The 57,671-nt window shown below is 56.7% G+C and carries 51 protein-coding genes and 1 tRNA gene (2 of these 52 cut by a window edge); 21 read left to right on the top strand and 31 right to left on the bottom strand.

Going from position 1 to position 57,671, the window contains the following annotated elements; all coding sequences use genetic code 11:
• Positions 1 to 418: the 5' portion of an ABC transporter permease gene (locus EDF81_RS17750; protein WP_123349471.1), read on the bottom strand. Its footprint begins 353 nt before the window's first position; 418 of the gene's 771 nt are visible here — the first part of the coding sequence; the start codon lies at positions 416 to 418; the stop codon falls past the left edge of the window.
• The gene (locus EDF81_RS17745) at positions 415 to 1,341 is read right to left on the bottom strand and encodes an ABC transporter ATP-binding protein (protein ID WP_123349470.1); all 927 of its coding nucleotides are present in this window, start codon (positions 1,339 to 1,341) and stop codon (positions 415 to 417) included. Before EDF81_RS17745 ends, EDF81_RS17750 begins: the two co-directional genes overlap by 4 nt.
• A gap of 108 nt (positions 1,342 to 1,449) precedes the next feature.
• Here EDF81_RS17745 and can point away from each other — a divergent pair, with 108 nt between their 5' ends.
• A complete protein-coding gene (gene can / locus EDF81_RS17740) occupies positions 1,450 to 2,112 on the top strand; it encodes a carbonate dehydratase (protein ID WP_123349469.1) in 663 nt (220 codons plus the stop codon).
• Between the two features lie 27 nt (positions 2,113 to 2,139).
• Here can and hpt read toward each other — a convergent pair whose 3' ends face one another.
• The gene (gene hpt, locus EDF81_RS17735; RefSeq protein ID WP_184999537.1) at positions 2,140 to 2,676 is read right to left on the bottom strand and encodes a hypoxanthine phosphoribosyltransferase; all 537 of its coding nucleotides are present in this window, start codon (positions 2,674 to 2,676) and stop codon (positions 2,140 to 2,142) included.
• Between the two features lie 205 nt (positions 2,677 to 2,881).
• Here hpt and EDF81_RS17730 point away from each other — a divergent pair, with 205 nt between their 5' ends.
• The gene (locus EDF81_RS17730; protein ID WP_123349467.1) at positions 2,882 to 5,272 is read left to right on the top strand and encodes a glucose/quinate/shikimate family membrane-bound PQQ-dependent dehydrogenase; all 2,391 of its coding nucleotides are present in this window, start codon (positions 2,882 to 2,884) and stop codon (positions 5,270 to 5,272) included.
• 49 nt (positions 5,273 to 5,321) lie between these two features.
• Here EDF81_RS17730 and cueO read toward each other — a convergent pair whose 3' ends face one another.
• Complete coding sequence (gene cueO, locus EDF81_RS17725) at positions 5,322 to 6,893, bottom strand: multicopper oxidase CueO (protein ID WP_123349466.1); 1,572 nt, start codon at positions 6,891 to 6,893, stop codon at positions 5,322 to 5,324.
• Between the two features lie 151 nt (positions 6,894 to 7,044).
• On the opposite strand from cueO, the gene EDF81_RS17720 reads away from it, so the two are divergent.
• The 3 genes from EDF81_RS17720 (at position 7,045) to speD (ending at position 9,182) form a co-directional block, all read left to right on the top strand.
• A complete protein-coding gene (locus EDF81_RS17720) occupies positions 7,045 to 7,392 on the top strand; it encodes a YacC family pilotin-like protein (RefSeq protein WP_123349465.1) in 348 nt (115 codons plus the stop codon).
• 99 nt (positions 7,393 to 7,491) lie between these two features.
• Complete coding sequence (gene speE, locus EDF81_RS17715; RefSeq protein ID WP_123349464.1) at positions 7,492 to 8,358, top strand: polyamine aminopropyltransferase; 867 nt, start codon at positions 7,492 to 7,494, stop codon at positions 8,356 to 8,358.
• A gap of 14 nt (positions 8,359 to 8,372) precedes the next feature.
• On the top strand, positions 8,373 to 9,182 hold the full coding sequence (speD, locus tag EDF81_RS17710) for an adenosylmethionine decarboxylase (RefSeq protein WP_123349463.1): 810 nt from the start codon (positions 8,373 to 8,375) through the stop codon (positions 9,180 to 9,182).
• 31 nt (positions 9,183 to 9,213) lie between these two features.
• On the opposite strand, the gene EDF81_RS17705 is transcribed toward speD, so the two are convergent.
• The 8 genes from EDF81_RS17705 to trmB all read right to left on the bottom strand — a co-directional run bounded on the left by EDF81_RS17705 (position 9,214) and on the right by trmB (position 15,672).
• Positions 9,214 to 9,975 carry a DeoR/GlpR family DNA-binding transcription regulator gene (locus EDF81_RS17705; protein WP_123349462.1) on the bottom strand — a complete coding sequence of 254 codons (762 nt, stop codon included), beginning with the start codon at positions 9,973 to 9,975 and terminating at the stop codon, positions 9,214 to 9,216.
• An 11-nt stretch (positions 9,976 to 9,986) separates the two neighbouring features.
• Entirely contained in the window at positions 9,987 to 11,000 is a 1,014-nt protein-coding gene (locus EDF81_RS17700) for a D-threonate 4-phosphate dehydrogenase (RefSeq protein ID WP_123349461.1), read from the bottom strand.
• Complete coding sequence (locus EDF81_RS17695) at positions 10,960 to 12,231, bottom strand: D-threonate kinase (RefSeq protein WP_123349460.1); 1,272 nt, start codon at positions 12,229 to 12,231, stop codon at positions 10,960 to 10,962. The genes EDF81_RS17700 and EDF81_RS17695 overlap by 41 nt, the downstream gene beginning before the upstream one ends.
• The gene (locus EDF81_RS17690) at positions 12,228 to 13,190 is read right to left on the bottom strand and encodes a 2-keto-3-deoxygluconate permease (protein WP_123349459.1); all 963 of its coding nucleotides are present in this window, start codon (positions 13,188 to 13,190) and stop codon (positions 12,228 to 12,230) included. The genes EDF81_RS17695 and EDF81_RS17690 overlap by 4 nt, the downstream gene beginning before the upstream one ends.
• A 171-nt stretch (positions 13,191 to 13,361) precedes the next feature.
• The gene (yacL, locus tag EDF81_RS17685; protein ID WP_123349458.1) at positions 13,362 to 13,724 is read right to left on the bottom strand and encodes a protein YacL; all 363 of its coding nucleotides are present in this window, start codon (positions 13,722 to 13,724) and stop codon (positions 13,362 to 13,364) included.
• Positions 13,725 to 13,852: 128 nt separating this feature from the next.
• Positions 13,853 to 14,572, bottom strand: coding sequence for a DUF2884 domain-containing protein (locus EDF81_RS17680; RefSeq protein ID WP_123349457.1), 720 nt, complete (start codon positions 14,570 to 14,572; stop codon positions 13,853 to 13,855).
• A 54-nt stretch (positions 14,573 to 14,626) separates the two neighbouring features.
• The gene (locus EDF81_RS17675; protein WP_123349456.1) at positions 14,627 to 14,953 is read right to left on the bottom strand and encodes a YggL family protein; all 327 of its coding nucleotides are present in this window, start codon (positions 14,951 to 14,953) and stop codon (positions 14,627 to 14,629) included.
• Entirely contained in the window at positions 14,953 to 15,672 is a 720-nt protein-coding gene (gene trmB, locus EDF81_RS17670; RefSeq protein ID WP_123349455.1) for a tRNA (guanosine(46)-N7)-methyltransferase TrmB, read from the bottom strand. The genes EDF81_RS17675 and trmB overlap by 1 nt, the downstream gene beginning before the upstream one ends.
• Positions 15,673 to 15,795: 123 nt before the next feature.
• Between trmB and mutY the strand changes: the two genes are divergently transcribed.
• From mutY to mltC, 3 genes are read left to right on the top strand one after another with little or no spacing between them, the layout of a single operon-like run.
• Positions 15,796 to 16,854, top strand: a complete 1,059-nt coding sequence (mutY, locus tag EDF81_RS17665; RefSeq protein WP_123349556.1) for an A/G-specific adenine glycosylase — start codon at positions 15,796 to 15,798, stop codon at positions 16,852 to 16,854.
• 27 nt (positions 16,855 to 16,881) lie between these two features.
• Positions 16,882 to 17,157 (top strand): oxidative damage protection protein, encoded by a 276-nt coding sequence (locus tag EDF81_RS17660; protein ID WP_123349454.1) that lies wholly within the window; start codon positions 16,882 to 16,884, stop codon positions 17,155 to 17,157.
• A 48-nt stretch (positions 17,158 to 17,205) separates the two neighbouring features.
• Entirely contained in the window at positions 17,206 to 18,288 is a 1,083-nt protein-coding gene (gene mltC, locus EDF81_RS17655; RefSeq protein ID WP_123349555.1) for a membrane-bound lytic murein transglycosylase MltC, read from the top strand.
• Positions 18,289 to 18,317: 29 nt separating this feature from the next.
• On the opposite strand, the gene EDF81_RS17650 is transcribed toward mltC, so the two are convergent.
• A complete protein-coding gene (locus EDF81_RS17650; RefSeq protein ID WP_123349453.1) occupies positions 18,318 to 20,456 on the bottom strand; it encodes an ornithine decarboxylase in 2,139 nt (712 codons plus the stop codon).
• Positions 20,457 to 20,875: 419 nt separating this feature from the next.
• Between EDF81_RS17650 and EDF81_RS17645 the strand changes: the two genes are divergently transcribed.
• On the top strand, positions 20,876 to 21,580 hold the full coding sequence (locus EDF81_RS17645; protein WP_123349452.1) for a DUF554 domain-containing protein: 705 nt from the start codon (positions 20,876 to 20,878) through the stop codon (positions 21,578 to 21,580).
• A gap of 103 nt (positions 21,581 to 21,683) precedes the next feature.
• Positions 21,684 to 21,759, top strand: a tRNA-Phe gene (locus EDF81_RS17640).
• Positions 21,760 to 22,027: 268 nt separating this feature from the next.
• On the opposite strand, the gene EDF81_RS17630 is transcribed toward EDF81_RS17640, so the two are convergent.
• Complete coding sequence (locus EDF81_RS17630) at positions 22,028 to 22,474, bottom strand: hypothetical protein (RefSeq protein ID WP_123349451.1); 447 nt, start codon at positions 22,472 to 22,474, stop codon at positions 22,028 to 22,030.
• A 628-nt stretch (positions 22,475 to 23,102) separates the two neighbouring features.
• Between EDF81_RS17630 and EDF81_RS17625 the strand changes: the two genes are divergently transcribed.
• Positions 23,103 to 23,639, top strand: a complete 537-nt coding sequence (locus EDF81_RS17625; protein ID WP_123349450.1) for a hypothetical protein — start codon at positions 23,103 to 23,105, stop codon at positions 23,637 to 23,639.
• Positions 23,640 to 23,810: 171 nt separating this feature from the next.
• Complete coding sequence (locus tag EDF81_RS17620; RefSeq protein WP_123349449.1) at positions 23,811 to 24,230, top strand: hypothetical protein; 420 nt, start codon at positions 23,811 to 23,813, stop codon at positions 24,228 to 24,230.
• Between the two features lie 154 nt (positions 24,231 to 24,384).
• Here the strand turns inward: EDF81_RS17620 and EDF81_RS17615 are convergent, their stop codons facing one another.
• From EDF81_RS17615 to EDF81_RS17605, 3 genes are all read right to left on the bottom strand, one after another.
• Positions 24,385 to 25,269, bottom strand: coding sequence for an alpha/beta fold hydrolase (locus EDF81_RS17615; RefSeq protein ID WP_123349448.1), 885 nt, complete (start codon positions 25,267 to 25,269; stop codon positions 24,385 to 24,387).
• Positions 25,270 to 25,374: 105 nt separating this feature from the next.
• Positions 25,375 to 25,854, bottom strand: a complete 480-nt coding sequence (locus EDF81_RS17610) for a hypothetical protein (protein ID WP_123349447.1) — start codon at positions 25,852 to 25,854, stop codon at positions 25,375 to 25,377.
• Positions 25,844 to 26,620 carry a winged helix-turn-helix domain-containing protein gene (locus EDF81_RS17605; protein WP_123349446.1) on the bottom strand — a complete coding sequence of 259 codons (777 nt, stop codon included), beginning with the start codon at positions 26,618 to 26,620 and terminating at the stop codon, positions 25,844 to 25,846. Before EDF81_RS17605 ends, EDF81_RS17610 begins: the two co-directional genes overlap by 11 nt.
• 661 nt (positions 26,621 to 27,281) lie before the next feature.
• Here EDF81_RS17605 and EDF81_RS17600 point away from each other — a divergent pair.
• The 5 genes from EDF81_RS17600 to EDF81_RS17580 are packed head-to-tail and all read left to right on the top strand — an operon-like array spanning position 27,282 to position 32,655.
• Positions 27,282 to 27,863: a fimbrial protein gene (locus tag EDF81_RS17600; RefSeq protein ID WP_123349445.1), complete on the top strand. Its 582-nt coding sequence runs from the start codon at positions 27,282 to 27,284 to the stop codon at positions 27,861 to 27,863.
• Positions 27,864 to 27,918: 55 nt separating this feature from the next.
• Positions 27,919 to 28,599 carry a molecular chaperone gene (locus EDF81_RS17595; protein ID WP_123349444.1) on the top strand — a complete coding sequence of 227 codons (681 nt, stop codon included), beginning with the start codon at positions 27,919 to 27,921 and terminating at the stop codon, positions 28,597 to 28,599.
• A gap of 14 nt (positions 28,600 to 28,613) precedes the next feature.
• A complete protein-coding gene (locus EDF81_RS17590; RefSeq protein ID WP_123349443.1) occupies positions 28,614 to 31,142 on the top strand; it encodes a fimbria/pilus outer membrane usher protein in 2,529 nt (842 codons plus the stop codon).
• On the top strand, positions 31,142 to 31,639 hold the full coding sequence (locus EDF81_RS17585; protein ID WP_123349442.1) for a fimbrial protein: 498 nt from the start codon (positions 31,142 to 31,144) through the stop codon (positions 31,637 to 31,639). The genes EDF81_RS17590 and EDF81_RS17585 overlap by 1 nt, the downstream gene beginning before the upstream one ends.
• Positions 31,639 to 32,655, top strand: a complete 1,017-nt coding sequence (locus EDF81_RS17580; protein WP_123349441.1) for a fimbrial protein — start codon at positions 31,639 to 31,641, stop codon at positions 32,653 to 32,655. The genes EDF81_RS17585 and EDF81_RS17580 overlap by 1 nt, the downstream gene beginning before the upstream one ends.
• Positions 32,656 to 32,712: 57 nt before the next feature.
• Here EDF81_RS17580 and EDF81_RS17575 read toward each other — a convergent pair whose 3' ends face one another.
• From EDF81_RS17575 to EDF81_RS17550, 6 genes are all read right to left on the bottom strand, one after another.
• Complete coding sequence (locus EDF81_RS17575) at positions 32,713 to 33,429, bottom strand: phage tail protein (protein WP_221180828.1); 717 nt, start codon at positions 33,427 to 33,429, stop codon at positions 32,713 to 32,715.
• A 326-nt stretch (positions 33,430 to 33,755) separates the two neighbouring features.
• Positions 33,756 to 35,858, bottom strand: a complete 2,103-nt coding sequence (locus tag EDF81_RS17570; RefSeq protein WP_184999538.1) for an HlyD family efflux transporter periplasmic adaptor subunit — start codon at positions 35,856 to 35,858, stop codon at positions 33,756 to 33,758.
• Positions 35,858 to 37,177: an efflux RND transporter periplasmic adaptor subunit gene (locus EDF81_RS17565; RefSeq protein ID WP_123349440.1), complete on the bottom strand. Its 1,320-nt coding sequence runs from the start codon at positions 37,175 to 37,177 to the stop codon at positions 35,858 to 35,860. The genes EDF81_RS17570 and EDF81_RS17565 overlap by 1 nt, the downstream gene beginning before the upstream one ends.
• Positions 37,174 to 37,971 (bottom strand): efflux RND transporter periplasmic adaptor subunit, encoded by a 798-nt coding sequence (locus EDF81_RS17560; RefSeq protein ID WP_123349552.1) that lies wholly within the window; start codon positions 37,969 to 37,971, stop codon positions 37,174 to 37,176. The genes EDF81_RS17565 and EDF81_RS17560 overlap by 4 nt, the downstream gene beginning before the upstream one ends.
• Positions 37,972 to 38,070: 99 nt before the next feature.
• On the bottom strand, positions 38,071 to 39,567 hold the full coding sequence (locus EDF81_RS17555) for a TolC family protein (protein ID WP_123349439.1): 1,497 nt from the start codon (positions 39,565 to 39,567) through the stop codon (positions 38,071 to 38,073).
• 56 nt (positions 39,568 to 39,623) lie between these two features.
• Entirely contained in the window at positions 39,624 to 45,773 is a 6,150-nt protein-coding gene (locus EDF81_RS17550) for an Ig-like domain-containing protein (RefSeq protein ID WP_184999539.1), read from the bottom strand.
• Between the two features lie 322 nt (positions 45,774 to 46,095).
• Between EDF81_RS17550 and EDF81_RS17545 the strand changes: the two genes are divergently transcribed.
• On the top strand, positions 46,096 to 46,629 hold the full coding sequence (locus EDF81_RS17545) for a hypothetical protein (protein WP_123349551.1): 534 nt from the start codon (positions 46,096 to 46,098) through the stop codon (positions 46,627 to 46,629).
• 40 nt (positions 46,630 to 46,669) lie between these two features.
• Here EDF81_RS17545 and EDF81_RS17540 read toward each other — a convergent pair whose 3' ends face one another.
• The 3 genes from EDF81_RS17540 to EDF81_RS17530 form a co-directional block, all read right to left on the bottom strand.
• Positions 46,670 to 48,664 (bottom strand): TonB-dependent receptor domain-containing protein, encoded by a 1,995-nt coding sequence (locus tag EDF81_RS17540; protein ID WP_123349437.1) that lies wholly within the window; start codon positions 48,662 to 48,664, stop codon positions 46,670 to 46,672.
• 10 nt (positions 48,665 to 48,674) lie between these two features.
• Complete coding sequence (locus EDF81_RS17535; protein ID WP_123349436.1) at positions 48,675 to 49,733, bottom strand: YncE family protein; 1,059 nt, start codon at positions 49,731 to 49,733, stop codon at positions 48,675 to 48,677.
• Between the two features lie 252 nt (positions 49,734 to 49,985).
• A complete protein-coding gene (locus tag EDF81_RS17530; RefSeq protein ID WP_123349435.1) occupies positions 49,986 to 51,053 on the bottom strand; it encodes an SDR family oxidoreductase in 1,068 nt (355 codons plus the stop codon).
• 100 nt (positions 51,054 to 51,153) lie between these two features.
• Between EDF81_RS17530 and EDF81_RS17525 the strand changes: the two genes are divergently transcribed.
• The 3 genes from EDF81_RS17525 (at position 51,154) to EDF81_RS17515 (ending at position 54,371) form a co-directional block, all read left to right on the top strand.
• Positions 51,154 to 52,056 (top strand): LysR family transcriptional regulator, encoded by a 903-nt coding sequence (locus EDF81_RS17525; RefSeq protein ID WP_123349434.1) that lies wholly within the window; start codon positions 51,154 to 51,156, stop codon positions 52,054 to 52,056.
• Positions 52,057 to 52,187: 131 nt separating this feature from the next.
• Complete coding sequence (locus tag EDF81_RS17520) at positions 52,188 to 53,330, top strand: ImmA/IrrE family metallo-endopeptidase (RefSeq protein ID WP_123349433.1); 1,143 nt, start codon at positions 52,188 to 52,190, stop codon at positions 53,328 to 53,330.
• Positions 53,331 to 53,507: 177 nt separating this feature from the next.
• Positions 53,508 to 54,371: an aldo/keto reductase family oxidoreductase gene (locus EDF81_RS17515; RefSeq protein ID WP_123349432.1), complete on the top strand. Its 864-nt coding sequence runs from the start codon at positions 53,508 to 53,510 to the stop codon at positions 54,369 to 54,371.
• Between the two features lies 1 nt (position 54,372).
• Here EDF81_RS17515 and EDF81_RS17510 read toward each other — a convergent pair whose 3' ends face one another.
• From EDF81_RS17510 to EDF81_RS17490, 5 genes are all read right to left on the bottom strand, one after another.
• Entirely contained in the window at positions 54,373 to 55,008 is a 636-nt protein-coding gene (locus EDF81_RS17510) for a helix-turn-helix domain-containing protein (RefSeq protein WP_123349431.1), read from the bottom strand.
• Between the two features lie 70 nt (positions 55,009 to 55,078).
• On the bottom strand, positions 55,079 to 56,230 hold the full coding sequence (locus tag EDF81_RS17505; RefSeq protein WP_123349430.1) for a hypothetical protein: 1,152 nt from the start codon (positions 56,228 to 56,230) through the stop codon (positions 55,079 to 55,081).
• Between the two features lie 34 nt (positions 56,231 to 56,264).
• The gene (locus tag EDF81_RS17500) at positions 56,265 to 56,807 is read right to left on the bottom strand and encodes a fimbrial protein (protein WP_123349429.1); all 543 of its coding nucleotides are present in this window, start codon (positions 56,805 to 56,807) and stop codon (positions 56,265 to 56,267) included.
• 21 nt (positions 56,808 to 56,828) lie between these two features.
• A complete protein-coding gene (locus tag EDF81_RS17495; RefSeq protein ID WP_184999540.1) occupies positions 56,829 to 57,353 on the bottom strand; it encodes a fimbrial protein in 525 nt (174 codons plus the stop codon).
• Between the two features lie 25 nt (positions 57,354 to 57,378).
• Positions 57,379 to 57,671: the 3' portion of a fimbrial protein gene (locus tag EDF81_RS17490; RefSeq protein ID WP_123349427.1), read on the bottom strand. It continues 235 nt past the right edge of the window; only the last 293 of its 528 coding nucleotides appear in the window; the start codon falls outside the window, past its right edge — the gene reads right to left on this strand; it ends in the stop codon at positions 57,379 to 57,381.

Raw genomic sequence — 57,671 nt, 5'->3', positions numbered from 1 at the left:
GCCACGAATGCACCTGGAACGGCACGAAGAACAGCGATATCGCCGTCACCAGAATACCGACGCACAGGCCGCGTGCCACGCCGCCACCGACGTAGCCCGCGATAATCACGTGGGTCGGCACCGGGGCCACCAGTAGCTCCTCAATATTGCGCTGGAACTTGGCGCTAAAGAAGGAGGAGGCCACGTTGGCATAGGCGTTGGTGATCACCGCCATCATAATCAGACCCGGCACGATAAACTGCATATAGCTGAAGCCGTGCATCTCACCGATACGCGAGCCGATCAGGTTGCCGAAAATAATAAAGTAGAGGGTCATCGTAATGACGGGCGGCACCAGCGTCTGGATCCAGATACGCATAAACCGGTGAATTTCTTTTGCCCAGATACTCTTCAGGGCAATCCAGTAAAGCTGCGTCATGCGTGGTCTCCTCTTTTATCATGTACCAGCGTGACGAACAGCTCTTCCAGACGGTTGGCCTTGTTACGCATACTTAATACCTGCACGCCCTGGGCGCTAAGCTGGCTGAAGACGCTGTTCACGCCCTGCTCGCGCAGCACTTCCACTTCCAGCGTCGAGGTATCCACCAGACGATACTGATAGCCTTCAAGCTTCGGCAGCGGGCTTTTCGGAGCCAGATCGAGGATAAAGGTTTCCGATTTTAGCTTCGACAGCAGCGCCTTCATGGAGGTATTTTCCACCAGTTCGCCGTGCTGAATAATGCCGATATTACGACACAGCATCTCCGCCTCTTCCAGATAGTGGGTGGTCAGAATGATGGTGGTGCCTTTATCATTCAGATCCTTTAAAAAGCCCCACATAGAGCGGCGCAGCTCGATATCAACGCCTGCGGTCGGCTCATCGAGGATCAGCAGCTTCGGCTCGTGCATCAGCGCACGAGCAATCATCAGACGACGCTTCATCCCGCCCGACAGCATCCGCGCACGTTCGTTGCGTTTCTCCCATAGATCGAGCTGCTTCAGGTATTTTTCGCCGCGAGCTAACGCTTCTTTGCGCTCAACGCCGTAGTAGCCTGCCTGGTTAACAACAATCTGGTGCACCGTCTCAAACGGGTTAAAGTTAAACTCCTGCGGCACCAGCCCCAGCTGGCGTTTGGCGTTAACGACGTCTTTGTCCAGATCGTAGCCAAAAACATTTACCCGCCCGCTGGTTTTATTCACCAGCGAGCTGATAATGCCGATGGTGGTCGACTTGCCCGCGCCGTTAGGCCCCAAAAGCGCATAGAAATCACCGGCTTCGACTTTAAGGTCGATCCCACGCAGCGCCTGCATACCGCCGGGATAGGTTTTTTTAAGCTGCTCAAGCTCCAGTGCAATGGTCATGAATAGTGGCTTACCTTTAATCTGACACTTGATGTGTGGTTTAAAAAAAGATGGAGTTGACCTATATTAGCGCAACGCACTTATCTGGTTCACAGGTTGTTAACCTCCATGAAAGACATAGATACACTCATCAGCAATAATTCACTATGGTCAAAAATGCTGGTAGAAGAAGATCCGGGATTTTTTGAGAAACTCGCGCAGGCTCAGAAGCCGCGTTTTCTCTGGATCGGTTGTTCCGATAGCCGCGTTCCTGCGGAACGCCTGACCGGGCTCGAACCTGGCGAACTCTTCGTTCACCGTAATGTTGCCAACCTGGTGATCCACACCGATCTGAACTGTCTCTCGGTTGTGCAGTACGCGGTCGACGTTCTCGAAGTTGAGCACATAATTATCTGCGGCCACTACGGCTGCGGCGGCGTGCAGGCGGCGGTGGAAAACCCGGAGCTGGGTCTGATCGACAACTGGCTGCTGCATATCCGCGATATCTGGTTCAAGCATAGCTCCCTGCTGGGCGATATGCCGCAGGAACGTCGTCTTGATACCCTGTGCGAGCTGAACGTGATGGAACAGGTCTATAACCTGGGCCACTCCACCATTATGCGTTCAGCGTGGAAACGCGGGCAGAAGGTCACCCTTCACGGCCTGGCCTACGGCATTCACGACGGCCTGCTGCGCAACCTGGACGTCACGGCGACCAACCGTGAAACCCTGGAGCAGCGCTACCGTCAGGGCGTGTCTAACCTGTCCCAGAAGCACGTTAACCACAAGTAAAAACAGGGCCCGTCGGGCCCTGTTCTTTTATTCGTCCTGCATCACCACGTTGCCGACGTAAGGCAGATGGCGATAGCGCTGGGCGTAGTCAATCCCGTAGCCCACCACAAACTTATCCTCAATCGAGAAGCCAACAAACTCCACCGGCACCTCGACTTCACGGCGGGAAGGCTTATCCAGCAGCGTACAGATCGCCAGCGACTTCGGCGCGCGCAGGCTTAAGATCTCACGCACTTTCGACAGCGTATTGCCGGAGTCGATAATATCTTCGACGATCAACACGTCCTTGCCGCGAATATCTTCATCGAGATCCTTGAGGATTTTCACATCGCGGGTGGTCGACATCCCGCTGCCGTAGCTGGAGGCGGTCATAAAATCGACTTCATGCGGAACCTGTACGGCGCGGCACAGATCCGCCATAAACATAAAGGACCCGCGCAGCAGGCCCACCAGCACCATCTCGCTGCCGCTGTCCTGATAACGCTCGGTGATCTCACGACCCAGCTCTGCGACACGTGTGGCTAACTCGGCCTCGGAAATCATCACTTCAACAGTATGTTTCATATTACTAACCATCTGATTTAAAGAATAAATCTTTCAAAACCTGTGGCAACCCTTTGGTATTGCCGCGCAAGGCACGCAGTATACCAGCAAAACGCGGACGGCGAAGCATCGACGACTTAAGCTCTTTTTGTGATAAAGATCACACTTGTTACAACCTATACTTAATTGCTAGCAAAATTTTAACAATTAAAGATGGTGTGTTTTTATGGCGAAAAATCAATCCGGGCCGTCGCGACTCCTCGTGCGGCTCACGACCCTGTTCGCAGCGTTCTGCGGACTCTATCTGCTCGCGGGCGGGATCTGGCTGGTCGCCATCGGCGGCTCCTGGTACTACCCACTTGCCGGGCTGGTGATGCTCGGCGTCACCACCCTGCTGTTTCGCGGACAGCGTGCGGCGCTGTGGCTCTACGCCGCCCTGCTGCTGGTAACCATGCTTTGGGGCGTGTACGAAGTCGGCTTTGACTTCTGGGCCCTGACGCCGCGCAGCGATATCCTGGTGTTCTTTGGCATCTGGCTGATCCTGCCCTTTGTCTGGCGTCGACTGCCGGTGCCATCACGCGGGGCGGTAACCGCCCTGGTGGTATCACTGCTGATTAGCGGCGGCATGTTGACCTGGGCGGGCTTCCACGATCCGCAGGAAATCAACGGCACCCTGAACGTCGACACGACGCCCGCAGAGCCGATTTCCCCGGTGGCTGACGGCGACTGGCCGGCCTATGGCCGCAACCAGGAAGGCCAGCGTTTCTCACCTCTGAAGCAGATTAACGCCGATAACGTCCATCAGCTGGAGCAGGCCTGGGTATTCCGCACCGGCGACCTGAAGCAGCCTAACGACCCGGGCGAGATCACCAATGAAGTGACGCCGATTAAAGTGGGCGACACGCTGTTCCTCTGTAGCGCCCACCAGCGCATTTTTGCCCTCGATGCGGCAACCGGGAAAGAGAAGTGGCATTTCGATCCGCAGCTCAATACCGAACCCTCTTTCCAGCACGTGACCTGCCGCGGCGTCTCCTATCATGAGGCCAAAGCCGACAGCAGCAGGCCGGATACGGTTTCCGACTGTCCTCGTCGTATTTTCCTGCCGGTAAACGATGGCCGCCTGTTCGCGCTGAACGCCGATACCGGCAAGCTGTGCGAATCCTTTGGCAACAAAGGCATTCTGAACCTGCAAACCAATATGCCGGTTACCACGCCGGGCATGTACGAGCCGACGTCACCGCCGATCGTCACCGATACGACGATTGTGATTGCCGGTGCGGTCACCGATAACTTCTCTACCCGTGAGCCTTCCGGGGTCATTCGCGGTTTCGACGTTAACAGCGGCGAGCTGCTGTGGGCCTTCGATCCGGGCGCGAAAGATCCCAACGCTATCCCGACGGACGAGCATCACTTTACCGTCAACTCGCCGAACTCCTGGGCACCGGCGGCCTATGATGCGAAGCTGGATCTGGTTTATCTCCCGATGGGCGTCACCACGCCGGATATCTGGGGCGGCAACCGTACGCCGGAGCAGGAGCGCTACGCCAGCTCGATTGTGGCGCTGAACGCCACCACCGGTAAGCTGGCCTGGAGCTATCAGACCGTTCACCACGATCTGTGGGATATGGATATGCCGTCGCAGCCAACGCTGGCGGATATCACCCTGAACGGCGAGACGATTCCGGTGATTTACGCTCCGGCGAAAACCGGCAATATCTTTGTGCTGGACCGGCGGAACGGCAAGCTGGTCGTTCCGGCCCCGGAAAGACCGGTTCCGCAGGGCGCAGCAACAGGCGACTACGTCAGCAAAACCCAGCCCTTCTCCGACCTCAGTTTCCGCCCGAAGAAAGATCTGAGCGGCGCGGATATGTGGGGCGCGACCATGTTCGATCAGCTGGTCTGTCGGGTGATGTTCCAGCAGCTGCGCTATGAAGGGATCTTCACCCCGCCGTCCGAGCAGGGCACGCTGGTCTTCCCGGGTAACCTGGGGATGTTTGAGTGGGGCGGAATTTCGGTCGATCCGCATCGTCAGGTTGCCATTGCCAACCCGATGGCGCTGCCGTTTGTCTCTAAGCTGATCCCACGCGGTCCCGGTAATCCGATGGAGCCGCCGAAGGATGCCAAAGGCAGCGGGTCGGAATCCGGTATTCAGCCGCAGTACGGCGTGCCTTATGGCGTGACCCTGAATCCGTTCCTGTCGCCGTTTGGCCTGCCGTGTAAACAGCCGGCCTGGGGCTATATCTCTGCCCTGGATCTGAAAACCAATCAGGTCGTCTGGAAAAAACGTATCGGTACGCCGCAGGATAGTCTGCCGTTCCCGATGCCGGTTCCGCTGCCGTTTACCATGGGGATGCCGATGCTTGGCGGCCCGATTTCCACCGCCGGTAACGTGCTGTTTATCGGTGCTACCGCTGATAACTACCTGCGTGCGTACGATATGCGTAACGGGGATAAACTGTGGCAGGCGCGTCTGCCCGCCGGAGGCCAGGCCACGCCGATGACCTATGAGGTTAACGGTAAACAGTATGTGGTGATCTCAGCCGGTGGCCACGGCTCCTTTGGCACCAAAATGGGGGATTATATTGTGGCGTATGCCCTGCCGGATAAAACCGAGTAATGTATTTCTTACCCGAAACCTCTCAGGATGAGAGGTTTCGGGCCTTTCTTCAGACCGTAAAGCCCAGCATCATGCCGGTATCTTCGTGCTCAAGCAGATGGCAGTGCGCCATATAGGCGCTCTCTTCTGGCGCGTCATGATCGAAGCGGACCAGCACCTCACTGACGCCGCCCTCCACTTTTACCGTATCTTTCCAGCCGCTGCGGTGGGCCGCCGGTTTTTTGCCGTTCTCGGACAGAATGCGGAACTGGGTACCGTGAATATGGAACGGGTGCAGCATCATATCGCCCTCGCCGGAGATGACCCAGCGCTCATGCTGACCGCGAGCGGCGGCAAACTGAGGCGTATCCATCGCAAAGGCCTGGCCGTTAATACGGTTCGCATGATGCAGATCCAGGCCATGACCGCTGTGATCCATCGATCCCATCGTTCCGTGATTCATGCCCTGACCATGCCCGCCGTGCTGCATCATCGCACCGTGATCCATCCCGTCCATCGCCTGCGCGCCGTATTTGTCCATCAGCGCCTGCATCCCCATCTGGTCGAGCATCGGATCCATCGTCAGCTTCAGGGTCCGCTGCGTTAATCCTTCCAGCGATGGCAGTGCAGGAACCGGAACCAGTTTATCCGGCAGCATGCCGGATGCGACCACCCGCAGCGGCTGAATACTCATAACCGGGTGCGGCTTATCAAAGGGCGCAATGCTCATACCCATCTGGCTGACCGGCAGCGTTACAATATCAAAGGGTTTACCGTCGCGGGTTTCCACCAGCACTTCGAAGCGCTCGCCCGGCATCATCGGCAACTCTGTCACCGCAACAGGCTCAGCCAGCAGCCCGCCGTCGCTGGCAATCACATATAGCGGGCGCTTATCGCTGGTCGCGAAATTAAGCGAGCGGGCATTGCAGCCGTTCAGCAGGCGTAAACGCAGCCAGCCACGCGGCGCGGCATGACGGGGATAAATCGCCCCGTTGGTCAGCAGCGTATCGCCAAACCAGCCCACCGCGGCGCTCATCATGTCCAGCTGGTAATCAATCTCACCGTCGGCGGTGAATTTTTTGTCCTGCACAATCACCGGTACGTCATCCACACCCCAGCTTTTCGGCAGCAGGAGCTGCTGGCTGTGCGGATCCTCAATCAGCACCAGTCCGGCCAGCCCCATCGCCACCTGATAGCCGGTTTTACCGTGCTGATGCGGATGGAACCAGCAGGTCGCCGCCTGCTGAGTGGGCGTAAAGCTGACGCTGCGGCTTTTGCCCGGCGCAATCACGCCCTGCGGGCCGCCGTCGACGCTGCCCGGCACTTCCAGGCCGTGCCAGTGAACGGTGGTCTCCTCGCTAAGCTGGTTGCGGATCTCCACGTTAACCTGCTTGCCCTGCTGCAGTTTCAGCGCAGGCCCGAGCAGATTGCCGTTATAGCCCCAACTTGTAGCGGTATGTTTTCCAAAAGTGGTTTTTCCAGCCTGCACCGTCAGACGGATGCGGCTCTGCGCATCGGCCTCCAGCAGGTCCGGGATGGGCAGAGCCGGACGTTCAGCGGCGAACGCCGACCGACTCCACAGCGGCAGCGCGCTGAATGCGCCCAGCGCCGCAGAGTATTTTAAAAAGTCACGTCGTTGCATGCTCACATCCTTATTCTCAACTGGCGGAAGCGACAGCCTAAACCCTGCCCTAACGGGAAGGTCAAGGTGTACCGCCATACGTTAAATAATAATCGTCGAGGTGCTTCTGATTATGCTAACGTTAAAGTTCCGTGATGCTGTGGTAGAAACAATGAAGACGCTTTTCAGAACAATCCTGTTAGGTAGCCTGCTGGCCGTGTCCGCAAACAGCTACGCGCTTAGCGAGAACGAGGCCGAAGATATGGCCGATTTAACCGCCGTATTTGTATTTCTGAAAAACGACTGTGGTTACCAGAACCTTCCCAATGGTCAGATCCGTCGCGCGCTGGTGTTCTTTGCCCAGCAGAATCAGTGGGATCTCAGCAACTATGACTCCTGGGATATGAAAACCCTGGGCGAAGAGAGCTACCGCGACCTAAGCGGCATCGCCATTCCCGTCGACAAAAAGTGCAAATCGCTGGCCCGTGACTCCCTGAGCCTGCTGGCCTACGTCAAATAATTCCCTGCTTTTATTGATGATTTCCTGACCGTGCAAGCACGGTCATAGTTAGCTATGATGTTACGCCCACTTTTCATGGGTGTTAACGAAGGAGCAACTATGACCGGGAACACGCTGTGGCATGAAACACTGCACGATAAGTTTGGTCAGTACTTTGCCGTTGATAAGGTGCTGTACCACGAGAAAACCGATCATCAGGATTTGATCATTTTCGAAAACGCCGCCTTTGGTCGCGTGATGGCGCTGGACGGCGTGGTGCAGACCACCGAACGTGACGAATTTATTTATCACGAAATGATGACTCACGTTCCGCTGCTGGCCCACGGTCACGCAAAACACGTGCTGATTATCGGCGGCGGCGACGGAGCAATGCTGCGTGAAGTCACCCGCCATAAAAACGTTGAGTCCATTACGATGGTGGAGATCGACGCTGGAGTGGTGTCATTCTGCCGCCAGTATCTGCCTCACCACAACGCAGGCAGCTACGACGATCCGCGCTTTACGCTGGTGATTGACGACGGCGTCAATTTCGTTAACCAGACCGCGCAAACCTTCGACGTGATTATCTCCGACTGTACCGATCCGATTGGACCGGGCGAAAGCCTCTTTACCTCGGCATTCTATGAAGGCTGCAAACGCTGCCTGAATCCGGGCGGGATTTTCGTGGCGCAGAACGGCGTCTGCTTCCTGCAGCAGGAGGAAGCCATCGATAGCCACCGTAAGCTCAGCCACTACTTTGCCGACGTCAGCTTCTATCAGGCGGCGATCCCGACCTACTACGGCGGCATTATGACCTTCGCCTGGGCGACGGATAACGAAGCCCTGCGCCGACTGTCGACGGAGATTATTCAGGCCCGATTCCATACCAGCACGCTGCGCTGCCGCTACTACAATCCTGCCGTTCATACGGCCGCCTTTGCCTTACCGCAATATGTGCAGGATGCCCTGTCCACACCGCAATCCTGAGGAGGTGAGAAAAATTGAAGAAACTTAAACTGCATGGCTTTAACAACCTGACCAAAAGCCTGAGTTTTTGTATTTACGATATCTGCTACGTCAAAACGGCGGAAGAGCGCGATGGTTATATCGCCTATATCGATGAACTCTACAACGCCAACCGACTGACCGAGATCCTGTCAGAAACCTGCTCGATTATCGGGGCCAATATTCTGAATATCGCCCGCCAGGACTACGAGCCGCAGGGCGCCAGCGTGACCATTCTGGTCAGCGAAGAGCCGGTCGACCCGCAGCTTATCGACACCACAGAACATCCTGGCCCGCTGCCGGAAGCCGTGGTTGCCCATCTCGATAAGAGCCATATCTGCGTGCATACCTATCCGGAAAGCCATCCTGAAGGCGGCCTGTGCACCTTCCGCGCCGATATTGAAGTCTCAACCTGCGGGGTGATTTCGCCGCTTAACGCGCTGAACTATCTGATCCACCAGCTGGAATCCGATATTGTGACCATCGACTATCGCGTGCGCGGCTTTACCCGCGACGTGAACGGAATGAAGCACTTTATCGACCACGAGATTAACTCCATCCAGAACTTTATGTCCGAGGATATGAAGTCGCTGTACGATATGATGGATGTGAACGTTTATCAGGAAAACATCTTCCATACCAAGATGTTACTCAAAGAGTTCGATCTGAAGCACTATATGTTCCACACCCGGCCGGAAGACCTTAGCGAGGAAGAGCGCAAGGTGATTACCGACCTGCTGTGGAAAGAGATGCGTGAAATCTACTACGGGCGCAATATCCCGGCGGTGGGGCTGAAATCGTTTTAAAACGTGGCGGGCAGCCTGGCCGCTGCCCGTTTTATATCGTCAGCATCAGCTGAAACGCCTGTCCGTCCATCGCGGTGCAGGCATCGGCGTCGAGATGCCTGTCGGTGATAATATCGGTCAGCGACTGCAGCGGTGAGACGCAGAACAGCGACCAGGAGCCATACTTGCTGCTGTCCGCCAGCAGCACGCGACGACGCGCATTGCCCAGCAGATCCTGCTTCAGCCCGGCCTTTTCTTCCGTCGGCGTCGTAATTCCCTTCTCCAGACTCCATGAGTTACAGCTCACAAACGCAATATCCGGGTTGAGGGTGCGCAGAAAACGGCGGCCGTGATCGCCAATGCACGACTGGCTGGAATCGTCGATCCGCCCGCCGATAATGGTCACTTCAATCTGCTTAAACTCAGAGAGAAACAGCGCGATATGCAGATCGGCGGTGATCACCCGCAGCGGCAGGTGCGTCAGCTGACGCGCCAGCTCAAGCGTGGTGGTCCCGGCATCCAGCACGACCGCGTCTCCGGCTTTGACCAGGCTTGCCGCCTGACGGGCAATCGCCTGTTTCTCGGCCAGATTACGCTGGGATTTCTCCTGGGTGGTGGGCTGCGCCGGAATAAAGCGGTTAAGGGTAACGCCACCGTGAGTACGGCTAATCACCCCTTCCCGATCGAGCTTGATCAGATCCCGGCGGATCGTGGCGGGCGATGCTTCGATCGCCGCCACCAGTTGATCAACAGTGACCAGATTATGGCTTTTCAGATAGTCCATAATCTGATCGAGACGGCTTTGTCCCTTCATAGGCCCTTAGCTTATGCCAGTTGCATCGCGAGTTGGATGGAAATCGCCATGCTCTCAGACTTCGCCTTACCTGTCCAGGCAATATCAAACGCCGTTCCGTGGTCCGCCGAGGTGCGGATAAACGGCAGGCCGGCGGTGATATTGACCCCGTCATAGAAGCCCAGCAGCTTCAGCGGAATATGCCCCTGATCGTGGTACATCGCCACGACCATATCGTACTGACCTTCGTAAGCCTGCAGGAAAACGGTATCCGGCGGACAAGGGCCGTAGACATCGATCCCCTGCTGTTTGATCTCCGCGATGGCCGGGCTGACAATCTTAATCTCTTCATCGCCAAACAGGCCGTTTTCCCCGGCGTGCGGGTTGACGCCCGCCACCGCGATCCGCGGTTGATCAAAGCCCACGCGCTTAAGGAAAGTGTCGGCAATATTGACCACGGTTTTGATCCGTTCACCGTTAAGCGTATCGAGGAATTTGCGCAGGGCGATATGGGTGGAAACGTGGATGACCTTCAGCTTATCGGTATACAGCACCATGGCGAAGTCTTTGCTGTCGGTTAACTTCGCCAGCAGCTCGGTGTGGCCGGGGTACATATGTCCGGCCAGATGTAGCGCCTCTTTGTTCAGCGGCGCGGTAGCGATGGCATGGACTTCACCCGCCATGGCCATTTCGGTGGCACGCTTCACGCAACGGTAAGCCAGATCCCCAGCCTGAGCCTGCACTTTCCCCGGTGCCAGCGCGTTAGGGTTCTCCAGCGGTTCATCAAACACGTTGATGATCCCCGGCGCGAAGCGTGCCTGCGAAACTTGTTCAATCACGTGAAATTCGACGGGCGGCGTAACGCCCAGCGCCTGAATGCGCTGTAACGTCTGCAGGCAGCCGACCACGACGGCGGGCACGCCGGATAGCTCGCCCTCCGCCAGCGCCTTAATAATGATTTCCGGGCCGATCCCCGCAGGATCGCCCATCGTCACCGCAATCGTCTTATTTGCCACTGTACATCTCCTCAATAAAATAAAGTGCATCTCGCAGGGTGGTCTCACCACCAAATCCACCGGCCTTGGTGATCACCGGCAGATCGTCAATTTCGCTGTTTACAAAGGTGCCGCACGGAACGCAGGGCACCACTTCACTGTTGATACGGTAGCCTTCCGCCTTCAGCGCGCGGGCGACGGCAATAGCGATATCGCCGCCGGTCAGGAACAGACCGCCGATTTGCGACTGGCTGATAATGGTCAGCGTGATCTCGCCGAGGGTGGCGCTGATACGCTCTCCCAGCTGCTGGCGCGTCAGCTGATGCTGCTCGCAGAGCGCATCGATCATATTCCGGGCATCCGCATCGCGGCAGGTCCGCAGTACGCAGTGCTGGCGGTCGTTAAGCACGGCGGTGGCCTGGCGGGTAATCTCCGCCATCGCCGTCTCGCTGTCGGGCAGCAGCAGCGCGGCGACGTCAATATCGACAATCCCCAGCGATTTCTCCCCGGCGGCAAAAACGATCTGCTGACGGGTGGCTTCGCTCATGGAACCCGCCACCACCAGCACCGGCAGTTTCTGCTCCGGAGCAAGGTAGCTGCTGGCGGGCAGCGCGTTGGCCAGGCCCGCAGCCCCCACCAGCACGTAGCGGCAGGTCAGCGCGGCAATGGCCTGCGCCAGCAGCGCCAGGTCACCGTCGTTTTCGGCATCGACGACCACAATGCCCGGCGCCGACTGGCTTAACCGCTGCAGTTCGGCCAGCAAGGTGCCGCTTCGCACCTGCGCCAGTCCCAGCTCGCTAACCGGAAGCGTCGTCTGCAGGCCAATCAGCGTTTTAATATGGGAGGAGACAATCGGCGTTTTCGGGTCGGTGGCGAACTCGGTTTCCACCAGCGGTACGCCGTGTACCAGGCACTGGCCGTTAACCGTGACCCGTCCAGCGGCGGGAATAGCCGCCGCGACGATCGCCAGCTGCGCACCGCTGGCAGCCATGGCCGCAGCCACTTCCGCCCCGACGTTACCCCGGAAGGTCGAGTCGATTTTTTTGTAGATAATCGGGGCTTCCTGCTGACCATCAAACCAGGGAGCGGCCGCTTTTCTGACCTTCTCGCCCGCCTGCTCCGGCGTCAGCGCCCGGCTTTCGGTATTCACCACCAGCACATCGGTGCGTCGCGGCGAAAGCTGCTCATTTAGCATCACCTCGGTGCGCGCACCCTTTTTCGCCAGCTGCACGCCCGTATCATTGGCGCCGGTAAAATCATCCGCTATCACAATCATTTTCATGATGTTTTCTCCCCTGTTGCGGTAGCTAAACGCTGCTGGTTACGTTTGGCGACCCAGGATGTCAGCACCGGCGTCAGGATGGCCGTCACAATCACCGAGGTTGCCACCAGCGGCGTGGCCACGGCAACGATCTGACCGAGCGCCGGATCCGCCTGGGCTATCGCCATCGGCGTCGCAACGGCATTGCCCGCCGTGCTGGAAGCGGCCGCCCCAGCGATACCGGTTCCGCCCAGTAAACGGTCGGCTTTGATATTGAAGAAGCCACCGACAAAGGTCGTGATGACGCCCAGCAGGATCCCTGCCAGTCCGCCTTTCAGCAGCATCGCCAGGTCAATGGATGCCCCCAGCGCAAAGGCGAAGAACGGGATCAGCAGCGGACCGCCTTTGGTCAGGAACTCGCGCATTTTCGGATCGAGGTTACCGAGCAGCATGCCGATCAGCATCGGGATCAGCACCACCACAATCGACATCACCGGGATATTGGCCATTCCGGCCGCGCCCAGCGCGATCATGGTCAGGATCGGCCCGTCGCTGAGGGACATCAGCGGCGTGGCGCCCACTTCATTCTCGCTGCCGAATTCACCGGCCAGCGCGGCATACAGCCCGCCGTTGGTATTGCTCATGGCGGCAATAATGGCGACGGAAGAGAGTCCCCAGATCCCCTCAGCACCAAACAGCCGCTCAACGCCGAAGCCCAGCGCCACCGCCACGACAAACTTGGTAAAGGTGATCCCGCCGCCGATCATCAGTGATTTCGGCGCGGCTTTAATATGGATCCCGGCGCCCATACAGAGCAGGAAAGCCCCGATCAACGGCGCGGCACCGTTTTTGAACAGTGCCGTGGTGAAACCGCCGACCTGCAGCGCATCTGGCGCAAAGGTGTTGATTATCGCCCCCAGCACCAGCGGGACTACCATCATCCCACCCGGAATTTTTTCTATCGTCGCTTTGATTTGCATGTCGCCCTCAGAATTTGATTTTATTTAATCATGACTGATTGTATTAAATCAATAATCAGAAAAACATGTGTTAGATCGCAGTTTAAAAAGTTAACAGTGCGTTAAGGAATGATTTATTGAGTGAATATAATCAAAAAGAGGGAAGGCAGCGCCGCAGCGCTGCCGGAGGGACTAACGGTTCTGGAGGAAATCGCGATACGCCTTTACCACGGCAAGAAAGTCTTCCAGACCGCAGAAAGAGAGACTCTCTTCGTCGTAGTAGTTCATCCCCTCTTCCATCTCTTCGCCGGAGAACTCCAGCTGATTGGCGCGGATCATCACCTCTTCGCCATCTAACCACAGCGTGTACTCATGCCCGGCACGCTGCCACTGGCGTTCGCTGCCTTTGACCGTCTGCGCCGCCTGCTCCACTTCATCCAGCAGGGCAAGATTCTCTTTCACTTCTTCATTGAACCAGTGCCCGACCACCTCGTGGCCCATCGACATGCGCACCTTGACGATACCGGTGACGTCACGCAGAAATTCGTATTCCATAATCTGTTCCTCTGCTCAGGCTCTGCATCAGCCTATGCAGTAATTATCGCAGTACAGCGGGAGAAAAAAAGTATCGGGGGACGAAAATCGTGAGGATGCCCTCTCCCCGTCGGAAGAGGGCTAAAGTCTTACTTCAGCGTCTCTACCAGAGCCTTGCGGCTGGACTCAAGGGAGGTGACCCGCTGGCAAACATCTTTACCAAACTGACGGAAATCCGCTTCCTGGTTTTTCCATTCGTTCTGAACGGCGGTCTGCAGGCCGCCGAGATTGCCGAGCACGCTCTCCAGCGGATTGCCGCCGCTTTTCAGTACCGCTTTGGCGCCCATCTCATTAATACTGTCCTGCAGGATGCCGCCCATCGCCCGGTTCACCAGTTGCTGACCGTCGGCACGCACCTGATCGATAGCCTTATAGTGGAAGGTCAGACCGTCGCTGCGACGTTCAATAATGCGGTTCATCTGCTCTTTGAGCTGGCCGTCGAGGGTCACAAGGCGGGTGCGCATTTTGCTGCTCTCCCCGGCCTCTTTGGCGATGATTTTATCCAGCGCCACGCGGCCTTTTTCCACCCGCTCCCGCGCGCCGTTATCGATCCATGGCAGGGCGCTGCGTAGATCGGCCTGATAATCTTTGGCCTGCTCACGCTGGGCGGCGGTGAGATTTTTCTGCTGACCGTTAAACATGACGTTGCCATCCGGCGTCATCACCAGATTGCCGTTCTCGCCGTTAACCTGAACGGTCTGCGGGCTAATGACCACATCGTCACGCGGGGTGACGCTGCACTGGTAGTCGGCCTGAGCGGCAAACGCGGAAACGGAGAGGGCTACAGCCAGTAGCGCTTTGCGCATCATAGAAAAACTCCCTTAAGACAAAACGGGCCAGCAAATGCTGGCCCCTATGTTCTGTTAGTCCCACCAGACGTCAAAAAGTTCGCTGGTGCGCACATCGGACAGCTTGCGATCTTCCAGCCATTTGCGCACCAGAGCCTGATGCTCTTCGGTACACTTGCCGATTTCCTGCATGCAAATCAGCCCTTCCCACGCCAGATAGCCGCTGCCATCAAACGCCAGTTTGTTCGGCTCAATCACTTCATTGATCAGGTCATTCACCGTGGAATCGATGGTCTCTTCAGACGTGCCTTCCGCAAAACGCCAGGCAACGGAAAAACCTAACTCCTGGAATTCGTCGATATGCATTTTTTTACGCAGACGACGGCTACGGTTAATTGCCATTATTTCACCCTCTCGAACATTAAGTCCCATACGCCGTGGCCAAGACGATGGCCACGCTGTTCAAATTTTGTCACCGGACGTGATTCCGGACGCGGTACATAATCGTTGTCCGGGGACAGATTAGTATACCCTTCCATTGATGACATCACGTCGAGCATATGCTGCGCATAAGGCTCCCAGTCGGTCGCCATATGGAAAACGCCGCCGAGCTTCAGCTTGCTCTTAATCAGTTCAGCAAACGGCGGCTGTACGATACGGCGTTTATTGTGGCGCGCTTTGTGCCACGGGTCCGGGAAAAAGAGCTGCACCATGGTCAGGGAGTGATCGGGGATCATCTTATGCAGCACTTCCACCGCGTCGTGGCACATCACGCGCAGGTTGGTAATTCCGGCTTCATCGGCGGAAGAGAGGCAGGCACCGACACCCGGGGAGTGCACTTCAATCCCGAGGAAGTTCTGCTCCGGACGCGCCTGGGCCATGGTCACCAGGGATGCACCCATGCCGAAACCGATCTCCAGCGTCGTCGGCGCTTCACGGCCAAACAGGGTCGGCAGATCCAGCGGCGCTTCGCTGAACTCGACGCCCATCACCGGCCAGAAATGATCCAGCGCGTGCTGCTGCCCTTTGGTCAGGCGACCCTGACGGCGGACAAAACTGCGAATACGGCGAAGCGGGCGGCCGTTTTCATCAAATTCCGGTGAAATGACATCGTTGCTCATAAAAATAGTCTGCCAGTAAGAATGGTCGGGAAACGGGCATTATCCAAAGATAGTTGCCGGATGCAAGGGTTTACAGCCTGCCGCCGCTGTGCTGGAATCACTCTCCCTGATTTAGTGAATTCGATAACCATGCAAGCGGCGCAATTTTCAGCCCAGGTTCTGGACTGGTACGACAAATACGGGCGCAAAACGCTGCCCTGGCAAATTGATAAGACGCCCTACAAAGTATGGCTCTCCGAAGTCATGTTGCAACAAACTCAGGTTGCGACGGTGATTCCCTATTTTCAGCGCTTTATGGAACGCTTCCCGACGGTCACCGATCTGGCCAATGCCCCGCTGGATGAGGTGCTGCATCTGTGGACCGGCCTGGGCTACTACGCCCGCGCCCGTAATCTGCACAAAGCGGCGCAGCAGGTTGCGACCCTGCATAAGGGCGTTTTCCCGCAAACCTTTGAGGAAGTGGCCGACCTGCCCGGCGTCGGGCGTTCTACCGCCGGTGCCGTTCTGTCGCTGTCGTTAGGCAAGCATTTCCCGATCCTCGACGGCAACGTGAAACGCGTGCTGGCCCGCTGCTACGCGGTCGGCGGCTGGCCGGGCAAGAAAGAAGTGGAAAAGCGCCTGTGGGATATCAGCAGCGACGTGACGCCTGCGAAAGGCGTGGAGCGCTTTAACCAGGCGATGATGGATCTCGGGGCGATAGTCTGTACCCGCTCGAAGCCAAAGTGCGAGCTTTGCCCGCTGAACCAGGGCTGCGTGGCGTATGCCAGCCATTCCTGGGCGCAGTATCCGGGGAAAAAACCGAAGCAGACTCTGCCTGAACGCACCGGCTATTTCCTGTTAATGCAGAATGGCGACGAGGTGTTTCTCGCCCAGCGCCCGCCGAGCGGCCTGTGGGGCGGATTATTCTGCTTTCCACAGTTTACGGACGAAGCCGCCTTGCGCGACTGGCTCGCTTCCCGCAGCATTCCGGCTGACGGCCTTACCCAGATGACCGCTTTTCGTCATACTTTCAGCCATTTCCATCTGGATATCGTCCCAATGTGGCTTAACGTGTCCACGGCGGGATCATGCATGGATGAAGGCGGCGCACTCTGGTATAACTTAGCCCAACCGCCGTCAGTAGGACTGGCAGCGCCCGTAGAGCGCCTGTTAAAGCAGTTACGCGCTGGCGCACTGGCATAACGCACCCGCCGACAAAGAGGATTATTTATGAGCAGAACCATTTTTTGTACTTTCCTGCAGCGCGACGCCGAAGGCCAGGATTTCCAGCTCTATCCGGGCGAGCTGGGCAAACGCATTTTTAACGAGATTTCGAAAGAAGCCTGGGGCCAGTGGCAGAAAAAGCAGACCATGCTGATTAACGAAAAGAAACTCAACATGATGAACCCGGAGCACCGCAAACTGCTGGAGCAGGAGATGACTAACTTCCTGTTTGAAGGCAAAGACGTGCATATCGAAGGCTACACGCCGCCGGAACAACAGTAAGGCCCCTGGGCCTTATTGCCACCCAACAGCAGGCATACTCCCGGAATGATGAAAAAACTGATCGCGCTGGCTTTTGTCGCGCCGTTGCTCGTTTCCTGTTCCAGTTCGACGAATAAAGGCGATAGCTATAACGAAGCCTGGATCAAAGACACCAACGGTTTTGACATTCTGATGGGGCAGTTTGCCCATAACATTGAAAATATCTGGGGTCTGAACGAGGTGCTGATTGCGGGTCCGAAGGACTACGTAAAGTATACCGATCAGTACCAGACCCGCAGCCATATCAACTTCGATGCCGGTACCATCACCATCGAAACCATCGCCGGAACCGAACCGGCTGCGCGGCTGCGTAAGGCGATTATTAAAACCCTGCTGATGGGCGATGACCCCAGCGCCGTTGACCTCTACTCCGACGTCGACGACATTCAGGTCTCCAAAGAGCCGTTCCTCTACGGCCAGGTGCTCGACAATACCGGCCAGACCATCCGCTGGGAGGGTCGCGCCTCGAACTTTGCCGACTACCTGCTGCAGAACCGGCTGAAAAGCCGCAATAACGGCCTGCGTATTATCTACAGCGTCACCATTAACCTGGTGCCGAACCACCTCGACAAGCGTGCGCATAAATATCTGGGCATGATCCGTCAGGCGTCGAATAAGTATGGCGTCGACGAGGCGCTAATCCTGGCGATTATGCAGACCGAGTCCTCGTTTAACCCCTATGCGGTCAGCCGTTCCGACGCGCTGGGTCTGATGCAGGTGGTGCAGCATACCGCCGGTAAAGACGTCTTCCGCTCCCAGGGGAAATCCGGCGTGCCGGACCGCAGCTATCTGTTCGATCCGCAGAGCAATATTGATACCGGCACCGCCTACCTGGCGATGCTCAGCAATGTGTATCTCGGCGGGATCAGCAACCCGACCTCACGGCGCTATGCGACGATCACCGCCTATAACGGCGGCGCGGGCAGCGTGCTGCGGGTGTTCTCTGCGGATAAAGTGCAGGCGGCGAACATCATCAACACCATGACGCCGGGGGATGTGTACCAGACCCTGACCTCACGCCATCCGTCGGCGGAGTCGCGGCGCTATCTGTACAAGGTGAATACGGCGCAGAAGAACTATCGCCGTCAGTAAGAATAAGGCCCTCAGCGAGGGCCTTTTTTTCAGGCTTTCAGTACGTTCCCGTACAGGCGCTTAATGCCGTCCGCATCCGTCTCGCTATAGACGCCCTGCAGCTCCGGCGAGAAGCCCGGCAGCAGGTTGACGCCCTCTTCCAGCGCCAGGAAGTAGCGCTGCACCGCGCCGCCCCAGATTTCACCCGGTACCACGCAGAGCACGCCCGGTGGATAAGGCAGCGCGCCCTCGGCGGCAATACGCCCTTCCGCTTCGCTGATCCGCACCAGGTCGACATTGCCGCGAATAAACTCCCGGTTGGCATCCTGCGGGTTCATCGCTACCGCAGGCATGCTCTCCTTGCGGAACATCTCTTTTTGCAGATCTTTCACATCAAAGCTGACGTAGAGATCGTGCATCTCCTGGCACAGCTCGCGCAGCGTATAGTCGCGATAGCGCACCGGGTATTTGTTGAAGATGGTCGGCAGGACGTCGGCCAGCGGCGTGTCGTCTTCGATATGCTGCTCGAACTGGCCGAGCATCGCCACCAGCTGCGCCATCTTCTCCGGGTTTTCCGCTGGGGTCAGCAGGAAGAGGATCGAGTTCAGATCGCACTTCTCCGGCACGATGCCGTTTTCACGCAGATAGTGGGCCAGAATAGTCGCCGGGATCCCAAAGTCGGTGTACTCGCCGGTCTGTGCATCAATGCCTGGCGTGGTCAGCAACAGCTTGCAGGGATCGACAAAATACTGATCCTGCGCGTAGCCCTCAAAGCCGTGCCAGCGGGCACCCGGTTCAAAGCTAAAGAAGCGTCGCTCGCGGGCGATCAGGTCGGTGGGATGATCCTGCCACGGGCGTCCGTCGATCTCCGGCGGGATAAAGGGCTGGATCATCTTACAGTTGGCAACGATCGCCTTGCGGGCTTCGATCCCCATCGCCACGCACTCGGCCCACAGCCGACGCCCGCTCTCGCCTTCGTGAATTTTGGCGTTAACGTCCAGCGCGGCAAACAGCGGATAGAACGGGCTGGTCGAGGCATGGAGCATAAAGGCGTTATTCAGGCGCTTATGGGGACAAAAGCGCGCCTGACCGCGAAGGTGGTTATCTTTCTTGTGGATCTGCGACGTCTGCGAGAACCCGGCCTGCTGCTTGTGCACCGACTGGGTAACAAAAATCCCTGGATCGTTAGCGTTAAGATCCAGCAGCAGCGGCGAGCAGTCGGCCATCATCGGGATAAACTGCTCATAGCCAACCCACGCCGAGTCAAAGAGGATGTAGTCGCAGAGCGCGCCGATCTTATCCACCACCTGACGGGCGTTGTAGATAGTACCGTCGTAGGTGCCGAGCTGGATCACCGCCAGGCGGAACGGCCGTGGCAAATCGGCTTTTTCCGGCGCGACTTCGCGGATCAGCTCGCGCAGATAGCGCTCGTCAAAGCAGTGCTCGTCAATGCCGCCAATAAAGCCAAACGGGTTGCGCGAGGCTTCCAGATAAATCGGCGTCGCACCGGCCTGGATCAGCGCCCCGTGATGGTTAGATTTATGGTTATTGCGGTCAAACAGCACCAGATCGTCGCGGGTCAGCAGCGCATTGGTAACGACCTTGTTGGCCGCCGAGGTGCCGTTCAGCACAAAGTAGGTTTTATCCGCGTGGAAGACCCTGGCGGCAAATTTCTGCGCGTGCTTGGCCGAGCCTTCGTGGATCAGCAGATCCCCGAGCTTCACGTCGGCGTTGCACATATCGGCGCGGAACAGGTTCTCGCCGAAGAACTCAAAGAACTGGCGTCCCGCCGGGTGCTTTTTAAAGAACTCGCCGTGCTGGTGGCCCGGGCAGGCAAAGGTGCTGTTATCCATCGCCACATACTGGCTGAGCGTATTGAAAAACGGCGGCAGCAGTTCTTCTTCATAGCGGCAGGCCGCCGTTTCCAGCTCCAGCCACGCCTGGTCTTTGCCGTCGATCACGCTGACCACTCCCGCAGGCAGCTCCACGGCGTCCTGCGACCACAGAAACACCGGCAGATTAAAGCCGGTACGCGTCAGCAGCGCCAGAATGCCGCTGCGGCTGTCGGCCGCCGTAATGACGACTGCCGCGACGTCGGTAAAATCCGTACCGTCCAGCGCAACCACTTCGCGATGGGTGGACAGCGAGGAGACCAGCGCACCGCTGGCGGCAATTTTCATTGATTTCATAAGCACCCGTACCCGTTTCAGGGAGTGTAAAAGGCCCTGGACAAGTTATTGCCCAACCAAATTAAAACCGGGGTCTGAGGGGTTACCCGCTCCGACCGCCAGACATCAGTAAAAGCAGAGCATGTCCGATCTTACTGTTGTCCTGCAGTGAGCGTCCGTTAACCTCACCGCATGATGAGCATAGTCGGCATTGAGAAAGTACGGGAAGGCCTTCGCAGTATCTGGCGAGGACAGGCGGATGATAATCGTGTCATCGGAGCCTCCGTAGCAGGCGGGAGAAAATTCGCGCAATCATGGCAGTTTTCACCGGGTGGCGCAAGGCGCAAAGGACGTCCCTACCCTGTGCAAAAAAAGAAGCACGCATATAATGACATGCGTAATAATAGAGGCAATTTCGCTTTCGCGTTCAGGAGCTTATTTTGGTTACAGGACCTTTTATCAATGCCGGGGCCGTCTTGCTGGGCGGCGTGCTGGGCGCACTGCTTAGCCACCGATTGCCGGAGCGTATCCGCGTCGCCATGACCTCTATCTTCGGCCTCGCGTCTCTCGGCATTGGTATTCTGCTGATCGTCAAATGTGCCAACCTGCCGGTGATGGTGCTGGCGACTCTGCTCGGCACTCTGCTGGGGGAAATCTGCTGCGTGGAGAAAGGGATTAATGGCCTGGTCAGTCGCGCGGGCAAGCTGTTTGGCCGCAGCGAGAGCGACGCCCAGGAGTCCGTTATTCAGAGCTTTGTGGCTATTATTATCCTCTTCTGCGCCAGCGGCACCGGGATCTTCGGCGCGATGCGTGAAGGGATGACCGGCGACTCTTCTATCTTGATCGCCAAAGCCTTTCTCGATTTCTTTACCGCCACCATCTTCGCCGCCAGCCTCGGCATCGGCGTGGCCGCAATCTGTGTGCCAATGCTGGTCATCCAGCTCAGCCTGGCCGCCAGCGCCTCGCTGATAATGCCGCTGACCACGCCCACGATGATGGCCGACTTTACCGCCGTCGGCGGCCTGCTGCTGTTAGCGACCGGTCTGCGAATCTGCGGCATCAAGATGTTTGCCGTCGCCAATATGCTCCCGGCGCTGGTTATCGCCATGCCAATTTCAGCCCTCTGGACCGCATGGTTCGCCTGACGGGCGGCTATTTATGCAAAACGGTGACAGAATGCTCAGTCCGCTGCAAAATCAATAAATTTCGTTGACGCGGTGGGCCGAATCGGGTTTAATGCGGCCCGTTGCCCGGATAGCTCAGTCGGTAGAGCAGGGGATTGAAAATCCCCGTGTCCTTGGTTCGATTCCGAGTCCGGGCACCACTAATTTAAAGAAACCAGCCTAACGGCTGGTTTTTTGCATTTGGGGAGCCGGACTCTCCATCGAACTCCGTTCGATTATTCGCCGCAGGCGGCTCACCCCTTCGGGGCCAACGCGACAAGCGCGTTGTTCAACGCCTGACGGCGTTAGTCCGAGTCCGGGCACCACTTATTCCAGAAAAACCAGCCTTAGGGCTGGTTTTTTGCTTTTCAGGATACGGACTCTCCATCGAACTCCGTTCGATTATTCGCCGCAGGCGGCAATCCTTCCTTACAGAAGTCTCAATCCCTCAGCCGTACGCAGCCAGCGCGGGGCTTTCATCTCCGCCGCGAAAAGGTTGGTTAACTCGTACAGCAACCAGCCCAGCTGTTTCTCTGTTTCAGAGGCCAACCCCTGCCCGGCAAGGGTTTCTGTCAGGGCGAGGCAGTAGCCGCAAAGCTGCGTACATTCAGGTTCGAAACGCGGGTGAGCGGCAGGTACGGCGTCAACGGTCAGGCTTTCAATAAGATGGGTCGGGATGGGGTCGAGCAGCCCTGGCTGTAACAGCGTCAGGCAGGCGTTAAGTCTGCCGCAGAGCGCCATTTTCAGCGTAGGATCGTCGTCTTCAGTGAGCGTTTGCGCGAAGTGTTCGCAGTAGTCGGCCAGGACAGTAAAGTCCATGCTGGCGTTAAAGGGAACGGTAAGCAGCGGGTGTGTCTGGGTGGGGATCGTAGCCATGATGGCAGCCTCCGATAAGTAGTTTTTAAACCACCACCTGAGGTTCCAATCTCTTGGGTGGTGGACTGAACGGGGTTGGAACTACCGGCCTTATCGGGAACCGGCGCACCTTACGGTGCCCCCGTCCAGCCCACCATTGAGGTGTAGCCGAACGTACGACATAAAAAAGACGCGAGCGCGTCATATGCCGCCGATAAGGTTATTTCAGGGTTCCAATCCCGACACCCGATTTTGCAGGTGCGCGGAAAAGATACCGTTACCGGTGGCAGGCGACAAGCGGTTCTGGCTGCGCTGGAAAAGGATGTTACTAAACTGGAACAGTCCCCGCAAAACTATTTAACCCAATGCAAACGTCCGTCAATAAAGGGAGAAGTCCGCCGTACCAGGACTGAAGCATGGAAGAAGGAAAACCGCGAAGGATGGAAGAGGTCGACAGATTGACCGCCTAATATGCTTCATTTTGCAGGGATACTGACAATTGCATTTATTATGTTAATTATTTATCTTGTTGAATCCGATGACAACTTATCGCGCAAGCATCGCCAAACCAGATTAAAACCTGGCTCGCCCGATAACGGATCTTTTATTCAACGCCTGGATATTTTTAATTTAACTTAAAGGACGTAAGATGCTGTTAAATATTGTTCGCTATACTGCACTCCCTGCACTGATGATCTCGACGGCCCTGTTTTCCAGTACCTCTGCAATGGCCGCGGATAATAACCCTTTCTTTGACGCGGCATTATGCAAACCGGCCTACACCACTAAAAATGCCAGCGCGCTTTACGATGAAGCGGAGAAAATGTCTAAATACCAGATGGTCGGTATGATGGCCGTGTATCCAATGACAGAAGCGGTTGAGAAAGACGGATTTAGCGCGAAGTCTTTTGTTCTTGCAGGCACGACGTATGGCGTTCTGATTGAAGGGCAGAAAGCCGATGAGTTAGCAAAAACCTATAATCTGACACCTGAAGCACCCAATCCGATGATTGTAGCAACCAAAAGCTATATCCGTGTCCTTCCCGATGCCGAGCAGCCTTCGCCGGAAATGGGCCGTGTAGCGATTACAGCACGTGAAGCACAAGGGCTCCCGGGACAAACATTATTGAGCTGTGAATTTACCTCGCTATCCGATCTCGAAACGATGAAGGCAATGGCAAAATAATTGACTAACATCGCCATCTGACAGGGTATGGTCGGTCTGGATTAAATAGCCTGAGTTCGGTATTCGACCGGACTCAGGATTTTTAATTTCAGGTTTACATTTGACGGAAACGCTTTCCCGCTATGATGGTTGAAGAAGAGGCGAAAACACTAACATTTTAGAGAGTCTACAATGAAAATTAATAAATTTGCATTAGCATTGCTATTCACACTTTCCACACAACCCATTGCGTGGGCTGATAACATCAGCCGCAGTTTAGATGAATATGGTAAAAACGTATCAGCAACATCGGAAAAAGGGGCAATAAAATATATAAAAGCATATCAAACGACTGAAAAACCATTAAATGCGTATAGAATGGATTTTGACACCTCTGAAAAGAATCTTTTGAGTGTGCCAAATGCTGCACATGATAAAACCGCCAAACTGCAAAACCTGGCAATAACAAAAGCATGGGAAGTTAAATTTTGCCAACCAGACCTGATTAACTTCATGTTAAAAAATAACATTGATATGATAAGCGGCGCTCTCATAAGTAAAGGTGAGATGCAGAGAATGGCTGTTTGTTTTAAAAGCATGCAAATACCTTAATCAGCATTAGATGAAAAAATATTCTTACAGGTGCATAGCATAATGATATTAGTTCGCCTGAATTCGGTTCTTATTATGAGTCCCTCGTGGGAAGCTGTATTATCTGGCAGTAAACAAGCTGGAAGAGGTTCCAGCTTGTTTACTGCCAGAGCCCCTACTCCCGCAAAAACGCCTTCACCTGCCGCGTAAATTCCGCAGGCTGGTCATACATCACAAAGTGAAAGCTGTTATCAACGCGCGTCAGTTTTACGCCCTTAAGCGCGGAGTAGGCCTGGGTATAAAGCGTGTCGCTTTGCGCCGCCGGAATACCATAGAGCGGGTCCCAGGCGTAGAGGACAGTGACCGGGACGCGGATATGCGGCAGCTGCGGGCGTAAGTCGAGGGTCATAATGTCATAGGTGGCGTCGGCAAGGGTCTGCCGGTCGGAGGTCAGGCTGGCGTTGACCAGCTGCTCACGTGCGGCATCTGTTTTAATCAGCCGGGCCATCGCCTGCTGCTGCTGGCGAGCAAAGTCGGCTTCGCTGGCGGTGAGCAGCATCTGGCGGAACTGATTTGCCTGAGGGGTAACCGACGCTTTTGTTGCCTGCGGATTAAACATCAGGCTAAAGAAAGGCAACGCATCGATGACCGCCACGCGACCGGGTAACTCCGGGTGCTGCGCCGCGATAAGCAGGGCCACTTCACCGCCCAGAGAATGGCCGATAATGGCCGGGTGAGAAAGCGCGTTCTGGCGAATATAGTCAGCGATGGCCTGCGCGACAGGGCCAACAAACTCGCCGTTATCCCGGGTGGCGGGAGCCTGCCCGGCGAAGCCGGCGAGCTGCACTTTATGCAGCGTGTAACCGGAGGATAGCTGAGTCGAGAGGCCATCCCAGACGCTGCGCGACGAGGCAAGGCCGGGAATTAGAATCACGTCCGGCCCCGTCCCTTCGGTAACGACGGTGATCAGCGGCGCAGGGGCTTTAGTATCATTTGCCCACGTCGTGGCGGAAAACAGTAGCGTCAGAGCAACGGGGAATACGCTAAAGAGTCTGTGCATGATATATCCCTTTCATCTACGAAAATGATAATCATACGCATTTATAGAAGTACGTCCATCAAAAGCCGTTATTGCGCACAGCCAAAAGATTGCCCCCTCAATAAATCACGTTTGATTGGCACTACGACACAGATAGGTCGGCAATGTCCCTAATACAAAGAGATAATTTCCGTTCTGCTGTTCAGTAATCCGCATATCAATGCTCTTTTCCGGGTAAATGAAAAACTCTGGCTCATATTTCTCCAGCCAGCTATCCGCAACATTGTCATCCGGGAATTTGATATTCCGCACCGCTGTCAGAAAATAAACATGGTCCTTACGCTCTATCCGAAAGGTTATTTTCCGATTGATCGTTTTGTCCGCATCGCTCTGCAGGCGTCCGTTCATACTGAGCGTCCCGCTCTTCCCGTCGAAGGTATAATTCAGCCACAGGGACAGGGTTTCATCGGGATGATGCTGGATCAGGTTTGCCCGACAGGAGAAGGGCTGAACATAATAACGATGCCAGTAGTAATACCCCGCCAGGATGGCAACCGACACCAGGCCAAGGCAGAGAAGGTAAAGCGCCTGACGGTCACGCACCATGCCAGCTTTCCTCGATAAAATAGTCAGAAATGCAGCGGTTAGTTTCCACCATCGGTCTGTCACAGCGGATAACGGACGTGCGCGGCAGCATGGAATACCTTGCGATATAAACCCAGGGATAACTGCCGCAGCTCTCTGTGAACTTTCCCACGTAGGCCAGCGCACTCTCACGTTCGCTCTGGGTCTGAACATCGTTCTCCAGATAAATACGACATCCTGCCGACTGGGCCACAAAACGATAATCATCAATAAAGTGATTGTCCCGCGCATCGCCGTAACGAATGAGGCTTATACCCACCAGCACGAGCAGGATCGCCAGCCACAGCGGACGTGTTGATAAACGTGCGGTACGTGCATCATCAGGTTTCGGGAGCGATTGTGCGTCTACGGCAGGTACGCCTTCAGCGTCCGGCGGAAGCGGCACCTCTTTTATGGCGATCTGCGTCTCGCTGGACAGCGTTAAGCCAATGCGTGGAATGGTGACAATCGGATCGGTATCGAAACCGATTTTTTTCAGGCCCTTCCTGAGGATCGAGATGTTCTGGTAATAGGTATTGGACGACACCAGCATCCCGCGCTGTAGCCAGACCGATTCCAGAAACTCTTGCTGCGTGACAATGCTTCCGGCCCGTTCGATTAACAGCAACAGGCAGCGTCCCGCGGGAGAATTTAATACCACCACGCTATCCGGATGATTGAGATCGCGTAACGTACCGGCCGCAGGGTGAAATTCAACACTCCCGTTGATGATATAATGCTTATGCATGGGTCTGCTAAAATCCCTGGTTAAACCTTGTCACAAATATGTGAGTGAACTGGAGCGGATCCCTCGCCACACTGAAGTTTAATGTTACTGATAAATTAAGCGCTGTATATCTTTGCCTTTAACGAAAATTCTGATTTTTCTCTCGCCTTCCTCTGGGTTAACTGAAGCGTGATAAACAGCCGATGCCCGCATCATCAGTCCTCGCCTGCCTTCGATATTCGCCGTTCTTAACTTTTGTGAAGTGCAATTAAGATGCCTGAGAGCACAGTAAAAGAACTTAACAATGAAGCTTAACCGACTGAATTACTTATACTTCCACGAAAAAACCTGCACATAGAGGCCTTACGCAAACTAACAGCTTAAAACACTGAGTGTATCGGCCTTTACCAGGCATAAAAGCTGAGGGTTTATATAAAGTGAGATTAATTCAGATTACCTCTGCGCCGTCCTGAGTATAGTGAGCGAACAAAATGCAATGCACTCCCCCCTGGGAAAACCGCCGAAACAATAGAGAAGCGTTCCTGTTGTCGGATTAGCGCTTTAAAAACTCAGCGTTCAGAAAACCAGAGTTCAGGAATAAGACAGATTTGCGGGTTTTTAACCTGCGAGGTCTGCCTGTTGCTGAGCAATTATCGTCATAACAAAACATGGAATTAAGAGAATGAAAGCTCGAATTAATAATAAGATGCTCCTGGCGTTAGGTATTGCGGCGCTGCTGCCTGCAGGTTCAGCCCTGGCGGCAGAGATCAGCGGCGGCACGATTAATTTTAACGGCAGCATTGTGACATCGGCCTGTGCCATCAGCGCCAGCAGCGCCAATATCGAAGTTGATATGGGCCAGGTGCGCACCGCTTCGCTTGCCACTGCGGGCAGCGAGTCCAGCACGGCAAAGGCGTTCTCCATCGTACTTGAGGACTGCGAAATTGCAGATACCTCCGGCTCTACCCCGACCAACCCGATTGCCGCGACAACCGTTGCCGTGACCTTCTCCGGCACGCCGGGCAGCGATCCAGACACCCTCGCCGTCGGCTCCAACGGCGGAACGGCGTCTGCACAGAATGTCGCCATTCGTTTCTATGACGAGCAGGGCACCCTGGTGAAACTGAACGAATCCGCCGCCGCCGTTGCGTTACGCAGTGGCAGTAACACCCTGAATTTCAGCGCCAAATACTACTCTGAGCAGGGCGGTGCCACCGCCGGTGATGCCAGCGCCGTTGCCACCTATACCGTTACCTATTCGTAATTATCAGGCCCGGCCAACCCTGGCCGGGCCTGGATCAGCCGTCAGGAAAAGAAAGATGCGCGCAATAACATGGATTTGCCTTGCTGTCTCCCTGTGCTCCCCGGTGGCATACGCGGGTGGCGTGGGACTGGGCGCAACACGACTGATCTACACGGGTGACACCACCCAGTCGATGCTGCAGGTCAGAAACACCCATTCCGACGCCGCGTTCCTGATCCAGTCCTGGATAGAAAATGCGGATGGTAAAGGTTCGAACGATTTTGTGATTACGCCTCCGCTGTATGTTTTAAAACCGTCGAGCGAAAGCGTGGTGAAAGTCATGTTTAACGGTAAATCTCTGCCTCAGGACCGGGAAACGCTGTACTGGATGACGGTAAAAGCTATACCTCAGCAAAAGCTAAATGCATCCGGTAATTCCCTGCAGTTCGCCTCGGCCAACCGCATTAAAGTCTTCTATCGCCCGGAAGGCATCGGGGACGATGTCGGCGAGGCATGGAAAAAAATCACCGGGAAAACTCACGAAGGCAAGGTCACGCTCGCGAATCCGACGCCCTACTACCTCACCACGGTCAACGTCAAAATTGATGGCAAACCCGTTGAGCCGGTCATGATCCCCCCGAAGAGCTCCGTCACGCTATCGGAATCATTCAGCCAGGTCAGCAACCTTAGCTATCAAACCATCAATGACTATGGCGCGTGGACATCCACCACCAGCATCGTGCTGGCCCGGAACTAAAAAGGCCTCGACGCGTGAAAGTAAAAATCGTGTGTGTGCTGGCGATCTGCCATGCCCTGCAACACACCGCTGCCGCTGAGAGCGATTTGCAGTTCAATCCCGCGTTTCTCAACGGGGAAAACGCCAGCGTTGCCGATCTCTCCTGGGTTAATGCGGGAAGCACCCTGCCGCCCGGTGAGTACAACATCAACGTCTATATCAACAGCAACTGGGCGTTCACCGGGAATGTGACGTTCAGCGTGGATGCACAGAAGACAAAAGGTGATACCGCGCCCTGCTTCACCGCCTCACAGATTAGCGCCCTGGGGATCAATGCCACTCAGGCCAAAGGTCAAACGCTGCCGCCAGCCCGGCCATGCCTTTTTTTGAGTGATGCATTTCCCGGCAGCCACTTTGATTTTGAGCAGAACACGCTGACTCTCAATCTCAGCGTACCGCAACACTATATGCACAACCTGCCCCGCGGCTACGTCAACCCGGACAGCTGGGAGTACGGCATTAGCTCCGCCTGGCTGAACTATGTCATCAACGGTTCCAGTAACGAATACCGTGGCGAAACGCGCACGCGTGAACAGCAGCTGTTTGTCAGCCTCAACAGCGGGATAAACCTGGGCGCATGGCGGCTGCGTGATTTCACCACCTGGACCAAAAACACGCATGAACTCACTCACGTGCAAACCTGGCTGCAGCGGGATATTCCCGCGCTGCGTGCCCAGGCGTTAGCCGGAGAGACCTACACCTCCTCGCAGGTTTTTGATTCCGTCGGCTTGCGCGGTATCGCCCTGAGAACCGATGACAATATGCTGCCTGCCAGCCTGAGTGGCTACGCGCCGGAAGTCCGCGGTATCGCACGCAGTAACGCCACCGTGACCGTACGGCAAAACGGCAATGTTATTTATCAGACCAGCGTGGCGGCGGGGGAATTTGTGCTGAAAGATCTCTACCCCACCTCATCGGGCGGCGATCTGTCAGTCACCATTCAGGAAAACGACGGCAGCCAGACCCAGTACACGGTGCCCTTTGCCAGCGTGCCGAACCTGGTGCGTCCCGGGCAGATAAAATACGCGCTCGGGGCCGGTCAATATCGCCCCACCGGCCATCAGGATTCGCCTTCATTCGCGCAGGGCGAGCTGTTTTTCGGCTGGAAGTACGGCCTCACTTTTTATGGCGGGGCACAGTTTTCATCCCGCTACAGCGGGCTGGCCCTTGGCGTGGGGCAAAATCTGGGACGCTTTGGCGCGTATTCCCTCGATGTGACCCACGCGCGCAGTCGGCTGGCAGATGATAAGTCGTATACCGGCGATTCGGTACGCCTGCGCTACAGCAAGCTGCTGAATGATATTGGTACACGCTTTAATTTCTTCTCATTGCGCTATTCCACACAGGGGTTCTACACCCTCAGCGACACGACCTATAAAGGCATGTCGGGCGGCACGGCTCAACACGTCATCGGGGACGATGGCACGCTGACGACCACCTACGAAAACGTCTATAACCTGCATATGGCGCGCAAAGCAAAGAACCAGCTGCTGCTGTCCCAGCCGATGGGCGAATATGGCTCATTGTCACTTTCATGGAATCAGCAAACCTACTGGAACACGCCCCAAAAAACCCAGAGCCTGCAGTTCGCGTGGAACACCACTTTTCGCAACGTCTCTCTTAGCCTGAGCCTCCAGCGCAGCAACAATCTGTACGATGACCGGAAAGATAATCTTCTGGCGATGTCGATTTCGGTACCGTTTGGCAGGCCAGCGCTTGCCACGCGCACGCGCTTTACCACCACCCACTCTGACAGAACGGGAACCACCCACAGCGCAGGCGTGAGCGGCTACATGCCCGGCGAGGAGAATCTGTTTTACGGCGTCAACCAGCGCTACAGCGCGCGGCAACACTACGGTGGCGATGCCGTACTGCAGTACGGCGGCCCGTGGGGCAATTACCACCTTAGCTACGGCTATGCGGAAGATTCCCGCAACGTTAGCTACGGCATGAGCGGTGGCGCGGTGCTGCATGAAGACGGTCTGACGCTGAGCCCCCCGCTGGGGAATACCAATATTCTGGTCAAAGCCCCGGGCGCCAGTAACGTGGCGGTCCTTAACCATAAAGGTATTAAAACCGACGGTCGCGGCTACGCGGTGATCCCCTATGCCACGCCCTATCGCGTCAACCAGGTCGCGCTGGATGTCACTACCGCCGGAAATGATGTGGAACTGGATAACACCACCGTCAACAAAACGCCGACCGACGGCGCCCTGGTGCGCGCCACCCTCAGCGCGCGTCAGGGGGCGAAAGCGATGTTCATCGTGCGCCGTCGCACGGACGTGCTGCCCTTCGGCACTCTGGTCTCGCTTTCCGATGACCAGGCCAGCAGCATTGTGGGCGATGGCGGCAGTCTTTACGTCTCCGGGCTTCCTCTTCAGGGCCAGCTTATGGCGACGTGGGGAAGCGGCAGCGAGAAAAACTGTACCATCCGCTATCAGCTGGATACGGCCAGCTTTAACCCCCGTACGGGCCTTTATTCACAGGAGGTCCTGTGCCAGTAATGATACGCGTGGCCCTGCTTTTCGCCGCTCTCAGCCTGCCAGCATGGAGTTACGACGTGCTGGTTTCCGTCACCGGCAGGCTGACGGGCAGCACCTGCGTGCTTTCGACCGATTCAGAACAGCAAACGGTTCAGCTCGGGGCCATCGGCACAAAGCAATTCAGCGGCGAAACGTCAGTAAGCAACATCACAACGCCTTTCACGCTCAAGCTTGAAGACTGCGGAACCGAGTTCGCCGGTGTGAAAATCCGCTTTCGCGGCTCGGCTGACGGTAAGCAGAGACTTAAGATAGCGAGCGGCGGCGCAACCGGCGTGGCGGTAAATATTCTCGATAAAAACGGCGCGATGATCCCCGTGGACACCATGACCACGGCCTACGGCACGGCAGGAGAGGAGAGCGTCGAAATGACCTTCTATGCACAGCTGGTCGCCAACGGCGACCCCGTCACCCCGGGTAGCGTATCGGCGGTGGCGATATGGACGATGGAGTATCAATAATGCGCTTGTTCCTGTTTATCGCCGGGTTACTTCTCTCCACCCACGCGACCGCCGTGGACTGGGTATCCAATATTACGATCTCCCCGCAGCCGCTGACCTACAGCGGCCCGGCGGACTCGGTTACACCGGGGACCATTATCGGTTCCACCTGGAGCGCCACGGCCAGCGTTAACCGGGTGTTCTGGTGCGGTCTAATCATGGCCGCCTGCCGGAAGGGAACGCTGCAGCCGGGCAGCGACGCCAGGCCCAGCGGCATGACGGTAACCGTGGACGGCGTGAACTATACCGTTTTTGAAACCAACGTCCCCGGCGTGGGCTATATTATCGGCCTGAAAGATTATAACGGCTCAACCTATATGCCGCTGCAAACCGGCATTACGCAAAGTTATCCTGCGGAGGGTACCAGCGGGTACGCGACGGATTTAGGCTGGTCGGCCAAGGTGACGTTTATAAAGACCGGTACCGCGCTGAAATCGGGCATGTATAACACGGGAACACTTAACGCAGTACTCCTGACGGTCGAAAACGACTACGGCAGCAATACTGCCGAGGTCATTATTGACTCCACCATGATTACGGTCACCGCCAGCGGCTGTACGGTGGGAAGCCAGAGCGCCAGCGTCGATCTGGGCAGCCTCGATATTCACACATTACCCTCTGTGGGGAGCACGTCGCCGTCGGGCACCTTCAATATCAGCCTGACCTGCGATGCGCAGGTGGCCGTTAATGCGGTGATGACCGACCAGACGACGCCGTCAAATACCACCTCCACGGTGACCTTAACGGGAGATTCCACCGCTTCCGGCGTCGGCGTGCAGTTCTTTTACAACGGCACCGGCCCGCTGATGATGGGACCGGACAGCTCCGCCGACGGCACCCTCAATCAATTTTTTATCCAGACCACGACCTCGGCGCAGACGCTGTCGCTCCCGTTCCAGGCGCGTTATATCCGTACCGACAGGATCGGCGCAGGAACCGCCAACGCCCTGGCGAGCATTACATTTTCCTATCAGTAAGGGGGCAATAGCCCCGTCTGAGGGACAGGGCTATCTGTTTGCTGTTGCAGCCGACCGCTATGGGCGAGGTGGGTAATAACCGTTTACCGCGATACAGGCCCTCAACGCCACCTGCGGTGGAATAATAGCAAACGGCTGCGAGCCGCCGGCGGCGGCAATCGTCACCGTACCACCGCTAATGCCCCCCACGCCGCCACCGCTTACGCCCGCCAGGTCAACCTGCGTATCAGTTGCTCCGGCTGCGGGTCCATAAATTTTGGCTGCGGGTCCGGTCGCCGTTGAAAGCTGGTTGTTGGCGGCACTGGGCGTCGCGGAAACCCCGTCTTTGGCGACGGCTTTAACGACGGTGGGCGTTCCAGGAGTGGTACCGGCGGGCGTAAAGGCTGCGGCGTGGCTATGGTTCGGCATCTGAGCCAGCGTCAGGGCATTCGTTTCCGTTCCGCGTTTTTCACCCGGCGTGACCGTTTGGGTCAGGCCTGTTCCCAGCCCTAGCCCAACGGGGCTTCTGCCCCGCAGATCCGGTATGCCAAACGTCGTTCGCGAATCGCCGCCGTAAACGCCACCGACAACGCTGAATAACGCCTGATATTGACTGACGGGCAATATCTGTCCCTGAGCCTCCAGATAATCGTTCGGACAATAGCTTGCGGCGGTAAAACAAACCGAGCCGATATAGGCCTCGCTGGAACAGGTCGCCTGCGCCACCTGGGAAACAGAGAACAGAGAAAGCCCTGTTGCTGCCATGCAGAGATATGTCTTCAGACTACGTTTCATATGAATCTTCCTTATCCCACTGATAAATGCGACAGGGTTTCCCCTGTCACCTGTAAATCCGATATGAATAAAAGAGTCGTGACGCAATACTGGTGACGTTAAGCATCGATAAATAAGTCTGATGATTAAGGTATAGATTCAACCCCCGGTTCGTCAACAGACGTCGAAACAAATAAAATTAACTGAAAAAACAAAGAGATTAAAAACAAGATACAGGATATATAAAGTAATCCCGCAGCCTTATTTAATAATGACTAAAGGCAATTTAAATATAAAAATGCCATCCATAACGGTTATTTCAGGCATGATAGCGGGCCTGGCTGACGCTAAAAACCACTCTCCCTGACCCCGAGCGCGGCAATTCGGCGCCAGACTCCCGTAAACAGCGATTCCGCCTCCCCGTCTATCGTTACCACGCCACGCAGCGGCTGTGCGGGCAGCGTTAAGTCGGCAGCAACATCCAGGCTGACGCCGTACCAGCCCTGAACCGGACGCAGCTGTTTTTGCTCGTCTCGTCTGACCGCGATGGGCCCGCCGTATTCAGAGGCCAGCAGGGTATGTTCGATAAAGGTAATGCCCGTCGGATCAATCTCTTTCAGTTTCACCGGCACCGCAGCACGTGCCGGATCGTCGGCAATAAACTGGCCCGATGCTCCGGCTGAGAGGCGATTGAGCTGGTCCTCACGCAGATAGCCGCGCAGGCGACCGCCGTCCTGACTGACCACGCGCAGCAGAGGCAGGTCAGCATCCAGCCAGCGCCCCGGCGTTAAATCGACGGCCATATCCCTGACCACGCCCGACTGCACCGCCCGGATCTGCAGCCGCTCCTGCTGAGCTTTCAGGCCGCGATACTGTGCCAGCGCCGCGGCCAGCTCCTGCTCCAGAATCAGGGCATCGCCGGCCGTATCGCGGTTCGCCGCCTGACGCCGCATTTGTAACTGCAGGATCCCGGTACGCTGGCGAATAATCGCCAGCCGGAAATCGAGATCGGCAGACGTCAGGGTCAGCAGCACCTCGCCCGCCTCAACCCGCTGCCCATCCTTCACCTGGACCTGCCTGACCTGTGCCGCAACGGGCGCATAGAGCGTACTGACGCGAGATGCTTCCAGGACCGCCGGTATTTCGACCTGGCTGCGCCAGGGGAAAAACAGCACCAGCAGCAGCAAGATTAAGCCCAGCCCGGTACGCCAGACGGCACGCGGCTGCGAACGCCCGCGCTGCTGCCACCACTTTGTGCACTCCTGAACAATCGGCAGCACGATAAACCAGCCCACCTCGACCATCATCAGGAAGAGACCCAGGACTTTGAAAAAGAGGTGATAGACCGCCAGGGCAATCCCGAAGAACAGGAAGAAGCGCCACAGCCAGGAGGCATATCCCCACAGCAGCAGCCTTTTGGTCATGGGAGGAGACCAGCGCTCAGGTGGCGCCTCACCATAACCGAATAATTTTTCCCGCAGATGCCAGCGGCACAGAGCCCAGGCGCGTCCCTGCAGGTTATCGATACGCCAGGCGTCGCTCAGCATAAAGTAGCCATCAAAGCGCATCAGCGGGTTAACGTTGACGATCACGGTCGTTATCCAGGTGGCGCTGGAAAGCAGAAACGCCGCCGAATGCAGCGGCCCTTCCGGCAACAGCGACCAGGCCAGCAGCGCCAGCGTCGCCAGCAGCATTTCTGCCAGTATTCCCCCCGCGCCGATTAACACGCGCGCGCGGTGATCGCTCACCCGCCAGGCATCGCTGACGTCGGTATAGAGCATCGGGAACATGACGATAAACGCCACGCCCATACTCTGCACCCGGCAGCCGGCCTTCTTCGCCATATACGCGTGGCCCAGCTCGTGAATAAATTTGGCAAAGATCAGGGCGCAGCCAAATGCCAGCATCCCCTCAATGCTGAAGAGATGCGGAAATGAGCTGCGATAACGCGGCCAGTCGCGACTGACCAGAAAGACCCCCGCCAGGAGGAGCAGAGGGAAAACCACCCGCAGCAGCGTGATGCCATGGCGCGCCAGCCAGGGCCAGGTTCGGTTCAGAAAAGGATCGGGGCGCCACAGCGGAATGCGAAAAAACAGGTACTGATGCAATACGCGTTTGAACACGCTTTGACGGCGGCCTGTCGCTTTAACGGCATAGCTCGCCCGCTGCTCTCTGTCACTGCCGGCGATCAAATCGTGGGCGCGCAGAAAACGCAGAAACTGCTCCAGGTCATCATTCCCGAGAGGGATGCCCGGCTCTCTGTTGGCCGCCGCCATCACCCGCTCCGGTTCGCCCAGCGCCCAGTGTCGCAGCAGGCGGATGGCCGTGCTGTTCAGTTTAAAGTAGCGGCCGGAAAGGGTATCCGCCAGCGTCCACTGGGGGGAACCGTCCCGCGCAGCCGCAGCCGGAGAGAGGTGTAAGTCGTCACGCAGCGGAGGTAACACGGCCATCAGAAACCGACCGTTTTGCGCAGTGCCGCGACGGGACGGCGGAACAGGTAGACGACCAGCGGGACATATTCACCGTAGATCTTCGCCGTGCCGCGCAGGCCGATACGCGGCGCGTCGGCAAGAAAACGCGCATCGAGCCGGTAGGCCAGCGTGCCGCGATCGGTTAATGCCGCTTCATAGGCGATGCGCTGTAGCGTGGCGTCATGGCGTTTTAGCGGATCGCTGTCAAGAAAGAGCGCCACCGCAGCCTCCGGGGGAAACTGGATCGCATCGCCAACATCCAGCTCAATTTTCAACTCCGCCTGTCGCGGGTCGGCCAGCTCCATCAGGCGTTCACCGGTTCTGACCGGTTTGCCGCGCAGCCTGTCGCCATCGGCAAACACCGCGATACCCTCGCGTTCCGCACGGACCTCACTGCGCGACAGCAGATCGCTGGCATACAGCAGTTCGGCCCGTTTTTGCTCTACCTGCGCCGAGAGCAGATCCAGTTTTGATTTAGAATCCGCATCCTGAAATGCCCGCTGCGACCCGGAACGTAATTCGGCTTCCGCCACCGCCAGCGCCCGTTCCGCCACGTCGGCCTGCGCTTTGAGCGTGGTGTTGTCGAACCGGACCAGCAGCGCGTCTTTCTTCACGACCTGATTCGGCTTGACCGCGACGTCCGCAATTGCGCCATCCAGCGGGGCCGTGACAATACGTCCGTCACGCGGCACCACTTCCGCCGGGGCCAGGACAGACTGACGAACGGGGATCAGCATCACCCCCAGCAATACGCCAGCGGCAATAAGCACTTTCACTTTCGGGATCCCCGGTCGCCATGCTTTACGCGGCTCCAGGGCCAGCCAGGCGTGGGACCAGGCATCGGCCAGCTGTTCCAGCAGTCGACGATCCGTCTCCTGCCAGGGCAGATCCCGCGCGCACCATAATCCACCAATCAGCCGCGCCTGCCGATCCTTCAACGGCACCCAGAGCGCTTCCTGCGCCGAGAGCGTTTGCCAGTCGTGGCGGGTTTGAGCATCAAGCCAGTCGGCATGAACCGTGGTGACCTGCCCGGCGGCCTCTTGCAGGACCAGCTGTTTGCCCGCACGTTCAATAAAGGCGACAAAGGGGGCATGCGGATCGGGAACGGAAACGCCGGTCACGGCGCGTACGCGCCCGTTGATCACCAGCGCAACGTGCCGGAAACCGAACAATCCCTGGCTATCATTGACCATCGAGTAAGCCAGCGTTTCGCTGGTGCTGGCGCTGCGGGCCAGATGCTCCAGATGAATGACTTCGGCGAAAATGCGCTCCGCCGGGGAGACGTGCGATTCGCTCACGGCTGCTCCGTAAAGCGTGCCCCGCCGCTCATACCCGCGAGCAGGCTGTTATCGGGGTTAATCACCCGCCCGATCAGCGTCAGAGTCTGGCTGCTTTCATCAATACGCGCCCCGATACGCAGGACTTCAGCCTGCAACGGCACGCCGGTTTCATCGGGAACAAAGGTAAAGGTCTGTTTCGGTTTGAGTGAGGAGAGCCAGCGGGATGGGACCAGAATGTTGATCTCCAGGTTGCGGTTATCCACGATCTCCAGCAGCGGCATGCCCTGGCCGATATACTCTGAGACCTGCACTTTACGCGATACGACCTGGCCGGAGAACGGAGCAACCACCCGGCAACGGCCGGTCTGGATCTGATAAACCTGGCTCTCTGCCGCCGCCTGCGCCAGCCGCGCTTCCGCCAGTGCAACCGCATTGCGGCCAACGGACTTCAGCTCTGCCAGCTGTCGGTTCTGGCTCAGTTCCTGCTGCGCGGCCCGCATTGCCGCCTGCGAGGCAGCAAGCTGTGCCTGATAGGCTGAACAGTCAAAACGTACCAGCAGATCCCCTTTCTTGAACGATTCACCGTCGCGGAACGGCATCTCAAGCACTTTCGCATTCAGCTCGCCGGACAGCGTGGCCTGATCGACCGCGCGTAATACGCCTCTGGCCTCTCTCGCCGCAGTGCCTGCCGCGACGGGCGTGGCCGGAGCGAGCTGTAGCTCCTCCTCTATTTTTTCCGCCATCGCTGGCGAAAGGAAGGCCATAAGCATCAGAGAGAGTACGGTTTTCTTCAGCAAAGCATTAAGCGTCATGGTGGTGCACAGCAGGTTTGTCTTCTTCAACGTCGTTATCCAGTACACAGTGGATGATGCGGCGGCCCGAAGCGGAAGCCACGGGCCGCGCCACCGTTATTACAGCGAAAGGTTACCGGTCGCCCAGCGCTTCTCGGTTTCATCGAGCGCCTTCCCGACTGACGGGAGATCCGTTAATTTTTGCGTATTCGGCAGAGGATCCAGCCCGGCGGTAACAAAGATCTGACCGTAGGCATTCCGCAATTCCGCATAGGCCAGATCGTTGCGTAATGAGGTATTCACCGCGTTCAGTTCGCCCTGGATCAGCTGCAGTTCACCGATGTTACCCGCCTGATGGCGGTTATTCAGCTGTTCAAGAATATCCACATCCAGTTTCTGCAGCTCTTTCCCCGTGCGGTACTGACGCTGGGCCTCGTTAAAGTTAGCCCGGGCCACATACAGCTGCGCCAGCACTGCCATCGACATCGCCTGACGACGCATTTCAGAGACGGCTTCCCCTGCTTTCGCCACATCGATAGCCGCCGGACCGGAGAAGAGGTTAAACAGGTTCCAGGTCACTTTGACCCCGGCATCCATCCAGTGCTGATTCACCAGGAAGGAGTTGCTGTCATAGTTGCCCCCGACCGACATTTCGATCCCCGGGAGCATGCGCAGCAGCGATTTACGCGTTTCTGCCGCGCTGATACGCACCTGATAATCCTGCTCGCGCAGTTCAGGACGGTTCACCAGTGCGGCCTTTTCCAGCTCGCTAAAGGGCACTTTCAGCTCCGGCTCGACGAGAGCGTTATCCTGCGGCAGAACCAGCTGGTAATCGCTCCCCAGCGGGAGATTCATCAGCGTGGCCAGCTCGGTTTTCGCCAGCGAGAGCGCACGACGCTGCTCTTCCAGCTGACGGGTCGCGTCCAGCAGCGCACGCTGGTAGCTGTAGGCTTCAACAATATCACCCACTTTTTGCGCCGCCATGGTCTGGCTGTTCTCACGCGCCATATTAACGCGTTCAATTAAGGCATCGATACGATGCAGCAGGCGTTCAGCCGCCACCGCACGCCAGTATGCCGACTGCACATCCTGCACGATGGTATGCGTCACTTTGCGGCGACGCTCTTCGGCGATCCAGCGTTTATCCGCCTGCTGGCGAGCCGTCACGTAGCTGACGCCAAAGTCGAGGATATTCCACACCATATTCAGGTCGGCGACGCGGCGGGTCTGATCCTGAGAAGTGGAAGGCTCCAGTGACGTCACGCCCCTTTCGACGCTGCGGCTGCTGGATGCGCTGACGTTGCTGCGTGTCACATAGCCCGCATTGGCCGCCATTTTTGGCAGCATATCAAAGCTGGCCAGATCCACCTGCTGCTGTGCCAGCGCCTCTTCCATCACTTTCAAACGCGCTTCGAGGTTATATTTCAGCGCCCGGGCCATCGCATCATGTAGCGTAATGGGCGCCGTCACCGGCTCCTGATTGCTGAACATCGTGCGCAGATCGGTATCCGCACGTTGGCTGCTTTCGGTTTTATTAATCGGCTGAGTTGAAACCGCACATCCACTGACGATAAGCGCCAGCAGCGTGACGCTGAACATTTTCGCGCATCTTTGCATCATCAATTCCTTACCCTGTTTTTATACTTTGTCTGTTACACCCGGCTATCGCTCTATCAGACGGGTCTGTTCATGTTTTGCAGTGCGCCTTCAAGGGAGGCGATCTGCAGACGTTCATTGTCATCCAGCGCTTTCAGCTGCTGGCTAAAGACGGGTGCACCAAAAACAGAAACCGGCGACGTGAGCGATGTTGTATTGCTCTGTGAGACCGATTGCCAACTGCCGTTGCTGAACACCTCAAGGGCCGTGCTGCCAGGAAGTGGCGCGCTGGCGAACATCCCTGCCAGAGTCGATTTCCCCCCCACCGGCTGACTGATATCGGCGATATGGCTGCGCGTAACACCGACGTCGTAATGCGTGACGCCATCGCTGGCAAACACCGTGGCAATAGCCGACGCGCTGCCCTGCGCCGCAGGGTTAAACACGCTGGCGATCCCCGGCGTGGTGCCTTCCGCTCTGCCGGCATTAAAGAATGAAGAGGAAGCTCCGTTATCCGCCGACGCGCCGAGCGTCAACAGAGAAAGCTGGCTTTGCACCGCCGCATTATGGGCGGGGAGCGCCACCGTCGAACGGCCGCCGTTGGCTTTAAACTCAGGATCGCCGGTCGGTTGCTGAGGTTGAGGCTCAGGCTCGGGCAGCGGCGTTGCGGGCAGCACGCGCAGCACAAAGGTCGCGCTGACGCTCGCCCCTGCCGCATCCGTGGCGGTGACCAGAATCGACACCGCAGCGCCATCCGTACCGGCTGGCGTTCCGCTAAAGGTGCCGGTGGCCGGATCGAAACTCACCCAGGCCGGTAGCGCAGAGCCATCCGCCAGCGTGGCGCTGAGCTGCAGGGTATCGCCCACATCAATATCGGAGAAGGTATTCGCAGGGATAACGAAGCTAAACGCCCCGTCGCCACTGACGGTATGGTCGCTGATACCCGCGGTGACCGGCGCATCATTGACGTTATTCACCACCAGCGTGAAATCACTGGAAACCGGGACGCTGTTTTTATCCGTCGCGGTTACCCGGATCGTCAGCGTACCCACATCACCATTTTCCGGCGTGCCGGAGAAGGTCTGCGTCTGAGGGTTAAACACCAGCCAGGATGGCAGAGCAGAGCCATCGGCTAACGAGACGCCGTAAGTCAGCGTTTCGCCCGGATCGTTATCAACAAAGGCACCGCCCGGCAGCGTGAAGGTAAACGCGCTCCCCTGGCTGGCGGACTGATTCGCGATACCGTTAGCAACCGGCGCGCTATTACTGTGTGTATCGCCGCCGATCCCCTGACCGTTGAGATCGTTACCTGCCAGATCTTTCACGCCGCCGTTATTGCCGGTAAAGACCAGCTGAACGGTGCCCGCGCCGGTGACGTTGGTTAAATCAATGCGGTATGTGGTCGGGCTCAGAGCAACCAGCGCACCGATGGTCGCCGTGGTGCCGCTGCCGTTAACCAGAGAGAAGTCGCCGATATCCAGGCCCGTCACCGCTTCCGAGAAGACCAGCGTGTAGCTGAGAGCCTCGGTTGCTGGGATCCCCGTCAGCGTCAGGCTGACCGGAAGAGGATGGGCGGTATCGATGCTGAAACTGTCGGAGGCGGTCGTCCCCACGCCGACGTTCCCGGCCAGGTCGGTGATGCCGCTGTAGTCCAGGCCAATCGTGGTGCTGGCGCTGGTCACTCCGGCATTCGGGGTAAAGGTCGCCGTCCAGGTAATACCGCCATCGGTACTGCTCAAATTGCTCAGTACTCCGCCGGTGACCGTCAGATTCGCGCTGCTGAAGCCCGCGACCGGTTCGCTAAAGGTGATAGTGACCTGCGCGGTTTCACCGGCTTTCAGGGCGCTGTCGCTCACCTCGATCGTCGCCTCTGGCAGCGTCGTATCTATGCTGATGGTGCCGGATGTTTGCGTCCCGATGTTCGCGTTACCCACCGCGTCGGTGATGCCGGTGTAGTTGAGGATCACCGCCGAACTGGCGTTGGTCACGCTGGCATTCGGCGTCAGGGTAGCCGTCCAGGTTAAGCCGCCATCGCTGCTGCTCAGATTGGTCAGGGTACCGTCCGCCACGGAAAGGTTAGCAAGACTAAAGCCCGTAACCGGTTCGCTGAAGGTGATGGTCACCTGGGTACTCTCCCCGGCTTTCAGCGCATTATCGCCAACCGTTACCAACGCGCTCGCCGCCACGCCGTCGATCACGATAGCCTTCTGCGCCGCCAGCGAGTTAAGGCTATTCAGCCCCGGCAGCGTCAGTACGGCCGTGCGATTTGCATTGTCCGTAATGGTCGCGCCATTAAGGGAAAGCGCAGAGGTACTGACGTAGTTGAGATCGGCACTCCGATCGCCGCTCTGAACGGTGTAGGCAAAGGTTAAGGTGTTGGTGCCCGAACCCGCAACATAGGTCGCGACGCGGTCAATGGTACCTGTTTCAAGTAACAGGTTCGGGATCCCCCCGGTGGTGTCGACCAGCACACTGGCATCAAAGGATACCGTCACCAGGATGGTTTGCCCCGGTCCGTAAGCGCCGTCGGCGGTGGTCGCACTCACGCCGGTAATCGTCGGATTATTGGGATTAACGGTGATGGTAATCACATCAATATCGGTTTGCGCCCCGCCGGAGCCGGTGCCGCCGAGATCGTTACTGGTCATCTGGATCGCCGCGCCGCCGTTATAACCACTGTTGGGGTTAAACGTCAGGCCATTAAGCGCGTTATTAATATCGCTTAATGTGCCTTCGAAGGTCATGGTGCCATTGCCGGCACCGGTCCCGACGAGAAACACCAGCCCGGTGGATGACGACAAGGTCAACAATCCGTGCGTCGCGGTTAGCGTCATCCTCATCGTATTACCGCCAAGATCGACATCGCTGACGGAAATCGGGTTGCCGTTAGCGGCACTGAAGACCAGGGAACCATCCTGCTGTACCGTCTGCCCCGTCGGAACACTGTTAACCGGGGCGTCGTTCACCGCATCAATGTTTAGCGTTATCGCCGTCGATGCGGTTTTGGCGCCGCCGCTTCCCGTATTGCCTTCGTCATTAATGCTGATGGTCAGCGTCACGCTGCCCGTCGCGTTGCTGGCCGGATGAAACATCACGCTGCCGTTCGCGATCGCCGTATTAAGAGCGGCAATGGTGCCGCTCATCGTCAGAGAAGAGCTTTGGCTTCCGTTGAGGCTCAGCATGCCGCTCGTGACAGATAACGTCACGGTAACATTATTGCTGCCGGCATCGACATCCGAGAACGTGATCCCGGTAATGGCCCTGGCCACGTCTTCCGTCACGGAGATAGAAACCGGGACGGAGATGGTCGGGGCATCGTTTACCGCCACCACGCTGACCGTGGATGAGACCGACAGTACCGTCGTATCCACCCCGCCGTTGGCCGTCCCGCCGCTGTCCGTAATGCTCGTCACCGTCACCGTGCGGACGGGGCCGGTGGGGTTTTCGCTGGTATTACGGTAGGTCATACCGTCGATCACCGTCACAGCCGCCGAGGAACTGATACCGCCGGATTTGTTAAGTGTCATGGTGGCGGTTCCGGCCACGATACTAACGGAATACGACAGTCCGTTCGTCGTGGTCGTCCCGCTGTTGCCGTTGATCAACGCAATAGTCGTACCGTCAATTTGCAGCTGTTCGCTGCTGGCATTGGCCAGATTGCTGACAGTCAGCGTGAACCGGGTAATGGTCTGCCCGGCTTCGACCGTACCAACGGACACATTGCTGAAGAGATCGACCGCGCTCCCGTTTTCGGTGTAGGTCGGGTTAGTGCCGGTGGCAGAGAGCGTCGGCGCGTCATTGACGCCGGTCACGCCAACGGCCACCATTGCAGAGGTGCTACCGCCGTCGCCGTCATTCAGGGTCACCGTGACAGTCCGCGTCGCGGTGCTCGGCTCGGTCGTATTGGTGTTTTGATAAGTCAGCGCGCGAATTAAGCCCTGCACCGCCGCAGGCGTCGCATTGGCGTTAAAGGTGACGACCAGATCGTTCGCGCCGCTTCCGCCGCTAAAGGTACCAATCACCACGCCGCCCCAGGTGATCGCCGATCCGATGACGCCTATTTGTCCGATCCCGATCCCCTGATTGAGGATACCTGACACATCTTCACCGACATTGCGGTTAGCCGTTATCGACACCCACAGGCTGCCGCCGTTAAAATCGGCCGAATCCGCATCGCTGACCGTTGCGTTGCCGCCCGCGTCCAGAAGAACCGGCTGCGCGCCCTCGGTGTAGTTAACGCTATCGTTGTTAAAGTTGCCAATCACCGGCGCGGCATTAACTCCGCTAACCGTGATTCCGTTGCCGGTGAGGTCCGCCGTATTGCCGCCGGTAATCGGCCCGTTCCAGTCGTCGGCCGCGGCCAGATTGTAGGTCGTTCCGCCTGACGATGAAGTGCCATTATTATTGAGTATTGCCCCGAGCGCAGCTCTGTCGGTGGCGTTTAACATCACCGTAAAGGACGTGGCACTACCGATTTCTACGCTGCTACTGGTCAGCGTATACGTACTGCCGCCCTGACCGGTGAAGGTCAGCGTAGAGACGTTAATATCGTTATTCGCGCCAACTTGTTTCACCAGGTTAGTGCCCGTCACCGTTAATGTGCCGGTCGAGTTATCGTAAGTCGAAGAGGTAATGGTTGGCGTTTGCACATTGCTAACGGTGACGCCATTGCCCGTCAAATCGGCAGGCGTTGAGGATTGTGTCGCATTCCATCCCGCAGCGGCAGCCAGATTAAAGGTCGTCCCACTGGCAGCAGAGGTTGTCCCGTTTTTATTCAGCAGTCCTTCAACATTGAGTTGATCAAACGTATTCAGGTTGATGGTAAACGTCGTGCTGCTGCTGGCAATGACATTGCTGCTGGTTAAGGTGTAGGCATTGCCGTTTTCCCCCACCAGTGTCAGTCTGGAGACGTCAATCGTGTCGCCCGTTGCCAGGTTGGCACCCGTCACGGTCAACACGTTGGTGCTGGCGTTGTAGGCAGCAGACGTTATCGCTGGAGAGGGTACATTCAGTTTAATATCGGAAATGACGATATCCTGAAAGGCAGAGTATCCATCAGAAGAGATGACGACCTGTGTGACATCATTCATTGCCGAGGGAAAACTCGTTATGGTCGAAAAGCTGTCAGTAACGGCCACATTGAATGACGAAATATTCCCGTTGCTATCAGTCACAGTAAAGGTCAGTATGCCTGACGTCGCGCCGGCTCTGATCCCCGTGATATCGAAAGTATAGCCAGATGGGGGTTTTATCGTTAGTTCGGTATTATCACCGTTTTTAGTTCCGTCGTACGCATAGAGGCCGCCATTCTGCGCCCCGCCATAGCTTGGGTCGACATACAGCCCCCCCGTGCCAATACCACCAGAAAAGGTGACCGACTGACCCTCTACAGGGCGTGTAATTGTGGTTCTGGTCGCATCCAAATCAATATCGTTGTCAAAAAATGTAACCGTCCCCAGCACATCACTATAGGCTTCGATAGCCATGACGTCGGTATCAATACCGCCCGTCGTTTTTTCTAAGATCCAATCCCCACCGATCAGGCTGCTGCCTGTTGCATCCACGGACGCGGCAACATCCGCGCCGGTGGCCTGCGCCAGACTGGACAGGAACGCGTCGCCGTTTGCACCACCGGCAATATCGCAGCCGTAGAGCAGCAGATCGCCTTCGGCGGTTAAGGCCGCGCCCAGAGCCGCAAGCTGCGCCTGCACCTCGCCCGATTTCAGCGAGGCATCCGTCAGTACCTGAGTACCCAGATTCACCTTGCCTTCAGAGCCGTGGGAGAAAATATGGATCGCGTCATAGCCGCTATGGCTGGCCGCCCAGTCGGCGATTTGCTGCAGGCCGTTTTGCGAGCCGTCAATTAAGACCACCTCAACCCCGGGCTTAATGCCCGCCACCAGGGTTTCATAGTCTTTTACCGAGGTATCCACAAAGGCGACTTCTTTGCGTGGGGAGGTCGCGCCGTCCGCTACCGCCGCGACATCAATATCCTGAGTTGCGGTAGCCTGAGTATCGTGAGTGTTTTGATCTGCGGCCGCATCGGCGTGGCTGGCGGTCGGTTCCGCCGTCTCTGCCGCCGTATCATTGACCGTTGCCGCAATGGCACCATCAAACAGAATACGCGGCTCAAGGACATACGCCGGAATAGAAGAGGTTGTTACCGGACGGGTCGAAACAGACTTCGCCGACCGTGGATGCAGAGTAAACCAGTTACGCCACGCCATAGGGGTACTCCTTAAGCATCTTGCCGATATATTTAATTTATGTAATGTATTTTGTGAGTGAAGACCTAAAGTCTGTGTCATTTCTGCCGATAAGGGCGTCGAAAAAGGCGGGAAAGGCGCGACAGATAAGGCTTCGGGGCTATATTTCCACAGATTCACATCCATTAACAATAGATTTTAAAAAGAAACATTTTCACGAAAGCGTTAACACGCTCTAATGAATATATATGCTTTAAAGATCAAAAAACTAACGGACAGTGACAATACTGTTCAGGAGAGCAGCGTGCTGCGCAATGGCCCCTCTGAGCACGACAAAAAGGAGATGTTTGTGAAACTGATTCAAAACCTGATAGTAACGCTGGAACAGTGTATTCCCGGCCTGGACGTCAACCCGCTCTCTTCCGCCCTTCCTGCCAGTACTGAACAACATACCGTCCTGGCATGGCTGTACACGCATCTCAGCGAACAGCGTCTGATGACCTATAAAGAGTGGAATGAATATAGCGGTGAGATTCCCGATTTAGCGCCGCTGGCGGCTTTATCGCTGACTGAAAATGCTGCGGATTTCATTTATGGCCAGCTGGAGAATATCGACTGGTCCGCGGCAAGTATCGATCCGGCAGAGTTACCCTATATTCTCCCCTGGCTTGAGCATCTCAATTTCTACCTTCAGCCTTCGGGACTGAGGCTGGTCGATCTGCTGCCGTTTGAAAACGCCTATATTTTCTGCGTGCGTGACGATGAAGCCCTGCTGGAAAAACTCAACGCTGACCTGCAAGCCTTTGGGATCGGTATCAACGATCGCTCTGCCATGGACCCACAGCAGGTTGCCGATGAGATTGCGTCTCTGCTCTGAGCCCCATAAAAAACCACCCCGAAGGGTGGTTTCATAAAAATCAGAACTCGTAACGCGCACCGAAGTTATAGCGACGACCTTCCAGCTGTGCTATCTGGTTGTAGGTAGTGGTGCGGATAGGGTTCACATCGAACAGGTTGTAAACGCCGGCCATCAGCGTGATGTCCTTATTCAAATGATACCGTGCTCCCATATCCACCAGCGCATAGCCTTCCGTATCGGTGGATTTACCGATATCCGGCGTGCGGCTGCGCCAGCTCGCCTTACTCCACAGATCCAGATCGCTGGTCGCACTCCAGGTCAGGGAAAGGTTCGCCATGCTGGACGGGTATTCATTCAGCGCATAGCCCTTATACTGCCCACTCTGCTGCTCGCTATGGGTATATGTATAGTTCGCGTTCGCCTTCAGGGACGGCGTCACCTGCCAGTCGCCGTTCAGCTCCAGACCGTAGATTTCCGCATCGCTAACGTTGAAGTAGCGTGAGACGCTTAGCGCCTCATAACCATTGTAAACGCATGGATCGGCCTTCGTTCCGGTACAAATGGTGTAGTCACTGATTTTGTTTTTAAATTTGGTATAGAAGACGGTGGCATCCAGCGCCAGGGTATCCTGCTGCCAGTAGATACCCAGCTCGGTATTAACACTCTCTTCCGGCTTCAGGTCATCGTTACCAATACCGATTTCAGAATACGGATAGGAACCGTATACGCTGGTAAAACCGGATTTATTCTCACGCAGATCCGGTTTTTTATAGCCGGAGGAGACGCCGCCTTTCAGCGCCCAGCTTTCGTCAATCGTCCAGTTACCGTAGAGCTTAGGCGTCACGTGGTAGCCAAAGCTACTGTCGTGATCGAGACGGGCGGAGGTCGTCAGCGTAAAGTCCGGCACAATCATCCAGGCATCTTCAGCAAAAACTGCCCAGCCATCGCGGGAGATCTTACTAACAGGCGTTACGCCCGGCACAATTTTGTCTTCAATACCAAAGGTGTCATCCAGCTCGTTACGGGTGTAGTTGGCACCGACCGTCAGCTTATGATCGCCAAAGGAGAAAGTATTGGCGCTGTTGGCTTCAAAATTGTTCTGCTTGACGTACTGCGGGTTCATCCCCGGAACGCGGTATTCCGTCTTCGCTTTTTCATAGCTGATGAAGTTTTTCGCTTCCAGCACATCACCGTACCAGGCGTTCTGCGACAGAGAAACGGCATCGCGATCAAAGCCCCACTCCCACGCCTTATCGTCGTGACTCTTATCCTGATGTCCCTTCACGGCATTCAGCGTCCAGAGCTGGGTGTCCGTGGGCGACATATCGATAGTAGCATCAAGGTTTCCGGCCTGATGCTTCACAAAACGGTTGTTTTTGACACTGTCATCGTCGCGCCTGTCGAGATAGTCCGCACCCACGCTGATCCCGAGTTTACCAGGGATAACTGGCCCCATAACAAAGACGTTGGTCTGGTTAGTGTTACCGTACTCACTCTTCTCCTGGAGGAAGTAGTTATTCTCCAGCACGCCCGCCCATTTATCGAGGTTGTACGCTTTTTTGGTGATGACGTTGACCACGCCGCCAATGGAATCGGAACCATACAGCGAGGACATCGGCCCGCGGATCACCTCAATGCGTTCGATAGCGGCCATAGGCGGCATAAAGGCCGCTTCCGTACCGATATGGTGCCCGTAAGGACGGGACTCACGGGTGCTCTGCTTGATGCCGTTAACCATATAAGCGGTATAGCTCGATCCCATACCGCGCATCTGCACATCACCGCTGGCCAGGCTGCCGTTGCCGCTGCCCACCAGTACACCCGGAATATCCCGAATGGCTTCGGTAACATTCTGGTTGGTTCGGGTATTAATCGCCTTCTCATCGACCACCGAGATTGTTGCCGGTGCCTCGCGACGCTCCTGGCTAAAACCGGTGGCGGTCACCACCATCTGATCTTCGTTTTTCGTTGTGTCATCGGCGGCTGAAACAGCCGCAGGCAGATTGCCGAGGGCCAGGGCAATCGCCACGGCCGTGCGTGTCCATGTCGTCACGTTGGTGCCCTTAGAATTTGGTTAAATCGATCTTGAGGACGTAGTCATCCCCGCCCGCTTTCTCATCCTGCTTCACGCTGGCATAGAGCGTTTTGCTGTCGGCAGAGAGTGCCAGGCTATTCGGCATCGCGGCCGTTTTGATGATGTGCTTGACGCTATGAGTTTTCGCGTCAATCACGCTGATCTCATGGGCATTGCGGTGGGTAACATAGACTTCGTCGCGCCCGGCGTTATAGATCGCCGCAATGGAATTCGGCGTCGGAATGCGGTGCAGCAATTTGCCGGAAGCCAGCTCAACCACCAGCACGTCAGGGGTATTGGTATCGGCGATATAGCCCACGCCAGCGGCGGTATTGAGGGCAATATTCAGGAAGTAGTGCTTAGGCTCTTTGGGATCGACCTTGACGCGGGAAACCAGCCGGGAGGTTTTGCCATCCAGCGTAATCAGCTCCCCGCCACCGTTCACCACGTAGACCTTATCGCCTGCAGTATCAACGGCAAAGCCGACCGGCTCCAGCTTCTCAAGGGTTTCTGCCAGCTGCTGTTTCTCAGTATCCACCACCCACAGCAGGCCCTGGTCTTTGCGACCGATGCCGGAGACATAGAGACGCTGATGTTTCTTATCCAGCACCAGTTCACGAACGTGCGCGGTCTTTTTCGGATCGGCATCGTCGCTCAGCTGAAGGGTTTTAATAACTTTATTGGTGCGGGTATCCAGCAGGCTAACGGAGCCTTCCAGAGAGTTACCCAACCAGAGGATATGATTCTCTTCATCCAGCGCAACGGCAAAAGTGCGGCGCTCGGTGGCGATTTTATCTTTGATCTGGAGTGAATCAGCGCCCAACTGGAAGACCAGACCGGCGGTTTTATCTTTATCAAAAGAGGGTGCCGATGCGGCATACAGCGCCTTTTGCCCGTTATCCACGGCCAGTTCGTAAACCCCGTGCCCAAGAGGCTGCGACGAGAAATCTTTCTCCGAGAAGTCTTTTGCCAGTGCGGAACCGGCGTGGAAGGCAAAGGAAATGGCGAGGGCGCACAGCGAGAGTTTCTTTACAGAGGTCGAAGTCATATTGTTTTTTCTTTACGTTGATTTACGAAAAGAAAATGATAATTAAAACCAATATCATTTGCAATTAGATGCAAATCCTCACTTTTTTGTCATTAATTTGTCATAAAACCGAGAAGGCATGCGGTTTACAGGACTATCGCCATGGCGTAAAACCCGCCTGGCAAGATGTAAAGTACCAATATTGATAGGCGAGCCCTGAAAGGCCCGCCAGCCGGGCCAGGAGGTTATTTTTTCGGATTAACGCCAGATCGCTTACTCCGGGATCACCTTCTCCGCCTTCAGCGTATTAAACAGCCCGGTAAAGGAGTCCAGCGTGGCACGATAGCCGGTAAAGCCCGCCTTACGACTCTTGCTCATATCGGTAAACGCCTCCATCGGACGACCCAGGTCGGCATCGGTATGCCACCAGGAGGCCAGCTTCGTGATATCCGCCTCGCGCAGCTGATAGTGGGCAGCCACTTCTTTCCAGGCCTCCGCCGCTTCCTGCATCCGACCTTCCAGCGGCATCATCTGCGCCGGATAGTCTGCCGCTTCAATCCCGAAATACGCGGCCAGTCGTGGCCAGAGCCAGTTCCAGCGGAATACGTCCCCGTTGACCGCATTGAAATCCTCATTCGCTCCTTCTGCGGCAGTGGCGGCCCACAGGAGCTGCTCTGCCAGCAGACCGGCATCGGTCACATCGGCCAGGCCGTTCCACTGCTCCGGCGAGCCGGGGAAGATAAACGGCCAGCCTTTTTCGCGACACAGGGTGGCGTAGACCGCCAGGGTCAGGCCCATATTCATGGCGTTACCGATGGCGTAGCCAATAATGGTGTGCGGGCGATGGACGCTCCAGCGATAGCCGTATTTTTCGGCCCCGGCGAATACTTCATCTTCCTGGGCATAGTAGAAATTATCCACCGGCTGGCGGCCCTGCTCTTCCCGGAACGGCGTGACCGGCACGACACCTTTACCGTAGGCTTCAAACGGACCGAGATAATGTTTCAGACCCGTAACCAGCGCCACATGCGCGCCATTCAGTCGCTCGCCAAGTGCTGCAATAACGTTGCGGACCATCCCGCCGTTAACGCGAATATTGGCTTTTTCATTTTCCTGCCGGGACCAGACGCTAAAGAACAGCGCATCCGGTTTTTCCTCCGCCAGCACGGCCTGAACCGCGTCGGCATCGGTCAGATCGGCGGTCAGGCTGCGAACGCCCTCGGGTATCGCGCCCTTTCCGCGTGAAAGCCCCGCCACCTGCCAGCCTTCGCGCTGCAGTTTCTCCGCCAGCGCGCGCCCAATCACGCCGCTGATGCCGACAATTAACGCCTGCTTTTGCATTTCAATTCTCCTCAGTTTCAGTAATGATGAGCTTAATAGAGAAATAAATTCTTATCTCTGGCATAAATTCACGACATTACGGAACTGAGTTCATCAATTCATGCACGACAGGCAACTGAAAGATATCGTCCCCTTTGTGGTCAGCGTCGAGACCGGCAGTTTTGCTGCCGCCGCTGAACGCCTGCATCTCACGCCTTCGGCGGTGAGCAAAAGCGTCACGCGGCTGGAGGCCCGGCTGGGTTCGATCCTGCTGGAACGCACCACCCGCAGCCTGAAACTGACCGATGCGGGCAGCGCGTATTACCAGACCTGTCTGCGGATTATGGAAGAGCTGGCAGAGGCCGAGGCGATCCTGGCCGCGCAGCGCACCATCCCATCGGGACGGCTCCGGCTGGCGGTGCCGAGTACCTATGGCCGACTCGGCGTGATGCCGGTGCTGATCCCTTTTTGCCAGCAATTCCCGGATCTGGAAATCAGCATGTCGTTTAGCGATCGCTTTCTCGATCTCTTTGATGAAGGCGTTGATGTGGCGGTCCGTATCGGCGGCTCGCCGGATCTGCCCGCCTCTCTCGGCTGTCGTCAGATGGGACGCGAGCGGATGGTGTTTTGCGCGGCACCGGATTATCTGGCCCGTGAAGGTCGCCCGGAGAGCGAAAACGCGCTGTTAGCGCATCGGGCGATCCTCTACGAGCGCATCGACGGCACGCCCAAACCCTGGCTTTTTACCACCGCCGACGGGCATCCCCACTGGCGCAGCGTGCCGCATCGTCTCTCTTTAGGTGATGTGGATGCGCAGGTACAGGCCGTTTGTGGCGGGCTCGGCGTAGCCCAGACGCCGTCGTGGCTGGTACGGGAACAGCTGGCGCGCGGCGAGCTGGAGATCATCCTGCCGGAGCAGCAGCCCGACGGCCTGCCGCTAACCCTGGTCTGGCCGCGCCGCAAACAGCTGTTGCCGAAAGTGGATGCGCTGCTGGAGGCGTTGGGGGAGTTGCAGATCCGCTAATACAACCCGTTCAGGATCGCAAAAACATGCTGCTTTTTCACTCGATTCATTGTGTATTTCTGCACCAGATCAATAGGTTTCAGCCAGCTTTTTCACTATAATCTCGTGGGTAAAACGGCAGAGAAACGAAGATGGCAACGGCAAATATCAACAGCGAAATGTTAACCTGGGCGCGTACGCGTTCTGGTTACTCTTTGTCCGTATTTGCCAGCAAATGTGCCATCAGTGAAGAGCGTCTGGTGCAGTGGGAATCGGGTACGCACGCCATGACCTTTAACCAGGCAATGCTCTTCGCAGAAAAAGCGCATATTCCTTTCGGCTATTTGTTTCTGGCAACGCCTCCTGTTGAAATGCTTCCTATCCCTGACCTGAGAACCCCCGGCAGCCATCCTGTTCACCAGCCCAGTGCCGAACTACTCGATCTAGTAAAACTGATGCTTCAGCGCCAGGAATGGTACAGGGAGTACCTGCGGCAGCAGTTAGTCGAGCCGAATCCCTGGGTCGGGCGTTTATCCATGCATAGTCGCGTCGATACTATCGTCGATGATATCAGGCAGGCATTGCAGGTCGGCCTGTATCCTGAACGTGGCAACAGCGATGCTTATTACAGAGATCTCATTACTCGCATTGAGTCGCTCGGCATTTTAGTCATGCGGCAGGCTAACCTGGGCCATTTCACGCGTCCTTTACAGGTCGAGGAATTTCGCGGGTTCGCCATTACCGATGAATATGCTCCCATCATCTTTGTGAATCATGCCGACACCCCTGGAGCAAGGCTATTTACACTCATTCATGAGCTGTGCCATATCTGGATAGGGCAGTCCGGTATTTCTGACGGTGACACACGTGCGACGCGGCAAGAAGAACTGTTATGCAACGCAGTAGCCGCTGTGTTTCTGGTGCCGGAAGAGGAGTTCACTCAACTATGGCAGCCTGATACTGAGCACTGGCAGGATAACCTCGCCCCTCTGGAGCTTCACTTTAGAGTCAGTAAATGGGTTCTGGCACGACGGGCGTTGACGCTGAAATTTATTCGTTACGATGACTATGCCCGCTACATTGCAGGACTCAAAGCTGAATGGCAAAAGCGGGAAAAAAGTGACGGAGGCCCTGATTACTATCGGACCAAAAAGGCACAAATTAGTTTGCCTTTTTCCCGTGCAGTCGTCGGTCAGGCACTGAGTGGCCAGCTTTTCCTGCGTGAAGCGAGCTCGCTTCTTGATGGTATAAAACCGGCCAATCTTCCTGTTTTCGCGAAGGAGCTCGGAGTATGAGATACCTGCTGGATGCAAATACGTATATTCAGGCAAGGTTTATTCTGGATTCCTGAATATCCACCCTGGTCTTCGCCATTGTTCCCCCCATCGCAACACTCTGTCCCGTTTCAACAGGATAGTGGTATCGCCATTCTCCTCTTACAATCAATGAATACCGTACTAAAGGAGGTTGCTATGTCTTTTCCCGAAATGACTTATTCCCTCGGCGATCGTCAGGTTGCGCGGCTGGGTTACGGCGCGATGCAGCTGGCGGGACCGCATGTTTTTGGCCCACCGGCGGACGAGGCTCGTGCGCTGCAGGTGCTGCGTGACGCCGTCGCGGCGGGGGTGAATCATATCGATACCAGTGATTTTTACGGCCCGCACGTGACCAATCAGCTGATTAAAAAGGCTCTGCACCCTTACGCCGATGACCTGGTGATCGTCACCAAAGTCGGTGCCCGTCGGGATGAGCAGGCCAACTGGCTGCCCGCGTTTAGCGCTGCCGAGCTGACCCGTGCAGTGGAAGATAACCTGCGCAATCTCGGCCTGGACGTTATCGACGTGGTCAATCTGCGCGCCATGTTTGACACGCACGGCCCGGCAGAAGGCTCGCTGGAGGCGGAGCTGGACACGCTGATTAAGCTTAAAAAACGGGGATTGATTCGCCATATCGGTCTGAGCAACGTGACCGCGAAGCAGGTAGCCGATGCCCAAAGCATGACAACGATTGCCTGCGTGCAGAACCTCTACAATATTGCTAATCGTCAGGATGAAGCCCTGATCCACCAGCTGGCCGAACAGGGGATTCCCTATGTGCCTTTTTTCCCACTCGGCGGTTTTTCCCCGCTGCAGTCGGAACAGCTGAATGAGGTCGCGAAAGAGCTGAACGCCACGCCGATGCAGGTTGCTCTGGCCTGGCTGCTGCAGCATTCGCCCAACATTCTGCTGATACCCGGCACGTCATCCCCGGAACATCTTCAGCAGAATCTGGCAAGCGGCGCGCTGCAGCTAACGCCCGACGTGGTCGCTCGTCTGGATGCGATAAGCCAGAATTAGGTTAGCTGGCCGCAACAAGGCGATATAGCGGCACCCGCCTTGTTGTCCCCGTCAGATTATCTGAGACGTCCGTTTCCGCCGTCGCGATACGCATGCCTCGCTTGCGCAGGGTCGCGATATCGGCGGCAATGCGCTGGCTGCCAAACCAGAACAGGGCATCGAGCGCGGTCACCGCCAGCCCGGACTCCAGCGCCAGCTTCAGGCGATCTTTCGGGGATTTGGTCTCTTTGGCGATCTGCTGAAAGGGCGTGGCGGCGGTACCGGTGTCATCAACGCGGCGAATACGGGTCGCCAGGCTGTAGCGGAACTCATCCGGAATGGTGCTGAGATCGGTTTTCAGGCTGTAGACACAGCCAAAGCGCTTGCCGTTAAAGGTGGCGCTTTTCTGGCTGATCTGCAGCTCATCACGCAGTCCGGCAATCAGCTGAGGCGTGCGCACCAGCAGCAGTCGGAAAGGCAGTTCAAAGCTGGAAACATAGTCCACATTCAGCAGGGCAAGCCGCAGCCGCGCTTCGGCTCCCAGCCCCGCCTGCCGACATTCGTCGCTGACTTCAACCCACTGGCGGGTCAGACGGGGAGATTCGTTCAGTTCCGTGAAGCGATAGTTTTCAATCTGATAATCAATCCGGCCGGTCACGCTGAATGTCCTTGTGATGATGTTTCAGTCTTAGCCGTTCACTTTATCAACATCCACCGATTGCCGGAAGTCAGTTGTAGCGGATAATCGCTACCGCCGAGCCCTTGAGCGCACCCGCCGTCACCTCGCCGGGCGCAGAGAGCACCGAGCGAATATTCACTCTGGTCGTCCCTTTTACCAGCGGAACCGAGGTCAGGTTTCGCGACCAGTTCACATTATCCCTTGAGGCGCTGACGCTACTGGTCACACCGTGGCCGAGATTGACCGTGGCATAAGCGGCGGCGCTATTGTTATCTCCGGTAATCTGCACCGTACCCGTCGCCGCAGAATTACAGGTCACGGAAATAGTGCTGGCCGCCGTTGAATTCTGGATCGCGGAAGGCGTCAGCGTGCCGTGAGCGAGCGTCACCGCACCGGGCATAGAGCAGGAGATATCCGGGTCTACCGGCTGGCCGCCGTCGGAGCGAATTTGGACAGGGACGGTAATCGAATAATTTAAGGGAATATCTCTCCCCGCCGTCGCCCACCAGTAGTTGTAGCCATTCCCGTCCGGGAACCAGGTAGTGGTCGCCCCTACGGGCACCGTGACGTACACCGTATAGTTGCCGTCTGCGACGCCGGAAAGATTATAAAACCAGGCATCAAAGCTGATTTTACGGATAACGTTATCATCCTCTTTGGTCACGCCAATGGCATAGGGCGGTGCGGCATCGATTTGCCCCATCGAGATAAAACCGTCCTGACGCTCGTCATAAAGGACAAAGTTATTGCCTTTGTTGCCACCCATCGGTCCGGCGATCAGCGAGACGATACCGGTCCCGGAGCCAATCGGGACGCCGGTCGTCGTCTTCTGTGCCGCAACCACCAGGCCGCTGGAGCAGCTGCCCATACGGGTATAATTCGGGGTCGTCATACTGTCGGTGCGCGTGCCGGCATCCTGCCAGTCGGAACGGGTAGTTGAGGAGTACCACTTCTTCAGACCCTGATTCGCCACCACGTTCATGGTGATATGGTAGGTGCCGCCGCCCGTCCAGGTTACCACCACGTTAGACATGGAGATCCCGCCTAAACTGGTGGCTTTGTAGTTAACACCGCCGACGATCATGCCCTGGTTACATGGCTTGTCCGCAGCTCTGGCCGTTTTAGTGTGGAGCAGCATCATCGCGCTGATAAACAGGCTCAGCACCAGAATGGCGGGCCATCCTTTTGCGTTATTTTTCATTGTCTTCACTCTTGTCAAAATAGAGGCCGCAGCGTCAGAGATAATTCACTGACATGGTGGCGGTAGCGCTAAAACTGCCCGCTTTCAACACCGTGCTGGCCGCCGCCCAGGGCACCGCCGTAAAGGTCAGCACGGCGTTGCCATTGCCGTTTTCGGCAAAGCCCTGGGTAAGGACATAGCCCAGATTAATACCGTTACTCGTCATGCCATTACCCAGCAGCATGGGCTTGCTCTGGTCGGCGCCCTGATAAAGGGCAATCCCGAAGTTACTCACCGAGCTCGCCAGCACATTGTTCTGGGGAGCGCCCGAGAGCGCCGGGCCGGTGATCCTGACAAAGGGCACGTTATTGGTATAAGGACAGTAAACGCTCACCTGTCGGGTCTGCGGATACTGCCCGCTGCTCAGATTACCGACGGGTAGATTGCCGAAATTAACCTCAATCGTTTTGCCCCCGTTAATCGTGCAGGTGGGGATCTGGACGGTGCCGGTAATGGACACATTCACACTGTCAGCCTGCGCGGCGGATGCCGTCAGAACCAGGGCAAACGCAGCAGCGCGATGGCACAGGTTACTCATCTCTCCCCTCCTCGCCGGGCATTACAGATACCGTACCTGTAGCGTCGAACTGGCCGTAAATTCGCCAGGGGTCAACAGATCCAGGCTGTTTATCCGACCAATCCCGGCCTTCAGGGTTAAGGTTCGTGCCGTACCGGTGCCGGTAACGGAGGAGGTGACGGTGGTTTCTGTTCCCAGCGGCAGCGCCGTCGTACCATCTTTCTGGCGTAAATAGACAACCAGCCCTTCGCTGTACTTTGAGGTTTTCAGCACGCCCTGGGTCGCATTGTGGGCGGAGGATGTGGTCACCGTCAGCCTCGGCGTGCCGGAGGTGTACGGGCAGACGATGGGAATATTGACTTCCCGAAGCTGATAGGGCGTGTTCGCCGCCGCCAGCGTCTGGATCTCCACGTCGCCAAAAGGCACCGTCACCTGGGTATTGTTGTTCACCGTGCACAGGGGAACGACCAGGTTCCCGGTAAAAACCATGCCGGTATCCGCCCCTGCCGTCAGGGGCAGCAGGCAGGAGACCAGCAGCGCGGCGACGCTTTTCTTAACCGTCTTCATCTCGACTTCCTTTTTCCGTTCCATATCACTGGTAGTTAATCTCAAAGGTGGCAATGGCGCTGTACTCCCCGGCCGTCACGCTTCTCTCCGCCAGCGCCTCTGGCGTGGCCTGCACATACGCGCTGAAGTTGAGGGTGACTGCCTCAGCGCTAATCACATCCCCGTTACCCGCGCGATGCGCATCGCCCAGCGCCAGCGGCGTCTGCCCGTCCGTATCGACAATCTGAATCCCCAGCCTGCCCGCATTCACGCCAGCGACTTTTAGCGTCCCCGGCAGGCCCTGTTCCGGTTCGCCGGAGAAGACGACCTTAACCACTT

The organism is Enterobacter sp. BIGb0383, from assembly GCF_003751845.1.
Taxonomy (GTDB): Bacteria; Pseudomonadota; Gammaproteobacteria; order Enterobacterales; family Enterobacteriaceae; genus BIGb0383.
The sequence above is the reverse complement of the archived record's forward strand: the minus strand, read 5'-3'. Positions and strand labels throughout refer to the sequence as shown.

Bases quoted from the DNA above. Each gene is read 5' to 3' on its own strand.
- EDF81_RS17525 (WP_123349434.1), top strand. From the start codon at position 51,154: ATGCACGACAGGCAACTGAAAGATATCGTCCCCTTTGTGGTCAGCGTC.
- EDF81_RS17520 (WP_123349433.1), top strand. From the start codon at position 52,188: ATGGCAACGGCAAATATCAACAGCGAAATGTTAACCTGGGCGCGTACG.
- EDF81_RS17720 (WP_123349465.1), top strand. From the start codon at position 7,045: ATGAAGACGCTTTTCAGAACAATCCTGTTAGGTAGCCTGCTGGCCGTG.
- EDF81_RS17545 (WP_123349551.1), top strand. From the start codon at position 46,096: ATGTTTGTGAAACTGATTCAAAACCTGATAGTAACGCTGGAACAGTGT.
- mltC (WP_123349555.1), top strand. From the start codon at position 17,206: ATGAAAAAACTGATCGCGCTGGCTTTTGTCGCGCCGTTGCTCGTTTCC.
- EDF81_RS17705 (WP_123349462.1), bottom strand. From the start codon at position 9,975: ATGAAGGGACAAAGCCGTCTCGATCAGATTATGGACTATCTGAAAAGC.
- EDF81_RS17605 (WP_123349446.1), bottom strand. From the start codon at position 26,620: ATGCATAAGCATTATATCATCAACGGGAGTGTTGAATTTCACCCTGCG.
- EDF81_RS17505 (WP_123349430.1), bottom strand. From the start codon at position 56,230: ATGAAAAATAACGCAAAAGGATGGCCCGCCATTCTGGTGCTGAGCCTG.
- EDF81_RS17650 (WP_123349453.1), bottom strand. From the start codon at position 20,456: ATGAAATCAATGAAAATTGCCGCCAGCGGTGCGCTGGTCTCCTCGCTG.
- trmB (WP_123349455.1), bottom strand. From the start codon at position 15,672: ATGAGCAACGATGTCATTTCACCGGAATTTGATGAAAACGGCCGCCCG.
- can (WP_123349469.1), top strand. From the start codon at position 1,450: ATGAAAGACATAGATACACTCATCAGCAATAATTCACTATGGTCAAAA.
- EDF81_RS17570 (WP_184999538.1), bottom strand. From the start codon at position 35,858: ATGGCCGTGTTACCTCCGCTGCGTGACGACTTACACCTCTCTCCGGCT.
- EDF81_RS17560 (WP_123349552.1), bottom strand. From the start codon at position 37,971: ATGACGCTTAATGCTTTGCTGAAGAAAACCGTACTCTCTCTGATGCTT.
- cueO (WP_123349466.1), bottom strand. From the start codon at position 6,893: ATGCAACGACGTGACTTTTTAAAATACTCTGCGGCGCTGGGCGCATTC.
- EDF81_RS17515 (WP_123349432.1), top strand. From the start codon at position 53,508: ATGTCTTTTCCCGAAATGACTTATTCCCTCGGCGATCGTCAGGTTGCG.
- EDF81_RS17535 (WP_123349436.1), bottom strand. From the start codon at position 49,733: ATGACTTCGACCTCTGTAAAGAAACTCTCGCTGTGCGCCCTCGCCATT.
- EDF81_RS17660 (WP_123349454.1), top strand. From the start codon at position 16,882: ATGAGCAGAACCATTTTTTGTACTTTCCTGCAGCGCGACGCCGAAGGC.
- EDF81_RS17700 (WP_123349461.1), bottom strand. From the start codon at position 11,000: ATGCACTTTATTTTATTGAGGAGATGTACAGTGGCAAATAAGACGATT.
- EDF81_RS17620 (WP_123349449.1), top strand. From the start codon at position 23,811: ATGAAAATTAATAAATTTGCATTAGCATTGCTATTCACACTTTCCACA.
- hpt (WP_184999537.1), bottom strand. From the start codon at position 2,676: ATGAAACATACTGTTGAAGTGATGATTTCCGAGGCCGAGTTAGCCACA.
- EDF81_RS17680 (WP_123349457.1), bottom strand. From the start codon at position 14,572: ATGATGCGCAAAGCGCTACTGGCTGTAGCCCTCTCCGTTTCCGCGTTT.
- yacL (WP_123349458.1), bottom strand. From the start codon at position 13,724: ATGGAATACGAATTTCTGCGTGACGTCACCGGTATCGTCAAGGTGCGC.
- EDF81_RS17555 (WP_123349439.1), bottom strand. From the start codon at position 39,567: ATGCAAAGATGCGCGAAAATGTTCAGCGTCACGCTGCTGGCGCTTATC.
- EDF81_RS17730 (WP_123349467.1), top strand. From the start codon at position 2,882: ATGGCGAAAAATCAATCCGGGCCGTCGCGACTCCTCGTGCGGCTCACG.
- EDF81_RS17585 (WP_123349442.1), top strand. From the start codon at position 31,142: ATGATACGCGTGGCCCTGCTTTTCGCCGCTCTCAGCCTGCCAGCATGG.
- EDF81_RS17575 (WP_221180828.1), bottom strand. From the start codon at position 33,429: ATGAAACGTAGTCTGAAGACATATCTCTGCATGGCAGCAACAGGGCTT.
- EDF81_RS17610 (WP_123349447.1), bottom strand. From the start codon at position 25,854: ATGGTGCGTGACCGTCAGGCGCTTTACCTTCTCTGCCTTGGCCTGGTG.
- EDF81_RS17695 (WP_123349460.1), bottom strand. From the start codon at position 12,231: ATGAAAATGATTGTGATAGCGGATGATTTTACCGGCGCCAATGATACG.
- EDF81_RS17595 (WP_123349444.1), top strand. From the start codon at position 27,919: ATGCGCGCAATAACATGGATTTGCCTTGCTGTCTCCCTGTGCTCCCCG.
- EDF81_RS17615 (WP_123349448.1), bottom strand. From the start codon at position 25,269: ATGCACAGACTCTTTAGCGTATTCCCCGTTGCTCTGACGCTACTGTTT.
- EDF81_RS17580 (WP_123349441.1), top strand. From the start codon at position 31,639: ATGCGCTTGTTCCTGTTTATCGCCGGGTTACTTCTCTCCACCCACGCG.
- EDF81_RS17745 (WP_123349470.1), bottom strand. From the start codon at position 1,341: ATGACCATTGCACTGGAGCTTGAGCAGCTTAAAAAAACCTATCCCGGC.
- EDF81_RS17495 (WP_184999540.1), bottom strand. From the start codon at position 57,353: ATGAAGACGGTTAAGAAAAGCGTCGCCGCGCTGCTGGTCTCCTGCCTG.
- EDF81_RS17550 (WP_184999539.1), bottom strand. From the start codon at position 45,773: ATGGCGTGGCGTAACTGGTTTACTCTGCATCCACGGTCGGCGAAGTCT.
- EDF81_RS17690 (WP_123349459.1), bottom strand. From the start codon at position 13,190: ATGCAAATCAAAGCGACGATAGAAAAAATTCCGGGTGGGATGATGGTA.
- EDF81_RS17630 (WP_123349451.1), bottom strand. From the start codon at position 22,474: ATGGCTACGATCCCCACCCAGACACACCCGCTGCTTACCGTTCCCTTT.
- EDF81_RS17500 (WP_123349429.1), bottom strand. From the start codon at position 56,807: ATGAGTAACCTGTGCCATCGCGCTGCTGCGTTTGCCCTGGTTCTGACG.
- speE (WP_123349464.1), top strand. From the start codon at position 7,492: ATGACCGGGAACACGCTGTGGCATGAAACACTGCACGATAAGTTTGGT.
- EDF81_RS17530 (WP_123349435.1), bottom strand. From the start codon at position 51,053: ATGCAAAAGCAGGCGTTAATTGTCGGCATCAGCGGCGTGATTGGGCGC.
- EDF81_RS17600 (WP_123349445.1), top strand. From the start codon at position 27,282: ATGAAAGCTCGAATTAATAATAAGATGCTCCTGGCGTTAGGTATTGCG.
- EDF81_RS17675 (WP_123349456.1), bottom strand. From the start codon at position 14,953: ATGGCAATTAACCGTAGCCGTCGTCTGCGTAAAAAAATGCATATCGAC.
- EDF81_RS17625 (WP_123349450.1), top strand. From the start codon at position 23,103: ATGCTGTTAAATATTGTTCGCTATACTGCACTCCCTGCACTGATGATC.